Here is a 57359-nt window from a genome sequence, read left to right as displayed (position 1 = left end):
CGGCGCGGACGGTCACGCTGCCCTTGAACACCAATCCCCGGGCCAAGATGTCGGGCCTCAAGCGCGGTTTCGTGAAGATCTTCTGCCGTCCGGCCACCGGTGTGGTGATCGGCGGTGTCGTGGTGGCCTCGAATGCCTCCGAGCTGATCCTGCCCATCGCGATCGCGGTGCAGAACCTGCTGTCGGTGAACGACCTGGCGCAGACCTTGTCGGTGTACCCGTCGCTGTCCGGTTCGGTAACGGAGGCGGCGCGCCAGCTCATCGCCCACGATGACCTGGACTGACCTCGGACGACATGCGCCACAGCGGCGCACATCACAGACGAGAGCGCTACCGGCCGGTAACGTGGGTTTCTGGAAGGACTCCGGGGCCCGGTAATGGGCGTGGAAGGGAGCAGTCGTGAGTGACGCAACCAGCCCATCGGCAGGTGGACCCACATACACGTTCCTTGGACCACAGGCCCGTTCGCTGAACTGGGAGCGCCTGGGATCCGAGCAGTTCGATGTCATCGTGATCGGCGGCGGTGTGGTTGGCGCCGGATCGGCTCTGGATGCCGCCACTCGCGGGCTGAAGGTGGCGCTGGTCGAGGCGCGTGACTTCGCCGCCGGGACATCGAGCCGCTCCTCGAAGATGTTCCACGGCGGCCTGCGCTACCTTGAGCAGCTCGAATTCGGGTTGGTTCAGGAGGCATTGCGCGAGCGAGAGTTATCGCTCTCGACATTGGCGCCTCATCTGGTCAAGCCGCTGCCGTTCTTGTTCCCGTTGACCAATCGGTGGTGGGAACGTCCCTACATTGCCGCCGGGATTTTCTTGTATGACCAGATGGGTGGCGCGAAATCTGTTCCCGCCCAGAAACATCTCACCCGCGCCGGCGCGCTGAGGCTGGCGCCCGGACTGAAGCGCAACTCGCTCATCGGCGGTATCCGCTACTACGACACCGTGGTCGACGATGCTCGGCACACCATGAATGTGGCCCGGACGGCGGCGCACTACGGGGCCGTGGTCAGGACATCCACTCAGGTGGTCTCGCTGCTGCGTGAGGGTGATCGCGTCACCGGTGTGGTGGTGCGGGACACCGAGAACGGCGCCGAAACCGAGGTTCGCGGGCATGTCGTCGTCAATGCGACCGGGGTGTGGACCGACGAGATTCAGGCGCTGTCGCGCACCCGTGGCCGGTTCCGGGTGACCGCGTCCAAGGGTGTGCATATCGTGGTGCCACGGGACAGAATCGTCAGCGAGGTGGCGATCATCCTGCGGACCGAAAAGTCGGTGCTGTTCGTCATCCCATGGGGTAACCACTGGATCATCGGGACCACCGACACCGAATGGAATCTCGACCTGGCGCACCCGGCAGCCACCAAAGTCGATATCGACTACATCCTGGACAAGGTGAACACGGTGTTGGCAACACCGTTGACGCACAACGATATCGATGGCGTCTACGCGGGATTGCGGCCGCTGCTGGCCGGGGAGGATGACGACACGTCGAAACTCTCCCGCGAGCACGCCGTGGCGGTCGCCGCTCCGGGGCTGGTGGCCATCGCCGGTGGCAAGTACACGACGTATCGCGTGATGGCCGCCGATGCCATTGACATGGCAAGCGAATTCGTGCCGGCGCGGGTGGCGCCCTCGATTACCGAGAAGGTGCCGCTGCTGGGCGCCGACGGATACTTCGCGCTGATCAATCAGACAGAACACGTCGGGGAGACCTACGGCCTGCATCCCTACCGGGTACGGCACCTGTTAGACCGATACGGTTCGCTGATCGGCGAAGTCCTGGCTTGTGCGGGATCGGATCACAGCCTGTTGCAGCCGATCGCGAAGGCGCCGATGTACTTGAAGGTCGAGGCGCTCTACGCGGTGGCGGCCGAGGGTGCCCTGCACCTGGAGGACATCCTCGCCCGGCGTATGCGCATTGCCATCGAGTACCCGCATCGTGGTGTCGACTGCGCCCAGGAGGTCGCCGAGCTGGTGGCTCCTGTGCTTGGCTGGTCCGCGGAAGACATTGTGCGCGAGGTGGATACCTACCGTGCGCGGGTCGACGCGGAGGTACGTTCGCAACGTCAGCCCGACGATGCGTCGGCGGATGCGTTGCGGGTGGCCGCACCCGAGGCGCGGTCGTTCATCGTCGAGCCGGTGACCGACGTATTGTCGCCGTCCAAGTAAGACGCGATATAGGTTGCGCTGGTGAGCCCCAGAAGAAGGGCTCCTGAGCCGCCGCTACCGGTGCGAGACGGCTTGGGGCCGGTGCGAATCCGCTTGCGAGAAGACGGGCGAGTGGTTGACGAGCTGGTATCCCGATTCGGTTCGGACGCCGCCGGTAAGGTGAGCCGTGGCGAGGTTGTCGACGCCGCGGGTGCGCCGATCACCACGGATACGCGCCTGCCCTCGGGATCGGTGGTGTACACGTATCGCGACGTGGCTGTGGAGGTTCCCGTACCCTTCGCCGTCGACATATTGCATTGGGAAGAAAACGTTCTGGTGGTCGACAAGCCGCATTTCCTCTCAACGATGCCGCGCGGGCGGCATGTCGCCGAGACAGCGCTGGTACGTCTGCGCAGGACGCTGGACCTGCCGGAACTGGCACCCGCGCATCGTCTGGACCGGCTCACCGCGGGGGTGCTCCTGTTCACGGTGCGCCGCGAGGTCCGATCCGCGTATCAATCGCTCTTTGCGCAGCGGCAGGTCGCCAAGATCTATGAGGCCTTGGCGCCCGTCGATCCCGGAGTGGCTCTGCCGGTCACGTTGCGGAGCAGGATCATCAAGCGGCGCAACATCCTTCAGGCGGTCGAGGAGCCGGGGCCGACGAACGCCGAGACCCATATCGAGCTGGTCGATCACGATGGTCCGACAGGCAGATATCGCCTGACTCCGAGCACCGGCCAGACCCATCAGCTGCGGGTCCATCTGAACAGCCTGGGCATCCCGATCGTCAACGACCCGCTGTATCCGCAGGTGCGCGAGGTGGCGTCGGACGATTTCGCACATCCGCTACAACTCCTGGCGCGCTCTTTGGCGTTTCGTGACCCGTTGACGGGCAAGGACGTCCTGTACGAGTCGGCGAGGACTCTAGGGCAGTGACGCGCGGAGATGTTCGGCGTAGTCCCGCAGGTAGCGGCCCGGTAGATCTCTGGCCTTGTCCAGGTACTCGCGCAGTAGCGTCTCGTCACCGACGTACTCACTCAGACATTCCAAGCAGCCGATCTTGTGATGTTCTTCCTCGATCGTGCGCCAGGATTCTTCGATCAGCGCCCGGATGCCGGGATATCCACCCTGCGCCAGGGAGATGAGCGCTAGGCGTTTGGTGTATTCATCGGTGCTGTCGTAGAAGGCCAGCAGAACGGATTCGGTATCTGCGTTGAGCGGCCCCAGCTTTCGGATGGAAGCCGCGAATTGGTATCGCGCGTCGTCGTATTCGGTGCCCTCGATGGTTGCGGCCTGCCGGGCGAGTATCAGGAAGTCTTCTCGCTCAAGGTCGCCGAGGTTGGACAACGTGGGTGTGTTCGACAGCCACGCGATCATCCGGCCGATGTCCCAGCCCCTAGCGATGAGGTAAAGCAGTGCCGTCAGCTCGTCCTGGTTGAGCCGGCCGACACCGCCGGTGACGAGTAGCTCGGAGAAATGGGTTTCGACGTGTTTCCAGTGCGGATATCCGATCTCGTTGCCGGGATACTCCTGTAGCCAATGCTTGAACCGGGTCGCGTGGGTCCGCAGCACCCGATCAGCGGCGAGAGGGGTCACTGGGGTGTGGCTTCAAGGTCGGCTACCCGTGCGCGTAGTCGCTCGATTTCGGCGGTGAGCTCAGCCTCCCTGGCGGCGGCCTTCTCCTGATAGGCCTTGCCGAGATCGGACAGGTATTGCTGGTCATAGCGGGGAATGATGCTGCGCGAACAGTTCCAGTCGAATGCCTCCACGGTCACTTCGATCTCGCGGCGGGTGTCGTCGTGCACGGTGCCGCGGCCAAAAACCTTGAGGCGCTGCTTGCGCGGGTAGTCGATGAAGAACATCGCCAGCCGATTGTCGGCGGCGAGGTTTCCGAGGGTCACGAATTGGTTGTTGCCCGGAAGATCGGCGAACCGCACGGTGTTCCCGCCGAGATGACGCACGAATCCCGCCGGGCCGCTGCGGTATTGCAGATAGGGCCACCCCGTCGGGGTCACGGTGCCCAGACAGAATTGGGTCGCCTCGGTGATCATCCGTAACTCCCGCGATCCCAGATCGTCGGGGCCGTCATCCGGGCGTTCCAGGTGTGTGCCGTAGGCGACGTAGCTGCCGTTGACTCGCTGGCGCTCGATCGCATCCGTGCCGAAGGCGATGTAGTGATAGTGGTTGTTGCTCATGGGTATACCGCGATCTCGATGAGGTTTCCGTCGGGGTCCCTGCAGTAGTGCGATGTCATCGCGCCCAGCGCACCGATCTTGGTCACCGGCCCCTGCTCGATATCTATCCCACATGACGTGAGATGCTCGCGAACCTCGGCGGGAGAAACGTCGGTGATGAAGCACAGATCATCGGAGCCGGCCGCCGCGGCCAGGCCGGTGAACCACTCCTCCTGGGTGGCCGAGACTGGCCGCAGGTTGATCTTCTGAGCGCCGAATGTCAGAGCCGTGCGGCCGGCGGGGCCGAAAGTCTCCCGAGTCATGCCGAGGACGCGCTGATACCAGGCCGCAGTGGTGTCCACGTCGGTGCAGTTGATCACCACGTGGTCAAACCGTGTCACCTTCATTGCTGTCTCCTCATCGGCGCACTCTCAGTCCCTTCGGCGTCCGCCCGAAACCGGCTTCCAGTAACGCCGTGCTCACTGCGGACTCTCCGATGTCGAAAACCGATCTGCCATCGATTTTTTCGACTACTAGACCATCGAGCCCACCGGCGCGTACCAAATCCATCGTGCCCAACGCCGCGGCATGCAGCATCGTGGGATCGGTCACGAAACTGAGCAGCGACTTGCCGCCCCTTTCGATGTACAGCACCAGATGGCCATCGACGAGCGCCACGAGCGCCCCGGCTTTGCGGCCCGGTCGATGACCGGAATCGGACGCGGCCCGTGGCCACACCAGGGCCGCGCCATACGGATTGGCGGGGTCGGTTGCCGCCAGCACCGTCGCCCGCTGCGGCGTGCGTTCGTCGTCGACCGTGTCGAGGTATTCGCGCAGCCTGTCGACGGTCGAGGGAGAAGCGAACTGCGCACCCCCAAGTGATTCGACGAAATAGCCCCGGCGACAGCGCCCGTTGTCCTCAAACGTCGACAACACCTTGTACAGCCAGGCGAAACCGCCCGCGACTCCCTCGGCGACGACGCTGCCCTTGGTCACCACGCCGTACCGCCCGAGCAGCAACTCGGCCTGTGTGTGCGAACGTTCAGTCCCGTCGGCAAGCCTCTCCGGGAGCAATGACCACCGGCCGGCGACCGCGGGATCGACCGGTGCCGCGGTGGGGATTGGTGTGTAGGCACGCAGCCTCGGAGCTCGCCGGTTTCGGTGCGTCGTACGCGATGTGGCGGCGGTGCCCAGGAGCGCTCGCAGCGGCGCAAAGGTGTCACCCGTCACCCGTCCCGCCCACACCAGGTCCCATAACGCCGCGCGTGTCGCCCCGTCGCCGAACTGGCGGAAAAAGAATCCACCGCCGGCGGCGAGGCCATCGAGAATCGCGCGGTGCGCCTCGTCCAGAACCACCGAATCCGGTGCGGCCAGTGTGGCCGGTGCGACCTCGCTCGGATGCAAGGCGATCCAGCCGTCCTGCGCGGTGATCGAGCCGTGTCCAGACCACACCGCCTCTCCGGAGGCAAGCAGCTCATCGAGCATCTGGGGCGAGTAATCGCGGACCCGGCGCGCCAGAATCAGTGGCTCCCATGCAGATGCGGGTATCGGCACCCCGGCCAGCTGGTCGATGACGGTGGCGACTCCGTCGACGCCGCGCAGGCTGGAATCGAGGTACTGCCAATCGGGCAGAAACCGTGCGAATGCCGATGTGCTGACGGGCTCCACCTGCGCGCGCAGCGCAGCCAGGGACCGTCGGCGCAGGATCCGCAGGACTTCGGCATCGCACCACTGTTCAGAATCTGTTGCTTCGGAGGTGAATTCGCCACGTACCAACTGGCCGCGTGCGGCCAGTGCCGCCAAGGCGTCGGCGGCAACACGAATACCGATACCAAAGCGTTCGGCGGCCTGCCCGGTGGTGAATGGGCCGTGTGTCCTGGCGTATCGGCCCAGCAGCTCCCCGAGCGGATCGGCCGTCGCGTCGGTGAAGGCCGCAGGCACACCCGGCGGTACCGGCACCCCGAGCGCGTCACGCAGCCGTGCCGCATCCTCGACGGCCGCCCACCAGGCACGCTGCCCGTAGTGGGTCTCGATCACCCGGTGCGCGGCGACGAGCTCGCGCAGCCAATCGGCCCCCGCGCCGGAGCAGCGGGCGCTGACCTCTTCGGTGGTGATGGGGCCCAAGAGGCGGAACAGATCGGCGAGGCCCTCGGCGTCGCGGGCCTTGCGTTCGTCGACGAGGTGCTGCAGTTGTTTCTCGGTCGTCTCGATGACTGCCGGGTCGAGCAGCTCGCGCAGTTCCACCCGTCCCATGAGCTCGGCGAGCAGACCAGTGTCCAGCGAGAGAGCAGCGGCACGTCGCTCGGCCAGGGGGCGATCCTCGTCGTACATGAATCCGCCGATATAGCTGAACAGTTGTGCGGCAGCGAAGGGAGAAGGTACCTCGGTCTGTACCTCGACGATCCGGATCCGGCGCTGCTCGATACTCGACATCAACCGCACCAGGGTTCCGATGTCGTAAACGTCCTGCAGGCATTCGCGTAACGCCTCAAGCACCATCGGGAAATCGGAGTGCTTGCGCGCGACATCGAGCAGTTGCGCGGCGCGCTGGCGTTGCTGCCACAGTGGTGATCGGCGCCCGGGAGTTCGGCGTGGAAGGAGCAGAGCGCGCGCGGCGCATTCGCGGAACCGGGCCGCGAAGAGTGCCGAACCGCCGACCTCCCGCGTCACGATCGCCTCGATCTCGGCGGCGTCGAAGACGAAAAGGCTTGCCCCGGGGGGACTGTCATCGGTATCGGGCAGTCGGACCACGATCCCGTCGTCGGTGGCTGTGGGTGACTCGCTGACCCCGTAGCGCTGTTGGAGCCGATCGGCGACGGCCAGCGCCAATGGGCCGTTGACCCGCAGTCCGTACGGCGAGTGCAGCACGATGCGCCAGTCGCCGAGTTCATCGCGGAATCTCTCGACGATCAGTGTGGTGTCGGTGGGGACGGCGCCGGTGGACTGCAGCTGGTCGGTGAGCAGCTTTCGTAGATTGCCGATCGCAAAGTCATCGAATCCCATATCGGCACAACGTTTATCGAATTCGGCGTCACCGGCTGCGGCCAGCTCGCCGGTCAGGTGTCCCAGTGCCATGCCCAGCTCGGCGGCCCGCCCTACCGCGTCGCCGCGCCAGAACGGCAACCTGCCCGGTTGGCCGAAGGCCGGGACCACGATCACCCGTTCGTGGGTGATCTCGGTGATGCGCCAGCTGGTGGCCCCTAAGGAGATGACGTCCCCCGGGCGTGACTCGTACACCATTTCCTCGTCGAGTTCGCCTACCCGTGATGGCTTCTCGCCCTCGGCGCCGGCATACATGTACACCGTGAACAGGCCGCGATCGGGAATGGCGCCCCCGGACGTGACTGCCAGCCGTTGCGCGCCGGGCCGTCCGGTGAGCGTTCCCGCGTCTCTGTCGTAGACGACGCGCGGACGCAACTCGGCGAAATCGGTGGACGGGTACTTGCCGCTGAGTAAGTCGAGCACGGCGTCAAACGCACTGCGCGGCAGGGAGGTGAAGGAGGCGCTGCGTCTGACCACGTCGAACCAGGTCTCGACGTCCAGCGGATCCAGTGCACATGCGGCCACGGTGTGTTGCGCCAGGATGTCCAGCGGATTGGCGGGTACCTGCAGGGTTTCGATATCACCGTCGAGCATGCGCCGCACCGTGACCGCGCAGCCCAGCAGATCGGTGCGGTGCTTCGGGAAAAGAACACCTCTGGAGGTTTCGCCGACTTGGTGTCCGGCCCTGCCGATGCGTTGCAGTCCGCTGGCCACCGACGGTGGCGCCTCTACCTGAACTACCAGATCCACGGCGCCCATGTCGATTCCGAGTTCGAGGCTGCTGGTGGCCACTACGCATCTGAGCCGGCCGGTCTTGAGGTCCTCTTCGATGTTCGCGCGCTGCTCCTTGCTGACCGAGCCATGATGCGCCCGGGCCAGCAAGGGTGCGGCACCGTAGGTCTGCCCGCTGCCCATGATGTGCGCCGGGGGCCCTCCAGGTACGCCGGGATTGGCCACCGGGGTGAGATCCACCCCCAGGCGCTCAGCGTGAATCTCGTTGAACCGAGCGGTGAGCCGCTCGGCGAGGCGACGTGAATTGGCAAAGACGATGCTCGAGCGGTGCGCCTCGATGAGGTCGACGATGCGCTGCTCGACATGTGGCCAAATCGTGTTGGTGCCCGCGTTGGAGGCCTCGGCGTCGGGGTAGGTGTCTGGGGCGCTCATATCCGAAACGGGCACCACCACCGACAGGTCGAAGGTCTTCGGGCTGGCGGGGGCGACGACGTTGGCCGGGGCGCGACCGGACAGGAAGCGGGCGACCTCAGCTGCGGGTTTCACCGTCGCCGACAGGCCAATGCGCTGTGCTGGCCGGGAAAGACGATCGTCCAGCCGTTCAAGCGAGAGCGCAAGGTGCGCACCGCGTTTGGTTCCGGCCACCGCGTGGACCTCGTCCACGATGACGGTGGTGACTGTTTCCAATGTCTCGCGTGCGGCGGAGGTCAGCATCAGGAACAGTGACTCCGGGGTGGTGATGAGGATGTCCGGGGGAGAGGAGATCAGCGCCCGGCGGCGTTGCGCGGGGGTGTCGCCCGAGCGCACCCCGATAGTGATGGATGGCTCGGCCAGGCCCATCCGCTGTGCGGTGCGGGCAATCCCGGCAAGGGGGGCACGCAGGTTCCGCTCGACATCGACGGCGAGCGCCTTGAGCGGTGAGATGTACAGGACCCGGGTTCCGCGCCGAGCCGGAGCCGCACCGGCGGCGATATTCAGCTCGGGGTTGGCGCCGGCCAGGGTGTCGATGGCCCACAGAAACGCCGCGAGGGTTTTGCCGGACCCGGTAGGGGCGATGACGAGGGTGTTGTCGCCCTTGGCGATGGACTGCCATGCACCGGACTGCGCCTGGGTGGGAGCCGGGAATGATTCGGCGAACCATTCCCGGGTAGGTGCCGAGAACCGGGCGAGTGGACCGGACTCGCTGCTCATCGGACCATCGTGCCAACAGGGGCCGACAATTAATCGGCACCCATGAGGTCCACCACTGCTTTCGGGATGTTCGGTACCCGCCGGACGGCGTCGATCATGGCGTGCGCGGAGGTATCGGCCAGCCAGTCGACGTCCAGATCCGGATTGATGGCCCGTTGACGCGCCAGTTCCTGGTTGAAGGTCAGCCAGGCCCGGATGACCACGCGCAGGGCGGTGACGAGATCCGGGGTTAGTTCGTCGCCGGCGACATGTTCGACGACGGCCATGATGCGATCGGTCTGCTTGTCGTATTCCTGCTGCTCTATCGCTGCGACGGTGGGATCGGCAGAATCGATCATGCGGAACACGGTCACCGGCGCGTAGGGATGCTCCTCCTGGTAGTGCAGGTACACCAGAAGAGTCCGCCGGAGCCGCTCGAAACCGGAAAGAGTCGGATCCATATCCAGCGAGATGGTGGCGTCGTAGAGCCTGTCGTACTCGGCCTGCATCACCGCGGTGTAGAAGGAGCGCTTGTCGGGAAAGTAGCGGTACAGCAGCGCTCGTGACACACCCGCCTGCTCAGCTACCTCGTCCATGCGGACGTCGTCATAGTGACGTTCGCCGAATAGTTGCGTACCGAACTCCAGTAGCTCGGCACGTCGGTCCTCAGGGGTGAGCCGCCGACGGGGCGATGAGCCGCTCGGGCGAACTGCATCGGAGTCGTCGGTCATCCAGCAGATTTTACTAGGCAGCAGGGTCGTGGTTGGCCCGATCGGTGCGCACGGACGAGCGGCGGACGGGCTTCATCAGATCTGCTATTACGAGAACTGCTGGCCCTCTAACTACACTGCGTCGGTGGCTAAGCACATCGACCCCGAGGACATGGCCATCTTTGGGCGTGTCCTGGATCAGGCCGCCGCGCTTGCACCCGATCATCCCGATTCGATTGCCGTGCAACGCGGAGTCGCGAAGCTGTTCAAAATTCTCAAGAGGCAGCGCCGCCGCGAGGCGCGCCAGGCGGAGCTGGAAGCCGACCGTGCGGTGATCGGGGCCACCGCGACCGGATCGGCCGATCGGATCGATGACGAGACGGCCGGCCTGCCGCTGCGTGGTGGGGACGCGGTCGGGACGCTGCGGCGTCCCCAGCATTGCTACATCTGCAAGGTCAGATACACAGAGATTGATGCGTTCCACCACCAGCTGTGTCCGGATTGTGCGCCTGCCAACAGGTCCCGGCGTGATCAGCGCACAGACCTGACCGGGCGACGGGCCGTGCTGACCGGTGGCCGCGCCAAGATCGGGATGTACATCGCCCTGATGTTGTTGCGCGACGGTGCCAGCCTCACGATCACTACCCGATTCCCGCGGGACGCGGCGCGCAGATTCGCCCAGCTGCCCGATGCTGCGAGTTGGCTCGACCGGCTGAGCATTGTGGGCATCGACCTGCGTGACCCCGCCCAGGTGGCTCGTTTCGCCGATGAAGTTGCCGCGCAGGGACCGTTGGACATTCTGATCAACAATGCCGCCCAGACGGTCCGCCGCAGCCCGGGCTCCTACACGTCCTTGGTTGACGCAGAACAGGCGCCTCTCAGCGGCGCCGCTGCACGTGTCCCGATTACGGCGATGGGAGATTCCAGCGAGTTGCATCCCCATACTCTGGCGCTGGGCGAGGGTTCCGAAGCCGCCGCACACTCGCTGGTGTCGTTGGCCTTGACAGCAGGTTCGGCCACCCCGGACCGGATTGTCGACGGCACCGCCGTCGACGCCGGTGGGCTGTTGCCCGACCTCGTCGACACCAACAGCTGGGTGCAGACGGTCGACCAGATTGACCCGCTGGAACTGCTTGAGGTGCAACTGTGTAACAGCGTGGCGCCGTTCATTCTGTTGTCGCGGCTGCGGCCCGCAATGCGTGCCTCGACGGCCCGGCGCAAGTACGTGGTGAACGTATCTGCGATGGAGGGCAATTTCTCGCGGGGTTACAAGGGGCCGGGGCATCCGCACACGAACATGGCCAAGGCCGCGTTGAATATGCTGACCAGGACCAGTGCGGGTGAACTGTTTTCCGAAGGCATCCTGATGACTGCGGTCGACACCGGCTGGATCACCGATGAGCGTCCACACACCAGCAAGATGCGTCTGGCGCAAGAAGGGTTTCGCGCGCCGCTGGATCTGGTGGACGGTGCGGCCCGGGTTTACGACCCCATCGTGCAGGGCGAGCGCGGCGTCGATCTCTACGGCTGCTTCCTGAAGGACTTCCAGCCGCACCCCTGGTAGTCCATCCGACTAGCCGAAATGCACGCCCTGAGCCAACGGCAGCTCGGTGGAGTAGTTGACGGTGTTCGTGGCACGCCGCATGTATGCCTTCCATGAGTCGGAGCCGGACTCGCGGCCACCGCCCGTCTCCTTCTCTCCGCCGAACGCTCCGCCGATCTCGGCGCCCGAGGTGCCGATGTTGACGTTAGCGATTCCACAGTCGGATCCGTCGGCGGCCAGGAAACGCTCGGCCTCGCGCATGTCTAGGGTGAAGATCGCCGAGGAAAGGCCCTGGGGCACTGCGTTGTTCAGTGCGATCGCCTCGTCGAGGGTGTCGTAGCCGAGCACGTACAGAATCGGGGCGAAGGTCTCCCGGTGTACGACATCACCCTGTTCGGGCATCCGCACCACGGCGGGGGTGACGTAGTAAGCGCCGTCACCCAGATCGCGGCGTTCGCCGCCGATGACCGTCCCGCCCTGCGCGCGGGCGGTTTCCAGTGCGTCCTGCATATCGCGGAACGACTTCTCGTTGATCAGTGGGCCTATCAGGGTCTGGTCGCTGAATGGATCGCCTACCGGAAGCTGGCCGTAAGCGTTGACGATGCGTTCGACCAGCGCATCAGCGACAGAGTGGTGAACGATCAACCGCCGCAGGGTGGTACAGCGCTGGCCCGCGGTGCCCGCGGCCGAGAACACGATTCCGCGCACCGCAAGATCCAGATCCGCCGAGGGCGTCACGATGGCCGCGTTGTTACCGCCCAACTCGAGCAGCGACCGGCCGAAGCGGGCAGCCACCCGCGGGCCCACCTGTTGGCCCATCCGCACCGACCCTGTCGCACTCACCAGCGCGACGCGTGGATCGTCGACGAGTTGTTCGCCGACCTCACGGCCGCCCTGGATCAGCCGGCTCACCTCCGGCGGCGCCCCCACGTCGGCGGCGGCGCGGTCCAAGAGTGCCTGGCAGGCAACGGCAGTCAGTGGTGTCAACTCGGATGGCTTCCACACCACGGTGTCACCGCAGACAAGGGCGATCGCGGTGTTCCATGACCACACGGCCACCGGGAAGTTGAACGCGGAAATGACTCCGACCACGCCCAGTGGATGCCAGGACTCCATGAGTCGATGCCCGGCACGCTCGGAGGCCATCGTCTTGCCATAGAGCTGCCGGGACAGCCCTACCGCGAATTGGCAGATGTCGATCATCTCCTGGACCTCGCCGAGTGCCTCCGAGACAATCTTTCCGGCCTCGATGGTCACCAATTCGGCGAGATCCTTCTTGTGCTCCGTCAGCAGCTCGCCGAGACGGGCCACCAATGCACCGCGCACAGGCGCCGGGGTGGTGCGCCATTGTGAAAATGCCTGGGCGGCTTCGGTGATGGCGTTATCGACATCCTCCGTCGAGCTGGCCGCGAGCGTGAACAGCGTGTCGCCGGTGATAGGGGTACGGACCGTTACGCCGCCACCTTCTCCCGCTCCCGTGCTCAGTACTACGTCCGCGCCGATCCACCGCAGCGCGTTCTGGGCGCGCGTGCGCAGCTCGTCGGCGGTTGGCAGCACCTCGGGGGATGCGGTAGGCAGTGTGGTGGTCATCGATCGGCTCCTATCGTGAGGTCAGATTGTGCGGCGATGGCGGCGTAGAGCGCGTACGGATCGTGGATGTCCCGCCCTATGGCGCCCGACATCCAATCCTTCGAGTAGTCGGCGGCGTAATCGTCGGCACTATCCCCGTATGCGCCGTCGTCGTCGAGATTGGACCGGAATATCCCAGCGGCCGAACGCGGCAGGAAATCCTCATACACGATGGGGCGGCGCACGATCTCGCCGTCGGCGCCGGCGTCCGTGCGGAAGTATGCGAGTTCCTGCTCGGCCAGACCGGCCTCGGTATCGGGAAAGTGATCGGCCCAAATAGACGCGGCCTGTTCGGGATCTGCCTGTGCGGTGTCGATGGCGATCATCGCGGCGTCGTAGCGAGTGCGGCCGGTGGGGGTGAGGGCTATGCCCCGTGCCTCGACTTCGCCGAACCGGACCCGCAGCGTGTCGCTGGTCACGGTGCCATCGGGCATGAGGAAACGGCGTGGCTCGGCCAGTGCCCGGAATGAGGTCTGCCGCAGGAGGACATCGGGTCCATGCCAGCGCGGTGGCCCCTGGATCGCGTCGATCATGGTGATGCCGCGTGCCGTCATCCGCCGGTACAGGTCGTCGATATCGAGCACGCGCGGTGTCAGATGGTTGATGTGTGTGCCGCCCACGCCGGCGATGTCCGCGGCGACCGGTGAGACCGCGGAAAGCTCGTCATACCAGGCCCGATCGATGGGGGCGGTGGACAGTGCGAACGACTTCACAGCTTCGCGAATGAAGTCCTCGGCCTGCGCCGGGGTGGCTCCGCCCGCAGCGCTGATCAGCCGCGCGTGGGCCAGCAGTGCCGGATCGAACAGCTCTCGCCGCCGTACGAAGTGATCCACGCGCGTGCGCAGTTCCGCGTCGAAGAACCGGCGGTCGGCGGTCGCAAGCATGGAGGTGAACACTCGGAAGGGGTTGAGTGCCAATTCTTTTTCATCGATGGGCCGAAATGCCGTCGAGACCACGGGTACCGGCGACGCGGCGTCACGCAAGTCGTAAAAGTCAACGGGATACATTCCGAACGCTTCGAACAGGTCGGCGACGGCGGCGAGTTCTCGCGGGCTGCCCACCCGGATCGCGCCGTGGCGCTCGGCGGTCACGCGATCAATCGAGCCGAGCCGTTCGGCATCCGGATGTGTTGTGGCGTAAGTCTGGTTAACCTCCGTGCTGACATCGACCAGCGTGTTGTACGCGGGAACTTCCGTCCCATACATCCGGGACAGCGCTGCCGCGAAACCTGCGCGCAGTTCCCAGCAGGGGATGAGATCGGTCATCGAATGTGTCCTGTAGTTGTTCTCACAGTTGACGTGATTGGCCTGCGCAAGTTCGTTCCTTGTGGTCCGTGGTCGCGGTACTCTCCCCCCGTGACTGCGGATTCCGAGAGAACGCCCGAGCGTCCGCTTGATGACGTCGACCGAATTCTGGTGCGCGAGTTGGCTCGCGATGGCCGGGCGACCCTGGCGCATCTGGCGGCAAAGGCCGGGCTGTCGATCTCGGCGGTGCAAACTCGTGTGCGGCGGCTGGAATCCCGCGGTGTTCTCACCGGATATGCGGCCAGGGTCAATCCGGAGTCGGTGGGCCAACTGCTCTCGGCGTTCGTGGCAATCACCCCTCTCGATCCTTCGCAACCCGATGATGCTCCGGCACGGCTTGAGCACATTGACGCCATCGAGTCGTGCCACTCGGTGGCGGGCGAGGAAAGCTACATCCTCCTGGTGCGAGTGCCCTCGCCGCGTGCGCTCGAGGAGCTGCTGCAGCTGATCCGCACCACAGCCAATGTTCGCACGCGAAGCACCATCATCTTACAAACTTTTTACGATGGCCGCCAGCTAGTGCCGTAAATATTCTTGTCTTGATGTAGAGAAGTCGTAAATACTCCGTTAATGTGGGTCCTATGACCGCACTCATGTTCCCGGGGGCCCACGTAGGCTCCACGACCGATGACGAGGCGACGCGTCCGGACCCGGTGACACCGGATCGGGTGCATGAGGTGCTGCGGCGCAGCATTCTGGCCGACGGAATGGACCTCGTGCTCGACCTGGAGCGTTCGCGCGGGGCGCATCTGGTGGATGCGCGCGACGGGACCACCTATCTCGACATGTTCACCTTCTTCGCGTCGTCGGCGCTGGGGATGAACCACCCGATGCTCGCCGAGGACGGCGAGTTCCGTGCCGAACTGACCCGGGCTGCCATCAACAAGCCGAGCAATTCGGATATCTACACCGTCGAGATGGCCAGGTTCGTCGACACTTTCGCGCGAGTGCTCGGTGACCCGGCGCTACCGCACCTGTTCTTCGTCGACGGCGGAGCGCTGGCGGTAGAGAACGCACTGAAGGTGGCATTTGATTGGAAGAGCCGCTGGAACGAGGCGCACGGAATCGATCCAGCCTTGGGCACCAAGGTATTACACCTGCGCGAGGCCTTCCACGGCCGAAGTGGCTACACCATGTCGCTGACGAACACCGATCCCAACAAGGTGGCGCGGTTCCCCAAGTTCGACTGGCCGCGCATCGATGCGCCGTACCTGCGCCCCGACGCCGATGTCGAAGAGCTGGAGACTGCCGCACTGGCACAGGCCCGCCGTGTGTTCGCCGAAAATCCGCACGACATAGCATGTTTCATTGCCGAGCCGATTCAGGGTGAGGGTGGAGATCATCATTTCCGCCCCGAGTTCTTCCACGCCATGCGCGCGCTGTGTCACGAGAATGACGCCCTGTTCGTCTTCGACGAGGTGCAGACCGGGTGTGGCCTCACCGGTACGGCGTGGGCATTCCAACAGCTGGGCGTGACTCCCGACATTGTGGCGTTTGGCAAGAAGACGCAGGTGTGCGGGGTCATGGCGGGCGGTCGTGTCGATGAGGTCGCCGACAACGTCTTCGCCGTCAGCTCACGCATCAACTCCACCTGGGGCGGAAACCTGGTCGATATGGTGCGCTCTCGCCGCATCCTGGAAGTGATTGAGGCGCAGCGGCTTTTCGGCAATGCGGCTCGGATGGGCGAGTACCTACTGGACCGTCTGCAGACCCTGGCGCTGCGGCACGGCGAGATTGGCGACGTGCGGGGCCGCGGGCTGATGTGCGCGTTCAGTCTGCCGACCACGCAGGAGCGCGATCATCTGGTGGAGCGCCTGTGGTCGCAGGAGCACGTGATCCTGTTGCCCAGCGGCAAGAACAGTGTCCGGTTCCGTCCGCCGCTGATCGTCAGTGCCGAGGAGATCGACGCTGCGGTGGCCGCGGTATCACGGGTGCTGGCGCAGTCTCCCCGGACATAGCTCACCAGGCGTAGGGGGAGTGCTCCCGCGCTGTCCGTAACGCGGAACCCCACCATGCCAGCTCATCGAGCATCGTCTTGGCGGCGGTTTCCGCGTCGCGGCTGTCGACGAGCTGGCCGGCGTCATCGAATTGGCTCCACACGCCGTGGAAACTGACCACGTCACGGGTAGTCACGGCATGCAGTTCGGCGAACACCAGGCGCAGCTGCTCGATGGCGCGCAACCCTCCTGACATGCCGCCGTAGGACGTGAATCCGACCGGCTTGGCCTGCCACTCGCTGTGATGCCAGTCGATCAGGTTCTTCAACGGGGCGGGGAAGCTGTGGTTGTACTCCGGAGTGACCACGAGAAATGCGTCGGCAATGCGCAGCCGTGCCGTCATCTTGGCCAGATGGGCGGTGTCGTCGGCCCCCGGTCTGCGGGAAAGGTGAAGGGGAAGTGGGTATTCCGCGAGGTCGATGTAGCCGGCATGGAACGACGGATGATGCCGGGCCTTTTCTGCGATCCAGTTCGCGACAGTGGGGCCGAACCGACCATCACGCGTACTGGCGCAGATCACGGCAAGGCGCAGCGGGGTGGTTGACGTGTTCACGCGCCCATCGTCGTACCTAAAGTGCACTCGAGGTCAAGTGGTTTCTTTCCGTCACGCCAGCATGGCATCGGCGAAGCGGCGCACGGCGGCGACGGCTTCCTGCTCGGCACTCGTCGAGCCCGGGTAGTCGTCGCGGGCCCGCGATTCGATGCCCCCGGTGGCGGGGTCGAGCCGTACCTCGGCGACCATCTCGGCGGTGGTCGGTTCGCAGACGGCCCAGCTGTAGAGGCGATCGGAGTCCCAATCGGCTGCGCGCGCGGATACATAGTCGGCATCGTCGACACCGAGTGAGGTCAGTGCCGGGCGATCGTCCATGCGTTCGTCGGCCCGCAGGGCGCGCAAGTACCATGCACCCGCATTGATCTCGATGGTTTCCATGAGCCTAGAAACGCGTCGAGCGTGAAACCATGGCGGCAATTCGGTGAGAATCCCGCCACAGCTTCACGCTCGGCGACAACAGTCTTACTTGATCTCGGCGATCACGGTGCCCTGGGTGATAGCGGCACCTGCCTCGACGCTGAGCCCGGTGATGGTGCCGGCCTTGTGCGCGGTGACCGGGTTCTCCATCTTCATGGCTTCCAGCACCACGATCAGCTCGCCGGCCTCGACCTCCTGGCCCTCTTCCACCGCGACCTTGACGACGGTGCCCTGCATCGGAGCGGTCACCGAGTCACCGGTGGCGCCGCCGCCACCGTGGCCCCCGCGCTTGCGCGCCTTGGGCTTCTTGCGGATGACACCGTTCGCGGCGCCGCCGCCTCCGCCACCGAGCGAGATGTCACCGGGCAGCGACACCTCGAGGCGACGGCCGCCGACCTCGACGACCAGCTTCTGGCGGGGCAGAGCCTCGTCCTCTTCGCCTTCTGCGGCGTCAGCGGTGAAGGGCTCGACGGTGTTGTCCCACTCGGTCTCGATCCAGCGGGTGTGCACGGTGAAGCCGTCCTCGTCGCCGATGAAGGCGGGATCGGAGACCACTGCGCGGTGGAACGGGATGACGGTGGCCAGACCCTCGACGTTGAACTCGGCCAGGGCACGCCGCGAGCGGGCCAGCGCCTCGTTGCGGTCGCGGCCGGTGACGATCAGCTTGGCCAGCATCGAGTCGAACTGTCCACCGATCACCGAACCGGCCTGCACACCCGAGTCCAGGCGCACACCGGGGCCGGTGGGGGTGTCGTAGACCTTGACCGGGCCGGGGGCGGGCAGGAAGTTACGGCCGGCGTCCTCGCCGTTGATGCGGAACTCGATCGAGTGGCCGCGCGGCGTCGGGTCCTCGGTGAACTCAAGGGCCTCGCCATTGGCGATCTTGAACTGCTCCAGCACCAGGTCGACGCCTGCGGTCTCCTCGGTGACCGGGTGTTCCACCTGCAGACGGGTGTTGACCTCGAGGAATGAGATCAGGCCGTCCTGGCCGACCAGGTACTCGACGGTGCCGGCACCGTAGTAGCCGGCTTCCTTGCAGATGCGCTTGGCCGACTCGTGGATCTCCTTGCGCTGAGCGTCGGTCAGGAACGGCGCGGGCGCCTCCTCGACAAGCTTCTGGAAGCGGCGCTGCAGTGAGCAGTCGCGGGTACCGGCGACGATGACATTGCCGTGCTGATCGGCGATGACCTGCGCCTCGACGTGGCGCGGCTTGTCCAGGTAGCGCTCCACGAAGCACTCGCCACGACCGAAGGCTGCGACGGCCTCGCGGGTGGCGGACTCGAACAGCTCGGGAACCTCTTCGAGGGTGCGGGCCACCTTCATGCCGCGGCCACCACCACCGAAGGCCGCCTTGATGGCGATCGGCAGACCGTGCTCCTTGGCGAAGGCGACGACCTCGTCGGCATCCTTCACCGGGTCCGGGGTACCGGGCACCAGCGGGGCCTGGGCCCGTGCGGCGATGTGGCGGGCGGTGACCTTGTCACCGAGGTCGCGGATGGACTGCGGGCTGGGCCCGATCCAGATCAACCCGGCGTCGATGACGGCCTGGGCGAAGTCGGCATTCTCGGAGAGGAAACCGTAGCCGGGGTGGACAGCGTTGGCGCCGGACTTCTCGGCGGCCTCCAGGATCTTGCCGAAATCCAGGTAGGACTCGGCGGCGGTGTTACCGCCGATGCCGAAGGCCTCGTCGGCGAGGTGAACATGGGGCGCGTCGGCGTCGGGCTCGGCGTAGATCGCGACGCTGCCCAGGCCGGCGTCCTTCGCCGCGCGGATCACCCGAACGGCAATCTCGCCGCGGTTGGCGACGAGTACCTTGCTGATCTTCGAGCTGGCGTGATTGGGCACCGGGCCTCCTGTTGTTGGTTCTTCGCGCAAGCGGCTCATCGGGACTCCTACTTCCTGAGTTTTACCGCTTTCTTAGAGTCTCGGCAGTGAGTTTATGCATCCGTGGCATCAAACACACATCCGGGATGGGGTGTGCCGCCCCTGTTTTTACCTACTGATGAGTAGGTTCAGGACAATCTTCGTTTGATGCGCGCCAGCATCGCCGACATTCCGCGCAGCCGCAGTGGGCTGATCAGCTCTGCCAATCCGAGTTCGGCGTAGAAGTCGTCGGGTACCGCCAAGATCGCCTCTGCTGACTGGCCGTCCAGACCCTGATGCAGGATCGAGGCGAACCCGCGTGTCGTCGGGGCCTCGGCGGGCGCGCTGAAGTACAGCCGGATGCCGGAACGGTCGCTTGCGTCGACGTCCAGGAACAGCGGTGACTGGCACTCCGGCACCGGTTCCATCGCCGCCTGCTCCAAATGCGATGGCAAATCAGGCAATTCGCCCGAGAACTCCAGCAACAAGCGCAGCTTGTCCTGCCCGTCGACGGCCTTGAAATCGGCGACGATCTCTGCGAGCTCTGCCGGAAGGGTCATGCCTGGTGAGGTTGAGGCAGTGCCCCGGGCTTCTCGCCCTTGACGATCGGAGTGCGTACCCGGTTGCCCCATTCCGTCCAGGACCCGTCGTAGTTACGGACGCCCTCGACACCCAGCAGGTGGGTGAGCACGAACCAAGTGTGGCTGGAACGCTCACCGATGCGGCAGTAGGCGACGATGTCCCCCTCGGCGGCGATGACGTCGCCGTAGATCTCGTCCAGCTCGCGACGGCGACGGAATCTGCTGTCTTCTGCGGCGGCCTTGGCCCACGGGATCGAGACTGCGGTGGGGATGTGTCCGCCGCGCAGCGCGCCTTCCTCCGGGTAATCGGGCATGTGGGTGCGTTCGCCGGTGTATTCGGCGGGGGAGCGCACGTCGACGAGCGGTCCGTGCCCGAGGTGGGCCAACACATCGTCGGCGTAGGCGCGGATCGGGGCGTCGTTGCGATCCACCACGGGGTAGCCCTCGGTGTGCTTGGACGGAACGTCGAGGGTGGTGTCGCGACCCTCGGAGATCCACAGATCGCGCCCACCGTCCAGGAGCCGGACGTCCGGGTGGCCGAACAGCGTGAACACCCACAACGCGTAGGCAGCCCACCAGTTGGACTTGTCGCCATAGATGACGACCGTGTCCTCGCGGCGGATCCCCTTGCGGTTCATCAGCTCTGCGAACTGCGCGCCGTCGATGTAGTCGCGGACCGTGCTGTCGTTGAGGTCGACGTGCCAGTCGATCTTCACCGCACCGGGGACGTGCCCAATGTCGTAGAGCAGGACGTCCTCGTCGGACTCCACGATGGACAGTCCGGGAGTGCCCAGGTGTCCCGAGAGCCAGTCGGCGGAGACCAGGCGTTCGGGGTGGGCATAGGCGGCAAATTCGGGGCTGGGGTCGGCCGGGAGAGTCACGTTGTGAGCCTAGTCGCGTTCGAGGGCGGTCGGCTCATCGAGTTGGATACCGAGTTCAGATACCCGGTGCGTTGCTGGTCGCGGTGCGAGAATTCGCCAATGCCGGACTGGACTTACCACCCGCTGAGCCCGCTGGCGTCGTCCGTCGTCGGTGAGCGCCGGACACGGGTGTGGGCGATGAAAGTACTGGCGGCGGTGGTGACGCATGCCGGGGGACGGCGCTGGATTCCCTGGGTTTTCGATCATCGGCCGGTTCCGCCGCAATGGCAGGGCCGGTTCGGAGCGACGGTGCCGGTCCCGATCGCGCGCGAGGCGGTTGCGGTGTTGCCGGTGCAGGGGGCCACTGTCGTCCAGATCGGGCCGGTGCAGACCGCCGACGTGGACGCGGTTCGGCGAGTCAGTGCCGACCGCAGGTGCCGGGTCATCGCGGTCGCCGCTACGGCCGAGGTGGCTCAGGAACTGGCGCCTTACGTCGATGCGGTGTCGCTGCCCGGGGAGCCCGGGACGGTGCGACTGACCGAACCCACGATCGACGCCGCGGTGCGTGCGCTCGCTGACCCGTCGGCGACGGTGCTCGCCACGCCGGCGGTGCTGATCGCCGCCGGCCCGGGCTGGTTCAACCGGGTGATCGAAGCCGCCACACCGACATCGCCGCCAAAGCCGTTGCGTGATATTGGTTTCGATCCGCGTCGATGGCCGGGGTGGATATGGGGTGCGCTGGTCGGAATCGGACTGATCATCGCGGGTATCGGAGCGGCCACCATTGCGCTGGGGCCGGTGCTGTTGTGGTACGACCGCGACTACCTCGGACTCTCGGTGCACGATCTGCATGGTGTGAACCATCATCTGGTCGGCTTTCTGCAGCATGATCGGCTCACCATGGCGGGCAACATGATTGGTATCGGAGTTCTGTACCTGGGTTTGGCTTGGGGTGGGCTCAGGGAAGGGCACCGATGGGCCCGCAATGCTCTGTTGATTGCCGGGCTCGTCGCGTTCCTGACGTACTTCTACTTCCTGGTGACAGGTTTTCTGGAGCCGCTACACACGCTCGTCGTCGTGGGATTGTTCCCCATGTTGCTGCTCGCCGTGTGGCGCGCTCCCTCGGTGCCGCACTGGCCACCGGTCGTGGAGGGGCCGGAGTCCGAGCGGCGCCGCGCCCTGTGGGGGCAGCTGCTGATGATCGCCGTTGGTGGTGGGTTGTTCGTTGCCGGAGCGGTGATTTCAACGGTCGGTCTGACCTCGGTGTTCGTCCCCACCGATCTCGATTTCCTTGGTACCAGTGCCGAGGCATTGCGTGCCGCCAACCAGCACCTGCCGCCGTTTATCGCGCACGATCGGGCGGGCTTCGGTGGTGCGTTGATGGGAGCAGGCCTGGCGGTTCTCCTGATCAGTCTGTGGGGCTGGCGCCGTGGTGAGCGTTGGGTGTGGTGGTCGTTGTTGATCGGATGCGCATTCGGCACCGTGCCGGTCTTGGCAATTCATTTCGCCATCGGGTACACGCATTTCGAGCATCTGCTACCGGTGTACGTGTTGGTAGTGGTCGTGGCGGTCGCCCTCGCGTTGTCGAGGACGTACCTCACCGCATCGCCCGATCAGTCGCCGACACCTGCGTTCAGTCGCGTGGAGTCAGCCCGCTGACCTCGGCCACGATCTCCAGCGACCGCAGCTGCAACTTCCGGTCGGGCGCGTTGGGCACCACGATGAGCTCATCGGCCTCGGCCAGCTGTGCAAAGTCGTCCAAGTATGCGCTCACCTGAGCTGGAGTGCCGACCGCAAAGTACTTCGTCATCGCCTTGATCTGTTGCCCGGCAGGGGATTCCAGTGCGGCAAGGGCCTCGTCGTCGGTGAGGCGCGGACCTCCGCCGCGATGCAGGAAAAGCTTGGCACGTTCGATCAGCGCCGACCGGTACTGCTCCCGGGCGGTGTCTTCGTCGTCGGCGGCAATGACGTTGACCCCGGCGATCACGTACGGCTCCGGCAGCTGCTCGGAGGGCTGGAACTCCCGCCGATACAGCGCCACCGCATCCCGCAGCGCGGGAGGCGCGAAGTGGGAGGCGAAACCGTAGGGCAAGCCCAGCACCGCCGCCAGCTGTGCGCCGAACAACGACGACCCAAGGATGTAGAGGGGTACGTGTGTCCCGTGCCCCGGTGTCGCGGTGACCGCCGGGACCCGGCTCTGTTCGCTCAGATATGCCTGCAGCTCGATCACATCCTGCGGAAAGTGCTCGGCATCGGCGGGGGAGTGCCGCAACGCGCGCAGCGTCACCTGATCCGTCCCCGGGGCGCGGCCGAGACCGAGATCGATGCGTCCAGGGTGCAGGGTTTCGAGGGTGCCGAACTGCTCGGCGATCTGCAGCGGGGAATGGTTGGGCAACATGATGCCGCCCGCGCCCAGTCTGATGGTCGACGTCTGGGTGGCCACATGTCCGATCAGGACACTGGTCGCCGACGAGGCAATGGACCGCATGTTGTGGTGTTCGGCGTACCAGACGCGGTGAAATCCCAGCGCTTCGGCGTGCCGCGCGATCTCGACGCTGGCGGCGAAGCTCTCGGCCACGGTCTCGTGCGGCGCCACCCGCGCCAGATCCAGAATCGACAAAGGTCTCGCCATGAACTGGAGCAACCCACGGCGTTTCTTCGCTATTCCCCCGTGGGACGCACCATAGACGGTACAAACGTATGGTGCCCTTCCTTCCGACCGCAGCGGAACTGGCGGGTGCTCTCGCCGAACTGCTCGACGACCTCCAATCCGAGCTGCCCGCATCCTCGGTGCATCGCGCCCGTGTCGGGGCCAACATCGCCAGGATTCTGCGGCGAGAACTGACCACGCCCGCGCACCCGCCTGCCGATGACCCGTCATGGGAAGACCTGGCCGAAGCGGTGCGTAGTGAACTCGCGATCGTCAAGCCTGGGTACGACGCCTGGGAGGGCGAATGACCGACCTGGCCGACGGGCTCACCCGTTATCTGCATGACGAATTCGGTAAGAAGTTCCAGGTGTCTGGCGTGGTTGGTGTTTCCGCGGGCGCGCGACGGCGAAATGTGCTGTTGGATGCCACATTCGGGGGTGAGACTCTCGAGCTGGTCGCGACCATTGTGCCCGCGGTCGTGCAGCAGGTCCCGGTAGGTAGTGAGGCCGGGGTGCGTGAGCTGGCGCGCAGCCACGGTGTTCCGGTGCCGCGGGTTCGTGGCGTGTGTTCCGAGGCCTCATATGTGGGCGCGCCCTTCATGATCTCCGAACGCATCGCGGGCGAGACGGTTCCCCGTAAGGTGCTGCGGCTGGTGCAGTCCGCCGGGATCGAAGATCTGGTGGCCGAGCAGCTTGGTGCGGCGATGGGTCGCCTCCATGGGATAGATCCGGCGATGGCTCCGCCGGATCTGCCCGGTGCCCCGGAGGCCGAGCCGGCGGTTGTCCTGCTGGAACAAATGCGTGAGGGGGTGGCTGCGCTGCTTCCGGATCGGCCGGTATTCCAGCGCACGCTGTCCTGGCTGACCGAGCGCATGCCCGGGCCACCCGCTCGGCGATGCCTGGTGCACAACGATATTCGCAATGGCAACGTGATCGTCGGCGAGGATGGCTTGCGTGCGGTTCTCGACTGGGAGGGCACCACTCGTTTCGGAGATCCCATGCGCGATGTCGGCTGGACCGCGCTGCGGATGTGGCGGTTCGGTGTCGACGAACGCGAGTTCGGTGGCTTCGCGGGCCGTGAGGTGTTTGTGCATGCGTACGAGGATGCAGGCGGAACGTTTGACGCCGACAGGTTCCAGTGGTGGAAGGTGTTGGGCACGCTGTGGTGGGGTGTTGGCCTTGCCGCGCAAGCGAAGTCGTATCTGGACGGTAGCGTGCGGGACATTGTGATGGCCGCAAGCGGTCGCCGGATACCCGAGATCGAGTGGGACCTGTTGATGTTGACGAAGCCGTAGGTGCCGGAAGGATCCAGATGAACTTCGAACTGCCGCCCGAACTCGTCGGTTATCTCACCGAGCTTGACGAGTTCATCGACCGCGAGATCGTGCCGCTCGAACAATCCGATGACAACATCCGATTCTTCGATCACCGGCGCGAAGATTCCCGTACCGACTGGGATCGTGGTGGCCTGCCCAATGGGGAGTGGGAGGAACTACTCGGAGAGGCCCGTCGGCGTGCCGATGCGGCCGGTCACCTTCGGTACCCGTTCCCGGCGGAGTTCGGCGGACGTGACGGGTCCAACCTCGGCATGGCGGTCATCCGTGAGCACCTGGCGCGGCGCGGTCTCGGATTGCACTGCGACCTACAGAACGAGCACGCCATCGTCGGTAACAACGTGGGGCTGCTTCTCATGCTGGAATACGGCACCGACGAGCAGAAGGCCCAGTGGGTCGAGGGACTCGCCAGCGGTACGAAGTTTTTCGCGTTCGGCATCACCGAGCCTGAACACGGCTCCGATGCCACCCATATGGAAACCTGGGCGACAAAGGATGGCTCGGACTGGATCATCAACGGCGAAAAGACCTGGAACACCGGTGTGCATATCGCCGACGCCGACCTGATTTTCGCCCGCACCTCGGGCGATCCGGGTGACGGGCGCGGTATCACCGCGTTCCTGGTGCCCGCGGATGCGCCCGGATTCAAGGTCGAGGAATACCTGTGGACCTTCAACATGCCGACCGACCACGCCCACATCTCGCTGACCGACGTGCGGGTCCCCGATTCGGCGGTCTTCGGTGGGGAGGGCCGTGGGCTGGGTGTGGTGCAGCACTTCTTCAACGAGAATCGGATTCGTCAGGCAGCATCCAGCCTTGGTGCGGCGCAGTTCTGCATCGACCGATCTGTTGAATATGCCAAGGAACGCAAGCCTTTCGGCAAGCCGCTGGCATCGAATCAGGCCATCCAATTTCCACTCGTCGAGCTGCAGACCCAGTGCGAGATGCTGCGCGCGCTGATTCACAAGACGGCATGGTCGATGGACACCTACGGACCGTTCTCGGTCTCCGAACAGGTCTCGATGTGCAATTACGTCGCAAACCGGTTGTGTTGCGAGGCCGCAGACCGGGCCATGCAGGTTCATGGCGGCATGGGGTACTCGCGGCACATGCCGTTCGAACACATCTACCGCCATCACCGGCGGTACCGGATCACCGAGGGTGCCGAGGAGATTCAGATGCGCCGGGTGGCCGGGTATATGTTCGGCTTCATGAATCAAAAGGCGCCCAAGGGGGTCTAGTGGGCGAAACGTCGGTACCCGTTGTGGTGGTCATGGGTGTGGCAGGGGTTGGCAAATCAACCGTGGCGCAGGCCCTGGCGAAGCTCCTGGGTGCACCCTGTGCTGAGGGTGATGATTTCCATCCGGACGCGAACATCGCCAAGATGTCGGCCGGAATCCCGCTGGATGACACCGATAGATGGCCGTGGCTGCAGCGGATCGCCGAATGGATGGCCGAGCGCGGACGGGAGGGGACGGGCGGCGTGGTCACCTGTTCGGCACTCAAACGCCGCTACCGTGACGTTCTCCGCATGGGATACGCGGATGCGTTCTTTGTGCACCTGTCCGGAGATAGGGCGCTCATTGGCGACCGGATGTCGCATCGCTCAGGACATTTCATGCCGACATCGTTGTTGGATTCGCAGTTCGAGATTCTCGAACCGCTGGAACCCGACGAGCGGGGTGCGGTGCTGGATGTCGGTATCGGGCCGGATGAACTGGTAGCGGAGGCCTTGAGGCAGCTCGGCGCATGAACGCCGACCTGATTCTGCTGGCCGAGCCGGGCAAGATCCCGCACACCACCAGCGACGTTCGGCTACTTGTTGCCGTAGTGCTGAGCATCGGCGTGATCATCGCGCTCATCACCAGGCTCAAGATGCATCCGTTCCTGGCGCTGCTGCTCGGATCGGGCACCCTGGCCGCCGTCGCCAGTGTGCCGTTCGACAAGCTCCTTGGGTCCTTTGTGACCGGATTCGGCTCGACCATCGCCGGTGTCGGACTGCTCATCGGTTTGGGGGCGATGCTGGGCCGCCTGCTGGCTGACTCCGGTGGTGCCAACATCGTCGCCGATGCCGTGCTCGCGCGGTCGGGTCCACGCCTGCTGCCCTGGGCGGTGGCGCTGATCGCGGCCGTGCTCGGGCTGCCCTTGTTCTTCGAAGTGGGTGTGGTGCTGCTGATTCCGATCGTGCTCTTGGTGGCGCGCCGGGGAAATGTGCCACTGCTGCGGGTGGGAATTCCCGCGCTGGCGGGCCTATCCGTATTGCACGGACTGGTTCCGCCGCACCCGGGTCCCTTGGTGGCGGTGGACGCGCTGAAGGCGGACTTGGGTGTCACCCTGGCGTTTGGTCTGCTGGCTGCGGTGCCCACCCTGATAGTGGCGGGGCCCCTCTATGCGCGGGTGGCAGAGCGCTGGGTGGGGCCACTGGAGATCCCTACCGCGACCGCACCCGAAGCCGATCGAAAGGGGCCGGCTCCGAGCGTTGCCGCGGTGTTGGCGACGATCTTGCTTCCGGTGGCCCTGATGTTGGCGAAGGCGCTCTCCGATGTGGTGATCGATAATCCGAAATCGTTGGTGCAGAGGATTTTCGACACCGCCGGTACGCCGCTGGTAGCGCTACTGGTGGCGACACTGGTGGCAATGGTGACGCTGGGCACGGCATCTGGCCTGGACCGCGCGGGTGTCTCGGGAATCATCGAGAAGTCGCTCGGGCCCATCGCGGGCATCGTCTTCATCGTCGGTGCCGGAGGCGGATTCAAGCAGACCCTCATTGATGTGGGGGTCGGAGATGCCGTGAGCACCTGGTCGGAGAAATGGCATATCCCCGCGCTGGTACTGGGCTGGCTCATCGCGGTGCTCATCCGATTGGCCACGGGTTCAGCCACGGTGGCGACCATCACCGCCGCGGGTATCGTCTCCCCGCTTGCGGCGGACATGTCTACCGCGCACGTCGCGCTGTTGGTGCTCGCGATTGGTGCCGGGTCGCTCTTCTTCTCTCACGTCAACGACGCCGGATTCTGGTTGGTGAAGGAGTATTTCGGGATGACGGTCGGCCAGACCCTCAAGTCATGGTCGGTGATGGAAACGGTGATTTCGGTCGTCGGATTTGCGATAGTCCTGCTGCTGAGCGCCGTTGTATGACTCGTCTAACTCTTTGTCGCACTCACGAACTGTGAGAGTCCCCGCACCTCTTGCTCAATGTCGTGAAATCCCGAGTTCCACAGCACCGAGGTGATGTCATCGCGGTCGAAGCCGTGTAAACCGTTTCGTGCCGCCATTTTCACGGAGAGCGACCGAACGAGCCTGGGGCCGCGGGTGCAGCTGGTCATCACCGCGATCCGGCCGCCCGGCCTGAGCACCCGGAGCATCTCATCGAGAACTTTGAAGGGCTCGGGTACCAGATACAGCGCGGCGAAACAGCACACCGCATCGAAGCTTCCGTCGTCGAACGGCAGGGTGCGGGCATCCGCACGCAGGTATCCAACCCTGTTCGCGATATTGGTCCGGACCGCGCGCCGCAGCATCGGCTCGGAGAAATCGAGCCCGACTGCCAGACCGTCGGCGGATAACTGGCCGCCCAGGTATTTGGTGAAGTTTCCTGGCCCGCAGGCGACATCGAGCAGTGTATGGGCCGCGTCGAGTCGCAGGGCCCGTGCCGCACGGCGCCGTTCTGCCGACGGCGTGATGCCGGTGTAGAGCACGGTCTGGCCCCAGCGCCACGGCCCTTGATAGACCGCGGCCACCAGGGGATTGTTCATGGCGCGCTGGGCGACGCGCTGAGGCTGATCAGAGGGCGGCGGAAGCAGATCCAGGTAGCCGGCCGACGAATGCGCACCCGCGTCGAGTGCGTCGGACCAGACGAGCTCGCCGAGGCGATCCAATGCGGTCGGGGTTGTCATTGGGCCTCCTGCAGCCTGTCGTCGTCGTGAAGGTGCTGAGCGAAAAAGGCGTAGACCCGTTTCCACGCGTCGGCCTCTGCCTCGGGGGAGTACCCGAATCCGGCGATCCGCATCAGTGGTTGCATCGGCAGCTGGTTGGCGAAACTGTGCCCCGCGTCGTACTTCTTGATGTCGTGTTCGATGCCGTGGGCGTCCAGTGCCTTGCGCAACCGGGGCTCGCCCCGAATCACGAAGGGGTCCCGAGTGGCCAGGCTCGCGACGACGGGGCACGCTCCCTCGAAATGGTCGCCGTAGGGGCCGGGCATCGCACCGTAGAAAGGTGCGGCCGCATCAAACCCCTTGGTGGAAGTGATAAGTACGAATCCACCGCCCATGCAGAAACCGGCGACACCGACCCCGCCTGTGGTGTAGGGCAGCGACAACAGGTGATCGCGCGCGGCCAGGATCTCGTCGATGGCACGACCCCGGCGGGTGATGAGGTTGGTCATGACTCGGCTGATGCACCGGATACGTCCACGGGAGTACAGGTCGGGCGCCAGGGCCACATAGCCGTTGGCCGCCACGTTCTTGGTGATGCGACGCAAGTCGGGAGTGGACCCGTTGATGTCGTGCAGCACCACGATCGAGGGCCACGGCCCGTCACCCGTGGGCTTCTCCAAGATGCCTGTGACTTCACCACTTTTTGTGGGGAAACTGATGTCCGCCATAGCGCTCCTGTGATCGATCACAAATATTGTTTACAGTGATGTTAAGCTAATTGGAAAGGTAGGCTCCAGCGCTGATGGCTGTCAATACCCCATCGGGCCGGTCCCGGGGGCGCCCCGCGCGCACGCCCGAGCAGCACGAGCAGATGCGCGCACGCATCCTGGCCGCTGCCGGTGCCGTGTACGCCAAGCACGGGCAGCGCGGCACCACCGTGGCGCGCATCGTCAAGAAGGCCCACCTGTCCCGGCCGACGTTCTATGTGTTCTTCGACGGAACCGACGACGTCATCACCGCATTGGTCAACCACACCCAGTCGCAGCTCAACGGAAGGCTCTACGCGGTGATCGCGGAGCCGGCCGATCTGATCACCCAAATCGTCGCGGCGGTGGACGTTTACCTCGATACCACCGAGGAGATGGGCGATGCGGCGCGGGTGTTCCACATCGAGGCCCACGATCCTGCTTCCTTCGCACATCGATTGCGCCAGGAGAACGAGGAAGTAATGGTCGAGATGCTTCGTGGCCGGATCATCGAATCCGGTCGCCCTGCACCATCTTCAGAGGCCTTCCGAATGCTATTCGGAACCCTGCAGGCGGGCAGTTACCGCTACTTGTCGACGCCCGGCAGCGATCGCCGGGAGGCGCGCGCCGCGATGCTGCGGGCGGCGGTGGCGCTCGTGGGCACGCCGGAGGACTGGCGTCAGGCCGCCGAGCGTCCCGACCTGTTCGGGCAGTAGGGCTAGATGCTCAGGTACTGGGGCGACAACACGATGGAGTACAGGATTGTTCGGTAAGCCCGGGTGGGATCGGTAACCCATTGGCTCACCAGGAAGTACAGCGTCTGAGTGCCATCCGCGTTCATGGTGATGCTGACGACCTGGGGCCCATACGGCTGCAACAGCTTGTGTGGATCACGGGAGATGAACGGATCATCCGGTCGTGGCTCGGACGGATCGTTGCGGATCAGCACCGTCATGGGCTCGCTGACCAACTCCTGAGGAGTGCGGAACAGCTTGAGTCCGATGTGCGCGTCGCCGGAACCGTTGGAATCGAGCAGGCCGAAACCGCCTGCGGGTAGCGCGAATAACTGATTCTCGCGGTCTCCGCCACCACGGATCTGGCCGATCTTCTCCCACGCCGACGAGTCCAGGAAAGCCGGATCGTCGATCGGAGGCGTGAGCCACGCACACCGCGGCGCCCAGGGCCCAGTTCCGATGTTTCCCGCCACCAGCATTCGGCGACCAGGCGCCGAAACCCCACTCGGCTGCGAGATCCCGGCCATGACACCGATCGGCTGGTAGGAAGGTCTGCCCGGCTCGCTCACGTCGTAGACGGTGGTGTCCGCCGAGACGAAGGTGCTGCATCCCGGCGACGGAATGCACGAGGCGAACAACAGCGAACGCTGTGCCAGCTCCGCGGATCCGGTGGGCAGCAGCCGGGCACCGTCCTGTGCATCCGGCGGCAGCGCAAGCGGTTTGGAACGCCCCCCGAGTGCCACCGAGGGGCTGGCCGGGTCGACGGGAATGAGCTGAATGCCGTCACCGGTGTTCAGGTAGTCGCCCGTCCACAGGCAGGCGCCGCGGTTGGTGTGCACGCCGAGGTCGAACGAATCGTCGCGACAGGCGGTCTGAAAGCTGGCGTTGACCGATGGCATGTGCGGAATCGGGTTGCCCTGGGCATCCTTGAATTCCTGCTGTTGAGTCGGCCCGAGCATGGCGAGTGAGTCCAATAACGACACCATGCGGGGCGGCAGTGGGGCCGGGGTAGGAGTATCCGGATGGAATGGCTTTGGCGGCAGGTGCTTTTCGTGGCGGATCCACAATGACGAGGCGGGCACCCCGAGCGTATTCAGCAGTTGGCCCAGCAGCGGCACGCTGACACCGATCACATTCGAGGGGTCGCCGTCGATGCCTTCGACGAACCAGCTGCCCAGGCCGTCGAGCGTGAAGGCGCCCGCCACCTGCAGGGGCTCGCCGGTAGCCAGATAGGCCTCGAGATCTGCTGCCGATGGGTTTCCGAAACGCACTGTGGTCGAACGTGTTTCACTGACACGTGCGACAGGCTTGCCCTCGACGACCCGCACCAGGCAGTGCCCGGTCAGCAGCTGCGCAGACCGCCCGGCCATCAGCCCCCAGCGGCGGCGCGCTTCCTCCACGGTGCCCGGCTTGCCCTGCAACATGCCGTCGAGCAGGAGCATCGAATCGCAGCCCAGCACTACCGCGTCGGCGGCCACCTCGCCGGCCAGGGTCGTTGCGACGTCAAAGGCCTTGGCGCAGGCCAGCACTTCCACGGCTCGCTCCGGGGCGGTACCCGAGGGTTGGGTGGCCATGACGAGATGCTCGTCGACATGCGAGACGATGACGACCGGGTTCAGGCCGGCCTGTTCCAGGATCCGTTCGCGCGCGGGAGAGGCCGAGGCCAGGACAAATGCGGTCACGGGGCCGGTGACGGCCGTCTAGAACGTGCCCTGCGGGCGCGACAGCTTCGCGCGCTCGAACAGGGTGACTCGCTGCCAGCTGTGCGGGCTGTAGCGCAGCATGTCGATCGGCTCGGCCCAGAGGTTCCGGGGCTTGAGGCTCTCGGTCTCCGCCTTCGAGGCCAGCGCGCTGAGCGCCGCGACCAAGGCCGCGATCTCCTCATCTGTCGGGTTGCCGCTAAGCACCTGCACGTCGGCGGCTTTCACCTTCCCGGAATCGCTTTCAGCGGCTACGGTTTCGCTGGTCTCGTCGGTCACGGACGCACCTTCTTCATTCGTCACAGCGGAATGTTTCCGTGCTTCTTCGGTGGGAGCCGCACGATCTTGCGATCGAGCAAGCGCAGCGAGGTGGCGATGTAACCGCGAGTGTGCGACGGCGGGATGACCGCGTCGACGTATCCGCGCTCGGCAGCCATGTACGGGTTCACCAGGGTGTCCTCGTACTCGGCCTGCAACTGCAGGCGCAGGGCGTCCACATCGTCACCGTTCTTGGACGCCTCGGCCAGCTGCGAGCGGTACACGAATCCGACCGCACCGGAGGCACCCATGACCGCGATCTGTGCGGTGGGCCAGGCGACGTTGACGTCAGCACCCATGTCCTTGGAGCCCATGACGCAGTACGCGCCACCGTAGGCCTTGCGGGTGATCACGGTGATCTTCGGAACGGTGGCCTCGCCGTACGCGTACAGCAGCTTGGCGCCGCGCCGGATGATGCCGTTGAACTCCTGCTCGGTGCCGGGCAGGAAGCCGGGCACATCCACCAGAGTGATGATCGGGACACCGAAGCAGTCGCAGGTGCGGATGAACCGCGCGGCCTTCTCCGAGGCATTGATGTCCAGGCAGCCCGCGAACTGGGTGGGCTGGTTGGCGACGATGCCGACGCTGCGGCCATCGACACGGCCGAAGCCGACGATGATGTTCTGGGCGTATCCGGCCTGCACCTCGAGGAACTCGTCGTCGTCGAGGATGCGGGTGATGACCTCGTGCATGTCGTACGGCTGGTTCGGGGAGTCCGGAATCAGCGTGTCGAGCTCGATGTCCTCGTCGGTGAGGTGGTCTTCGATGGCGCCGTCGGTCGGCTCCGGTCCCGGATAACGCGGCGGCTCGGAGGCGTTGTTGGACGGCAGGTAGCTCAGGATGTCGCGGACGTAGTCGAAGGCGTCCTGCTCGCCGGAGGCGACATAGTGCGTGGTGCCGGACTTGGCCTCGTGGGTGTGTGCGCCACCCAGCTCCTCCATGGTGACGTCCTCACCGGTGACGGTCTTGATGACGTCGGGACCGGTGATGAACATCTGGCTGGTCTGGTCGACCATGACGATGAAGTCCGTCAGCGCGGGCGAGTAGACGTGACCACCGGCGGCCGGGCCCATGATGAGCGAGATCTGCGGGATGACGCCCGACGCGATGACGTTGTTGTGGAAGATCTGGCTGTACAGGCCGAGGGAGACCACGCCCTCCTGGATACGAGCACCTGCGCCCTCGTTGATGCCGATGAGCGGGCGGCCGGTCTTGAGGGCCAGCTGCTGCACCTTGACGATCTTCTCGCCGTACACCTCGCCGAGGCTGCCGCCGAACACCGAGACGTCCTGGCTGAATATGCACACGTCACGGCCGTCGATGGTGCCGAAACCGGTCACCACGCCGTCGCCGAGCGGGCGCTTCTCGCCCAGTCCGAAGTTTGAGCTGCGGTGCTTGGCCAACGCGTCCAACTCCACGAAGGAGCCCTCGTCCAGTAGCGCGTAGATGCGCTCACGGGCGGTCAGCTTGCCCTTGGCGTGGATCTTGTCGACGGCGGCCTCGCCGACCGGATGCAGTGTCTCCTCGCTGCGCCGACGCAGATCGGCGAGCTTGCCCGCGGTGGTGTGGATATCGGGCTCGGTGGTCGTCATGGGTCCCGATGTTATCGCGCTGCACCCGGGAGAACGCGCATGGGCCTTAGAGAGTTCTCAGAAATTTTCTCGAATGGATGTTCACCGATAGCGGTACATAGAAGGAGATGGACAAACAGCCCGCACTGGATGCCGACCTGGTGTTCACGATCGTGTCCCGTTTCGACCAGCTCGAGGGGGCCGACGCGGAGGTCGCGGTGCGTTCGGCGGCGGAACTGGCCGAGTGTCCGGTGGGTGTCCGCTGGTCCGAGGACGCCGAGCCCACGGTATGGCTGGAACGCGAGGGGCCGGCCCGATCCACCGACGAGCTCCTGTTGCACCGGCTGCACCACGTCCTGCGCCGATCTGTGCCGGATGTCGTACCAGCCGCCCTGCATATGGACGATCCAGCACTGGTCGAAGTGCTGTTGTCCAGCGGTTCGCAACCTGAGGATCGGGTGCGCGCGGCGCGCCTTCTTGGTCTGGATGACGCACGGGAGCTACGGGTGTTGGCGATCTCCGCACCGGCGGATGCGCGGCAGCTGCTCGCCAGGGCGCTGCCGGACCGGGTGATCCGCGCGGCAACCATCGGGCGGGTCGGAGCCCTGATATGCCAGGCGAGCGAGGACACCAAGACCTTGTCGGACCACCTGGACACCGTGATAGTCGGTGAGTTCCCGGCATCGCCCCGCGCGGTGCCGGGCCCCTGGATCGGGATCGGATCCAGCGTCGCCGTCATCGAGGCGCCGACATCATGGAGTCAGGCACAGCGCGCGCTGCGCTTTGCGTCCGCCACCGGCTTCGGGCGGCGTGCCATCGCGTACGAGCGGCTCCGCCTGCTGGAAGTGCTGGCGGACATCCCCTCGGCGCGGCTGCGCGAGATCGACGATGTGGCGCGGATCGATCAGATCGCGTCCACGCCCGCCGGTGCCGTCGAGGTCGACACTCTCGAGGCGCTCTGCCAGTTCGGCACGCTGCGCCGTACGGCCGCCGAACTGCATGTGCACCACAGCACCGTCGCCGCCCGTATTCAGCATGTCGAGCAGCTGATGGGGTGGGACCTCGACGATCCGATGGACAGATTCCTGGCCACCTTCGTGCTGATGTTGCGGCGGATATCGCTGTCCACTGCGGAGTTAGCGGGCGGGCAGCCGCCACATGTCGGGCACGTCGCCGATTTTTCTCGACGGCTGTCGGGTGACACCGCAGGTGCGAGCGGACACCATTGACCCATGGCAGTCATCGACACCGAACGGACCTGGGAACTGGTCGAAAAGCGGCTTGCTGCAACGACAAACGAGCGGCACCGGGTGGTGCTGGGCGCCGTGCTGCATCACATGAGGCTGGAGCGCGATGCCGATCTCGACGGACTGATCGACACTCTGAGCGCGAATCCGAACTATCACTTCTGGATGGACGGGCAGGATTTCGGGCCCAAAGGCCGCGACGGCGTGCGCACCTACTACGCGGGACTGGTTCAGGGGCGAATGAGCGTCATGGAATTCGAGATGGATCGGCTTCTCGTCGACGACAATTGCGTTGTCACCGAGGGATTCCTCAAACAGATCTATCCCGGTGCCGTCGCGCAGAGCATGGGCTTCCCGATCGAGGACCCCGGCGCCGACTATTTGTTGGTATTCCGCCAGTTGGTGCTGTGGCCGGTCGACGCCGACGGCTTCATCGAGGGGGAGGACTCGTATCACTCGGGGCCGGTGAGCATCACCAAGCTTGCCCCCGACGAGCTACCGCAGGAGTATCGAGAGCTGACGGGCGCATCATCGGCACTATGACTCGCGAGTCCACTTCTCGGACCGATATCGCTGCCATGCTCCTGGACCGTGTCGGCGACAGACATCTAGGGCTCCGTACCCGCGACCGCGACTGGACATGGGATGAGGTGATCGGTGAGTCCGCCGCACGAGGCGAACTCGCGCGGAAGCTGCGGGCCGAGGGGCCCTTCCACATCGGGATCCTGCTGGAGAACGTTCCCGACTTCATCTTCTGGCTGGGCGGTGCCGCACTGGCCGGCGCCACCATCGTGGGTATCAATCCCACCCGAGGGCCTGTCGAGATGGCCGCCGAGATTCGTCATACCGACTGTCAGCTGATTGTCACCGACACCCGCAATCTCGATCGGTTGCGGGATCTCGAGCTGGGTCTGACGGTGGACCGGTTTCTGGTGATCGACACGCCCGAATACCTGGCGCAGATCGACGAGAATCGCACTGCGGCATCGGTTTCCCATGGAGTAGGTGCGCAATCGCTGCTCCTGCTGCTGTTCACGTCCGGCACCACGGGTGCTTCGAAGGCAGTGAAATGCAGTCAGGGTCGCCTGGCACAGATCGCGCACCTGGCCACCGACAAATTCGGGCATCACCGCGGCGATGTCGACTACTGCTGCATGCCGCTGTTCCACGGGAATGCGTTGATGGCGCTGTGGGCCCCGGCGCTGGCCAATGGCGCTACGGTCTGTTTGATTCCCACCTTTTCGGCGTCACGCTTTCTGCCCGACATCCGGTACTTCGGCGCGACGTTCTTCACCTACGTCGGTAAGGCACTCGGATATCTGTTGGCCACCGCCGAGCAACCCGACGATGCCGAGAACCAGCTGGTGCGCGGATTCGGCACCGAGGCCTCGCCGGAGGATCAGGCCGAGTTCCGGCGACGATTCGGTGCGGAGCTGTTCGAAGGTTATGGATCCAGCGAGGGTGGGAGAGCCGTCGTGCTCGATCCCAACGCGCCGCCCGGCGCGTTGGGGCGCCCGGCGCACGAGGGCGTGGTGATCGTCGACCCGGAGACGCTACGAGATTGTGTTGCAGCAGTTTTCGATGAGCATGGACGTGTGCTCAATGCCGATGACGCGGTCGGCGAGATTGTCGACAAACAGGGGCGGCGCGGGTTCGAGGGCTACTACAAGAACGACGACGCGGATGCCGACCGCATCCGTAACGGGTGGTACTGGACCGGTGACCTCGGCTATCTCGATGCCGCCGGGTTCATCTACTTCGCGGGGCGTCACGGTGACTGGATCCGGGTAGACGGTGAGAACACGTCGGCGCTGACCGTCGAGCGGGTGCTGCGGCGCCACCCGGCCGTGATCGCGGCAGGTGCCTATGCGGTACCCGATCCGCGTTCCGGTGATCAGGTGATGGCATCCATCGAGGTGGCCAATCCGGAGGCGTTCGATGTGGAAGGGTTCACCGAGTACCTCGCGAGGCAGGAAGACCTGGGCAGCAAGGGTATTCCACGTTTCCTGCGGGTGTCGGCGAACCTGCCGGTGACGGGCTCCAACAAGGTGCTCAAGCGCGACCTGCAAGCGCAGCGCTGGCATACCGATGAATCCGTGTTCCGTTGGGAGGGAAGGGGCGCGCCGGTGTATCGGCGGATGAGTGCGGATGACAAAACCGCACTCGATGCTCAATTCACGGCATATGGGCGACAACGGCTGCTGTAGAGCGCAGTATTGACGACAAGTCAGCGAAAGGACAGCCCCCGATGACTGACGAAATGATTCGCGAAATCGACAGCGGCACAGTGATGACCCGGTTTGCCCGGGGGTGGCATTGCCTGGGACTGGCCGAGTTGTTCCATGACGGTGAGCCGCACGGTATCGAGGCGTTCGGCACGAAGTTGGTGGTGTTCGCCGACTCGCACGGCGAGATCAAGGTGCTGGACGGATACTGCCGTCACATGGGCGGCGATTTGTCGCAGGGCACCATCAAGGGCGACAACATCGCGTGCCCATTCCATGACTGGCGTTGGGGCGGCGACGGTAAGTGCGCGCTGGTTCCGTACGCCAAGCGCACCCCGAAACTCGCGCGCACTCGCAGCTGGCCCACTCTTGAGGTGAACGGTCAGCTGCTGGTGTGGCATGACCCGGAGGGGTCTGCTCCACCGCCCGAGCTCAGCCCGCCGGCGATCGACGGCTATGTGGAAGGTAAATGGTCATCATGGCAATGGAACTCGATCCATATCGAGGGATCACATTGCCGCGAGATCGTCGACAACAACGTGGATATGGCGCATTTCTTCTATATCCATCACGCCTATCCGACGTACTTCAAGAACGTCATCGAGGGGCAGACTGCCAGCCAGTTCATGGAGTCCAAACCGCGGCCCGACTTTGTTCCTAACCCCGAAAAGCTTTGGGAAGGAACGGGTGTGCGCTCGGAGGCCACATACTTCGGCCCGGCATACATGATCGACTGGATTCACAACGACCTCGGTCCCGGATTCACCGTCGAAGTGGCGCTTATCAACTGCCACTATCCGGTGACGCACGATTCTTTCGTGCTGCAGTGGGGTGTGGCCATCCAGGAGATGCCCGATCTGCCGCCGGATAACGCGCGTAAGCTCGCCGCCGCGATGGCCAGATCATTCGGCGACGGATTCCTGGAGGATGTCGAGATCTGGAAGAACAAGACGCGCATAGACAATCCGTTACTCACTCAGGAGGACGGTGCCGTCTATCAACACCGGCGCTGGTACGAGCAGTTCTACGTGGATCTGGCAGATGTCACGCCGGACATGACAGAACGCTTCGAGATCGAGGTGGACACCACGCATGCCCACGGGGTGTGGGTGCACGAGGTCGAAGAAAATCTTGCCGAGCGGGCCGCCACGGTGTCGCACTGAGAGCCCTAGGCTGAGCGTGTGACCTCGGACAGACTCACCCTTACCGACAGCCCCGGTGGACAGTGGCGCCGCATCGACATCGTCGAGGAAACCGGATCCACCAACGCCGATCTGGTGGCACGTGCCGCGGCGGGGGAGGACATCGACGGTGTCGTGCTGCTGGCCGAACACCAGACCGCCGGCCGGGGGCGTCACGGCCGCAACTGGGGCGCGCCCGCGCGCACGCAGCTGTCGATGTCGGTGGGCATAGGAGTCGGTGAGGTGCCACCGGACCGGTGGGGATTGGTGCCGCTGCTGGCCGGAGTGGCGATCGTCGATGCGGTCGCCGAGGTGTCGGGCATTCAGGCCGGGCTCAAGTGGCCCAACGACGTGCTGGTGGAGGGGCGCAAGCTGTGCGGGATCCTGGCTGAGGTCGCGACACCGCAGTCGGCCATCGTGCTCGGCCTCGGACTCAACGCCACCTTCACCCAGCACGAGCTGCCGGACCCCAACGCGACGTCTCTGGCGATCCTGGGCTGGGCCAATCCGGATCGCAACGAGCTGGCGCGCGCGGTGCTGCGTGAACTCGCGGGCCGCATCGCGCATTGGCGCAGCGCGAGGGGAGTCGATGAGCAGCTGTTGGAGGATTACCGCGCCCGCAGCGTCACCCTGGGGGCGCGGGTGCGGGCCGAGCTGCCGGGCGAGCGTGAACTGATCGGCGTAGCCGTCGGGCTCGGTAACGATGGACAGCTCCGTATCGAGGCCGCAGACGGCACCGTCACCGCGGTGACGGCGGGCGACATTACGCATCTGCGCCCGCTCAGCGACCAGTAAAGTCGCTGCACGTGGGGTATCCGGAGAACGTACTCGCCGACGACGAGCAGGTGGTGTTGCACCGCCATCCACATTGGAAGCGACTGATCGGCCCGGCCCTGGTGCTGATTCTGTCCACCGGCGTGGCGGCCTTCGTCGCCGCAATGGTCGATAACACCGACTGGCAGCCCACCGCGAAGAACGTGGTGATGATCGCGATCGGTGTTGTCTGGCTGGTGCTGGTCGGCTGGCTGAGTGTGTGGCCATTCTTGAACTGGCTGACCACGCATTTTGTGATCACCGACCGGCGCGTGATGTTCCGTCAGGGATTGTTGAGCCGTTCGGGAATCGATATCCCGTTGGCGCGCGTCAACAGCGTCGAGTTCCGGCACGGCTTGGTGGACAGAATTCTGCGTACCGGCACCCTGATCATCGAGTCGGCGTCACAAGATCCGTTGGAGTTTCACGAGATACCGCGAGTGGAGTACGTCCACTCGCTGCTGTATCACGAGGTCTTTGACACCCTCGGTTCAGAGGAGGGCGACAGCCGCTCCACCGGGCGTGGCCGGGAACGGCCACCCGCCACGTGATGCGCTGAGCCGTACAAGCCACGGCCGACTTCGGTGCCGTGATGCACGGTGGTGCTGTTGGGCAGCCCCGTGGGCGGGTGCAGCGGGGTGACGTTTTCCGAGTCTGCGCCTGATCCGTCGTCGTCCACCTCGGCCGCGACGAAAGCCACCGGAGTCTCGCCGTGGCGCCCGAACTCGTCGGGAAACACCCAACGGCGGAAGGCCCAGAACCGGAACGCCATCTGCAGCAAGTTGCCGATGAGGTATGCGCTGATGAAGTCGGCGATGTTCTCGACCGTCAGGCTGACGTTCGGCACGCGCAGCTCAAAGATGTAACTCGACACCCACAGCGGAAGCATGGCGATCAGCACGCCGATGCCGCTGACCGCGAAGAACAGCAGCGCCTCGTGGTGCCGTTCCCGGCCGCCGCGGTCCCGGAAACTCCATTCCCTGTTGAGGATGTAGGAGGCGATGACGGCGATGATGCCGGAGATGATCTTCGCGGTGAGTGGTTTGGGCTCCAGGATCGTCAGCTTGAGCGCGTAGAAGATGCCGGAGTCGATGATGAACGTGGTGGCTCCGACGATGCCGAACTTGATCAGCTCGTGGTGCCGCTCGGCGACAGGCCGGATGAACCGGGGCAGCCGGGCGATGGTGGCATCGGCGAAAGACACAAATGGCGAGTGTACGGAAGATGGCATGGCAGTGCGAAGCGGTCCGCAGACCTCATGTGGGTACGGGTGTGTACGTGATCACCTGATCTCGGCTGCTGGCGACGGCTGAGACGGACCGTTCCGGCGGGGCCGTGTGGCCAGCATGACAACATATGTCTGTGCCCGAAACTCCCGTCGTCACCATGATCGGTGGTGGTCAGCTGGCCCGGATGACCCATCAGGCATCGATCGCGCTGGGTCAGACACTGCGGGTGCTGGCACATGCCGCCGATGAGCCGGCGGCTCAGGTCACCCCCGATGTCGTATTCGGTTCGCATACCGATCTTGATGATCTGCGCCGCGCGGCGAAGGGGGCCACCGTGCTCACCTTCGACCACGAACACGTCCCCACCGCGTTCCTGGAGACCCTGCAGGGCGAGGGCGTCAATGTGCAGCCACCGCCGTCGGCGCTCATCTACGCGCAGGACAAGACGTTCATGCGACGCAAATTGAAGAGCATCGGGGCTCCGGTGCCCGGATTCGCCGATATCAGGACCGTCGCCGACGTCGAGCGGTTTGCCGCGGAGACCGGCAGCCGGGTGGTGCTGAAGGCGGTGCGGGGCGGATACGACGGCCGCGGCGTGTGGATCACCGACGATCTGGATGAGGCGCGCGCGGTGGCTGCCGAGCAGCTGGCGGCGGGTGTGGATCTGCTTGCCGAGGAACGTGTCGACATGCGCCGTGAGCTGTCGGCGATGGTGGCGCGCTCACCGTTCGGACAGGGTGCCGCCTGGCCTGTGGTGGAAACCGTTCAGCGGGATGGGATTTGCGCCGTGGTCATCGCGCCGGCACCCGAGCTGCCCGAAGAACGGGCGATGGAGGCCGAGCAGCTGGCGCTGCGGATCGCCACCGACCTCGGTGTGACCGGATGCCTGGCGGTGGAACTGTTTGAAACCAATGACGGCCGATTGCTGGTCAATGAGCTGGCGATGCGGCCACACAACTCCGGGCATTGGAGTATGGACGGCGCGCGGACCGGGCAATTCGAGCAGCACCTGCGGGCGGTTCTCGACTACCCGCTCGGCTCCACCGAACCGCTGGCTCCCGTGACCGTCATGGCCAACGTGTTGGGTGCACCTGAGACTCCCGCGATGTCACTCGATGAACGGATGCACCATCTAATGGGCCGCATCCCGGAGGCGAAAGTGCACTTGTACGGCAAGGGCGAGCGTGCGGGCCGCAAGCTCGGGCACGTGAATATCCAAGGCCGCGCGGATGGTTCGCCGAGCGATCCGCAGTATGTGGCCGAGGTGCGTGAGCGTGCCGAGCGTGCCGCGCACTGGCTCTCGCACGCGGTATGGACCGACGGATGGCAAGCGACACACTGATGAGCTTGCGCGAAGAAGCGGAGGCACTGATGAGCTTGCGCGAAGAGGCGAAGGCGCTGATAAGCGACTGCGCGACGATGAGAGGACGCTGAATAGTGAGTGCACGGGTCGGCCTGATCATGGGCAGCGACAGTGACTGGTCGGTGATGTCGGATGCCGCGAATGCTTTGGCAGAGTTCGCAATTCCGTTTGAGGTGGGCGTTGTCTCGGCACACCGCACCCCGGCGCGCATGCTGGAGTACGCACAGACGGCCGCCGACCGGGGCATCCAGGTGATCATCGCCGGGGCAGGCGGGGCCGCGCATCTGCCCGGCATGGTGGCCTCGGCCACCCCGTTGCCGGTTATCGGCGTTCCGGTGCCACTGGCGCGGCTGGATGGTCTGGACTCCCTGCTGTCCATCGTGCAGATGCCCGCGGGTGTGCCCGTCGCGACGGTGTCGATCGGTGGAGCCCGCAACGCCGGGCTGCTGGCCGCGCGCATCCTGGGGGTCTCCGACACGACGCTGCGGGACAAGGTGGTTGCCTTCCAAGCGAGCATGGAAGCAACCGTTTTGGAGAAGGATGAGGCGCTGCGGCGCAGACTATTAGGCGACTAAATTGACCGTGACGTACAGTTAACGGCGACTAACTGTTCGATCCTGGAGGCTGTGATGGCTGGAAACCCGTCGTTTGACCTGTTCAAGCTGGCAGAAGAGCATGACGAGTTGCGTGCGGCGATCCGTGGCCTGGCTGAAAAAGAGATCGCTCCCTACGCCAAGGATGTCGACGAGAAGGCCCGGTTCCCCCAAGAGGCCCTCGATGCGCTGGTCGCCTCGGGCTTCAATGCGGTGCACGTTCCCGAGGAGTACGACGGTCAGGGCGCCGATAGCGTGGCCGCCTGCATCGTCATCGAAGAGGTGGCCCGGGTCTGTGCGTCATCGTCGTTGATCCCCGCCGTCAACAAGCTCGGCACCATGGGGCTGATCCTCAGCGGCTCCGACGAGCTCAAGAAGCAGGTTTTGCCGTCCATCGCCAGCGGCGAGGCAATGGCCTCTTACGCGCTGTCCGAGCGCGAGGCCGGCAGCGACGCGGCCAGCATGCGCACTCGTGCCAAGGCGGACGGCGATGACTGGATCATCAACGGCAGCAAGTGCTGGATCACCAACGGTGGCAAGTCTTCCTGGTACACCGTGATGGCGGTGACCGATCCCGAGAAGAAGGCGCACGGCATCTCGGCCTTCATGGTGCACAAGGACGACGAGGGTTTCACCGTCGGCCCGCTGGAGCACAAGCTGGGTATCAAGGGCTCGCCCACCGCGGAGCTGTACTTCGAGAACTGCCGGATTCCGGGCGACCGGATCATCGGCCAGCCGGGCACCGGTTTCAAGACCGCGCTGGAGACGCTCGATCACACCCGGCCCACCATCGGCGCGCAGGCCCTTGGGATCGCGCAGGGTGCGCTCGACGCCGCGATTGCATACACCAAGGACCGCAAGCAGTTTGGCCGGTCCATCAGTGACTTCCAGGGTGTGCAGTTCATGCTCGCCGATATGGCGATGAAGGTCGAGGCCGCCCGCCTGCTGGTGTACACCGCGGCGGCTCGTGCCGAGCGCGGCGAGAAGAGCCTGGGCTTCATCTCCTCGGCCTCGAAGTGCTTCGCCTCCGATGTGGCCATGGAGGTCACCACCGATGCCGTGCAGCTGTTCGGCGGCGCCGGGTACACCACCGACTTCCCGGTGGAGCGGATGATGCGCGATGCCAAGATCACCCAGATCTACGAGGGCACCAACCAGATTCAGCGCGTGGTGATGACCCGCGCCCTGCTTGGTTCCTAACCCGCGCTAGGAGAGCGTACGGGTGACCTTTTCGGAGGTGACCCGGCGTTCTTGCGCGCCCGGATCCGGATTGGCCACCTGCACCAGGGAGGCTCCGGCGATGAGCACTGCCAGCAGATTCTCGATCAGCTTGTCCGGGCTGCCCCAGGAGCCGGTGCCCAGCACCCGATCCTCAGCCGTGATGCCTTGCGCCGTGGCACTTTCCCGTGCGGCAGCGGCAACGTCCCCGACGTTGCGGCCGTTCAGGGCGGGCCCGGCACCGGCGGGTGAGAACCGGTCGCCGTGTACCCGGACTGCCGTCGAATAGTCGGTCAATCCCAGCGGCAGGTCCGGTACGGGGCGCCCGAACGCGTCAAGCGACAGCACGCACACCTCCTCGGCATCCGGTTCGTCGCCAAGCGTGCAGAATGCCACGTCGGCATTGTCCTCGCCGCCGAGCACCACTTCGGCTCCGGCCCACCAGATTCCAAGCAGTACGCCCGCTGTTTGCCAATGTGCGGGCAGCCGCACCGCGACCATGGACCCGGGTCCGGCACCGAATTCGTCACGCAACATGTTGGCGGTCTTGGCCGCCCAGTTGGCCAGCGTCACCGTCGAGAGTTCGATGCGTTCGCCGGAGGCGTCGTCGTAATAGGTGACCCGGGGGGCTGGGTTGCTCGCATCGCCCAGCAGCAGGGAGGTGAGATCCATCAGTTGACGCAACGCGGGCCGTTGGCCGCCGTGAAAATCGGCGACGGAGGCGGGGGCGGTGCCTCTTCTTCGGTGGAGGAGCCGGTTTCCGAGGCGGCAGGTGTGGTCTCACGGCCAGATCCCGGGCCGTTGTAGTCGTTTGACAGCACCACGCGCACGGTGTGCTCGGCCAGGCCCGGTTTCTGCACTACCTGCAATCCCAACGCCTCGGCCACTGCCTTGGCGCCCACGTCGTCCGACTCCGCGGCCTGAACCTGGCTGTTGCCGGCATGCTCGGCCTCGTTGTTGCCCACCTTGCCTGCGGTGAATCCCTTGCCCACCAACAGTTCCGACACCGCAGCGGCCAGGCCGTTGATCTGGGTCTCATTGACGACGTCGGCGATCGTCTGGTCCTTGGAATAGGTGGCCTCTTCGGTCTTGCCCTGGGCCTGCTGGTCCAGCAGACCGGATACCCAGCTGCGCACCTGATCGGGATCGACCTTCACGACACTTTGGGTGCCATCCTCGGTCCAACCATCCTCACGCAGAATGGGAATGGTCGCGAATGCCACGTTGCCCCCGGACAGCTTCTGTAGCTGCTTGATGAAGTCCATGACGTCCCAGCCCTCACTGAGCACCACGGTGCGCGTGATCGCATCGCGCAGCTTGCCCAGCGTGGAGGGGTTGGTGAGTGTGCCCCCGGAGAGCGCCGAGTGCGCCAGTGACGACATCACCACCTGCTGGCGGACCACACGATCGAGGTCACCGCGCGGCAGATCGTGGCGTTGCCGCACGAAACTCAATGCGTTGGGGCCATCGAGCGTCTGCGGACCGGCGGGAAAGTCGGCTCCCGACATCGGTTCGTACACAGCCTCGTTCAGGCACACGTCGACACCCCCGAGCGCGTTGGTCATCAGCACGAATCCGAGCATGCTGACCTCGGCGTAGCGATCGACGGTGACGCCGGTCAGCTTGGCCACGGTCTGGGTGAGCGCCGAACGCCCGGCGTCGACGGATTCGCGTTCGGCGGCTTCCAGCGTCTCGCCGGATTCGACGCGTTTCTGACGGTCGTTCTCTTTGGCTTCGCCGTAGACGCCGTTGATCTTTCCCTTGCTGCCATCCGGGACGGTGACATAGGAGTCACGGGGGATGGAGATCGCCGTTGCGGATTTTCCGTTGCTGGGGATGCGGATGAGGATGATGGTGTCGGTATTGGTGGCGGTCTCGTCCCCGGCCCTCAGCATGGACAGCTCGTCCTGCGAGAGCGGGTTGCCGTGTGCGTCGCTGCGACTGTCGACGCCCACCATCAGAATATCGATCGCGCCGTCATCGGGCCTTCCGGCATTGCCGAACAGACCAGGCAGATCGAACCGGGCGATGTTCGGATCGATGTTGCCGATCTTTCCCCAGGCGGCGCCGGTGACCACCATGACGGCGACGGCGGCGAGCGTCGCAATACCCCGCCACAGAGGGCGCGGCGTCTCCGTCTGCGACGAGCCGCTCGCGCGAGGAGCGTGAGGGTCGGTCACTGTGATCCGTTTCTTTTCCGGGCCGGGCGTTCGCCGGGCAACGAGTCTCAAGCCTCGTCAAGGCTACGTCGGGGTGGCTCTCATCCCTCGGAAGCGAAGTCGGCGTGCCAGACTCTCGGTGTGCTTGTTATCACCGGAGCGGGCGGTCAGCTCGGCACCCATCTGATTGCCCGTGCCGCGCTTCGCGCCCTCCCTGTCCGCGCCCTGAACTCGGCTGATTGGGATATTACCCGCGACGGCGTGCCCGACGGAGCGGTTGCTGCAGGGGACACCGTGATCAACTGCGCCGCGTACACCGCCGTGGATGCCGCGGAAAGCGACGAGGCCAGGGCGTACGCGGTCAATGCCGAAGGTCCTGCTCGGGTGGCCCAGGCGTGTCGCGAGGTTGGCGCCAGATTGATCCATATCTCCACCGATTACGTGTTCAGCGGTGAGTTCGGTGATGCCGACCCACGCCCGTACCGACCGGGTGACGCCACGGCTCCGGCCGGTGTGTACGCGCGCACCAAGGTCGCCGGAGAACGGGCCGTGCACGATGCCCTACCGACAGCACAGGTGGTGCGCACGGCGTGGGTCTACACCGGCGTCAACGGGGATTTCGTCGGGGTCATGCGGCGATTGGCCGCCGGGGACGGCCCGGTGCGGGTGGTCACCGATCAGACCGGCTCTCCGACCTACGCCGCAGACCTTGCCGAGGCATTGTTGAACCTCGCGGCCTCCGACGTCCGCGAACCGTTGCTGCATGCGGCGGGGGGCGGAGCGGTGAACCGGTTCGACTGGGCGAAGGCCGTGTTCGAGCTGGTCGGGGCGGATACCTCGCGTCTACAGCCCTGCCTGTCCGTCGATTTTCCGAGTGCAGCGCCCCGGCCGGTGTACACGGCACTTGACGGCGATCTGTGGGCCGAGGCAGGTCTGGCACCGCTGCGTCCGTGGCGGGACGCGTTGGCTGAGGCGCTGGCCACACATCAGGGGTAGGTACCCTCAAGCACCGTGCCTGATCCTCATCGCCCGAGTGGCTCGTCGGTGCCGCTCGAGCAGATCGCCGTGGTGACGGTGACGTACTCGCCTGGCGAGCATCTCCATCGCTTCCTCAGAACTCTGCGCCACGCGACCGATCGCCCGCTGCGGTTGATCCTGGCCGATAACGGTTCCACCGACGGAGCGCCCGAAGCGGCCGCCGAGGAGCCCGATGTCGAGCTGCTGCGCACCGGGGGCAATGTCGGCTACGGGAAGGCCGCCAACCTTGGGGTGGCGCAGGTTGATCCCGAAGCCGAATGGATCGTGATCGCGAACCCCGATGTGCAGTGGGGGCCGGGAAGCATCGATGCGCTGCTTGAGGTCGCGCAGCGCTGGCCCGCCGCGGGCGCGCTGGGTCCACTTATTCGTGAGCCCGATGGTTCGGTGTATCCCTCGGCGCGAGTGGTGCCGTCGCTCGCGGGGGGTGCGCTTCACGCGCTGCTGGGATCGGTGTGGCCCACCAATCCGTGGACTGCGGCGTATCGCCAGGACCGGATGGAGCCGTCCGAGCGCATCGTCGGATGGCTCTCGGGATCGTGCCTGCTGCTGCGGCGCAAGGCCTTCGATGCCATCGGCGGATTCGACACGCGCTACTTCATGTACATGGAGGACGTTGATCTCGGAGACCGGCTGGCACGTGCGGGCTGGCAGAACGTGTACGCGCCGAGCTCGGAGGTCGTGCATGCGAAAGGTCATGCCGCCGGGCGTGATCCGGCACGCAGCCTTACCGCGCACCACGACAGCGTCTACATCTACCAATCAGACCGGCATCCACATTGGTGGCAGGCACCGCTGCGTTGGAGCATTCGGGGCGCACTGGCGGCTCGATCTGCGATCGTGGTGCGCTCGGCCATCCGTGCCAATCGGCGCCGGGACAAGCAAGGAGGGTGATATGTCTGACCATGTGAAAGCCGATGCCGTCATCTTGGTGGGAGGGCAGGGCACCCGGCTGCGTCCATTGACGCTCTCGGCGCCCAAGCCGATGCTCCCGATCGCCGGTTTCCCCTTCCTGACGCATGTGTTGTCACGGGTCGCCGCGGCCGGGATCGATCATGTGGTGCTCGGAACGTCCTACAAGGCCGAGGTCTTCGAGTCGGAGTTCGGCGACGGGTCCAAGCTGGGCCTGTCGATCACCTATGTCACCGAAACGGAACCGCTGGGTACCGGTGGAGCCATCCGGAATGTGCTGGACCATCTGCGCCACGACACCGCCCTGGTGTTCAACGGCGATGTGTTGTCCGGCTTGGACTTGAAAGACCTTCTCGCGCAGCATGAGCAGACCCAGGCCGACCTGACATTGCACCTGGTACGGGTCGGCGACCCGCGCGCGTTCGGTTGTGTGCCTACCGATTCCACGGGCCGCGTGACCGCATTCCTGGAGAAGACCGAAGATCCGCCCACCGACCAGATCAACGCCGGGTGTTACGTGTTCCGGCGCGAGCTGATCGAACAGATTCCCTCCGGGCGGCCGGTCTCGGTTGAGCGAGAAGTCTTTCCAGGACTGCTCAGCAGTGGCGCCAAGGTATGCGGATACGTCGACACCAGCTACTGGCGCGATATGGGCACTCCCGAGGACTTCGTGCGCGGCTCTGCGGACCTGGTGCGCGGTATTGCGCCCTCACCAGCGATCCCCGAACATCCGGGTGAGGCGCTGGTGCACGACGGTGCCTCGGTGGCACCGGGTGCGCTGGTGATCGGTGGCACCGTGGTGGGCCGGGGAGCTGAAATCGGGCCCGGGGCACGGCTTGACGGCGCGGTCGTCTTCGACGGTGCCCGCATCGAGGCGGGTGCGGTGGTTGAGCGCTCCATCATCGGGTTCGGTGCCCGCATCGGTCCGCGCGCGCTGGTGCGTGATGGTGTGATCGGGGACGGCGCCGATATCGGTGCGCGGTGCGAGCTGTTGCGCGGCGCTCGGGTGTGGCCCGGAATCACCATTCCCGACGGTGGCATCCGGTACTCCTCGGACGTCTAGGGACTCGGCCGCACATCGGCGTCGGACGGCGCGTACTCGGCAGACGAGCCGAACATGCCTGAGGGGTTGGCGTTCTCGATGATCGTCGACGCCTTCGTGCTCGAGAGCGGATTGTCCAGCGATTCCTGGGTGCCGAAGAACGGCAGCAATATCGGCGTGGTTGCCCCAGAGGCGTACACCATGGTGAAGATCCGCAACACGGGGTGATCGGAAACCAGTTCCTCGATGACGCCGCGGGACGCGAACTGGGTTTCGGTACACAACGCCTTACCCCCCAGGAAGTCGTGGACCAGGGTTGATTCCCTGAGGAAACCGATCACGTCCTCGCCGAGGGCGACCTGTGGGGGATAGCAGGTGCGTGTTTCCTTCACCGATCGGTGGGTGACGGCGATCAGGGTGACCTTGATGACCGCCAACCGGACGGTCCGGGAATCTATATCGATGATGGTGCTGCCCTGGTTCGTCGATCCGGGAGCCAGGAACGCCCCGCCGGCACCGCCGGACGACCCGGCATAGATCAGTCGTGCCTGGGCCGACATCGCCGGAGTTTCGCGATAGTCCCCGAACTGACTCCCGAGTGCGTTCAGGTGCCCGGCCACGTTCTCGGGTGTAGGGGGTTCTGCGGGTGTGCCCTTGGGATAGACGACGACGCGGGTCAGGGTGGCCGGGACGTCGACGCGAAACGATCCACGGTTGTGGTACGTGGTCTTGGCCAGGACGTGGATGATGGGGCCGGTCGAGCCCACCGGCGTCAACTCGGTCTGCACGTCTATCAGCGGAAGCGAACTGTGCGTCATGTACTCGTTCTGAATCCAGAACTGCACCAACCCAATGAGGGGAAACAGTGCGACGACGGCGATGCCGGTTCTCGTCAGGGCGCCCGCCGCGTACCGGCTCAGATACAGCACCCAGCACAGGGCGACGGCACCCAATGCCAGCGCGACTCCCGTGACGCCCCCTATCTGGCTTGCGGGACTACGCAGGTCGAGCAGCCAGACATAGGCGGCAAGACAGATGACGAATACCTGGCTGGCCAGGGGGGTGAGCACCGAACTGTGCCGGTACTTCACAATCACCCCGATCGCCAGCGCGCAGGTGATGCCGATGGCAAGGAGCAGCGCGGTGCCCAGCAGATCCCACGCGTTCTGGGTCAGCGTGGCGTTCTTGGCGGCCAGCCACAACACGATCGTGCCGTCGATGGCGATGCACAACACCAAGAGCGCCCGGACTCGCGGTCGTAAGTCCCCGACGGTGAACGTGTGCGGGGGCTCGTCACCCCCGGGGGATGGCTCGCGGTCGGGCTTGGTGATTCTCGCGCTGCCACCGAAGGGGGTCTCAATCTTGATGTCCATGTGCGTCCCCTCACAGAATCGCCGCTGATGAGGGGACGATACGACGGCTCGTTAGGCCGGACGCGGGTAATGCACTACCTGGCTTTCAGCGCAGTCTGGCGCGGGCCCGCTCGGCCAACACGACCACCGAGGGATCTTCGGCTGGAATCTGGTCGATGGGCCACCAGCGCAGGTCCAGTGATTCGTCGCTGACGGTGATCTGGGCGCCCTCCGGCGCACGCGCCAGGAACTGCAGATCGAGATGGCGAGTCGGCACACCCAGCGAGCATGTGATCGGATGTACATGTATGCCAAGCAGATTCGGCTCAAGAGTGAGGTCCGCTATCCCGGATTCCTCGGTGGCTTCACGCAGCGCGGCGGCCCGGATCGTGGCGTCCTCCTCTTCGCAGTGGCCGCCCAGCTGAAGCCACTTACCCACGCGCGGGTGCAGGGTCAGCAGAGCCTGCGACCCGTCGTGGTTGACCACCAGCGCCGAGGCGGTGATATGGCCTGCGGCGCTGCGGCGACGGCAGGCGTCCGGATTGGCGTCGAGAAAGGCCAGAACGGAGTGCCGCAGGCTGTCCTGCTCGGCATCGGGCGTTTCCCATGCGGAGAGCAGCTCGACGGCGGAAGCTTGCAGACCCGAGATGCGGCTCATCAGAGCTCAACCAGCATCTGGCCGGCAGGAAGGGGAGTGCGGGGTTCCAGTGTCTCCTCGGGGTATCCGTGCGGATATCCGATGGCGATGGCCCCCATCGGTTCCCATGAGGCATCCAGCTCGAGCTGCCTGCGGACGACATCGGCGGCGAAGATGGTGGACCCGATCCAGCAGCTCCCCACGCCCCGCGCCGCCAGCGCCACCAACAGTGCCTGCACCGCCGCGCCCACCGCGACGGTGAACATGGTGTGTTCGGCCGCGTTGCGGCGCTCGTCCGGGTAGTCGTGGACACCGTCGGGGACCAGGAACGGAATCACGATTTCGGGCGCGTCGTAGAGGATCTGTCCGCGGGCCACCCGTTTCTCGACGGATTCCGGGGTGCGTCCGTCTCCGCTGAGATCCACGGCCCATGCCTGTTTCATGGCATCCAGCAGTGCGCGCCGTGTCGCCAGATCCCGTACCCATACGAATCTCACCGGATGGGTGTGATGCGGAGCGGGCGCCGTCAACGCCTCGCCGATGGCTTCGCGTAATAGATCGGAATCTACTGCGATATCAGCGAATTGACGGATAGAGCGGCGCACCAGCACTGCATCGCGGCGCCCCTGCTCCAGCGCTTCCGCGGTGCCGAGCCAGAACAAATCGTCGGGGCCCGAGCGCTGGAGGTCGCGGGCCACGCTGCCGTCGTCGGGCACCGACAGGCCCCGCACCACCGCAACTGGTACATCGGTGAGCTTGCCCTTGACAAGGTCGGCGGCGGCGGCGATCTCGTCGACGATGGCCACCTCTGTCACCTGAAGTTCGTTGCCGTGCTTGTCCTTTGCGCCGGCGTAGCCATACAGGACGGGGATGCCGGAAGAACCGATGGCGGCATCGGTCTGGCCATTGCGCCAGGCCCGTCCCATGGTGTCGGTGATCACCACCGCTACGTTCACGCCCAGCTGTCGCGACAGTGCTGCCCGCACCGCCGCGGCGCTGCCATCGGGGTCGGTGGGGAGCAGTACGAGTTCGGCGGTATCGACATTGGACGCGTCGATTCCGGCGGCGGCCTGCACGATGCCGATGGTGTTCTCGGTGATCAGTGTCTTTCCCTTGCGGGCCAGCACCCGGACCGACTCGGAGTCGATCAGTTTGCGCCGCAAGGTGTCCCGCGCTTCGGGATCGGTAGGCGCCGCGACGATGCGGCCCTCGGCCTTGGAGATGATCTTGCTGGTGATCACGATCACATCGCCGTCCCGGATCCATGGTGCCGCCTCGGCGATGGTCTTGGCGACATCGTCGCCGGGGCGGAATTCCGGCAAGTCCGCAATGGGTAGAATCTCCACCGGAGCCGCCGAACCATGTTCCGGTGCAGGGGAATCCGCAGATGAGGTCATAGGGTAACTCCGGCCAGGTCGAGTCCCGCACGCACCATCGCCGCCGTCGCGTCCGGGTCGGTCATGAGCAGCGGAATCGACCGTACCTGAACTCCCGCAATGTGAGCGGCGTCACCCTCGTCGACCAGCCAGCCGTCCAGGATGCCGGTCTGTGAGCGGGCGCCGAAGTGTTCCCCGACACCTTGTGAGCTCACCTCGACACCGATCACGCGCAAACATTCGTCGGCCATTCCGCGGAGTGGCTTACCGGACACGATTGGCGAGTACCCGATGACCGGAGCGGTGGTTGTGCGGAGCGCCCCGCGAACTCCGCCGACCGCCAGGACGGCCCCGATGCTCACCACCGGATTGGAGGGAGCCAGCAAGACGGCATCTGCCTCGGCGATGGCTTCGGCAACGCCCGGGCCGGCCTTTGCTTCGTCCGTGCCGACGAACGCGAAATTGTGGGTCGGTACCTGTGCTCGGTGCTGCACCCACCACTGTTGGAAGTGGATGGCGCGCTGCTCCCCATCGGCGGGGTCGGTGATCACCACGTGGGTCTCGCAGCGGTCGTCGCTGGCGGGTAACAGGCGGACTCCGGGCTGCCATCGATTGCATAACGCTTCGGTGACCGCTGATAGCGGGTAACCGGCTCGCAGCATTTGACTGCGTATCAGGTGAGTGGCCAGGTCCCTGTCGCCGAGCGAGAACCAGTCGGGCTGGGCGCCGTAGGCCGCCAGTTCCTCCATGGCGTTCCACGTTTCGCCCCGGTGTCCCCAGCCGCGTTCCGGATCCACCCCTCCGCCCAGGGTGTACATGCAGGTGTCCAGGTCAGGGCAGATCCTGACGCCATGCATCCAGGCGTCGTCGCCAATGTTCACGATGGCGTTTATCTGATGCTTGCTGGAGTCCGATCCGAGCAAGCGTTGGACGCCGAGCAGGAAGCGCGCTCCGCCGACGCCGCCGACGAGGACGGTGAGTTTCACGCTGACCGACACTAGTGCGCCGGCAATGATGCGACACGCCACGAGGGCGCCACGCCGATTTTGTCGGTCGTAGATGGTATGAATTTTCGTCCTTCGCTTGACCCCGGCAGCGAACACGTGTGTAATCACACCAGTGTCATTCCTCGGGCTGGGTTTGGAAGTTGCAGGCGCAGACCGGGATTCGATCAGATGTTCGAATGGAATGGCCGGGAAAACGACAATGTGGCACGAAACCGGGCACGACGACTGCAAGTGGGAATGGTGAGGAGGCGGGACGATGCTGTTCGGGCACAATGAATTTGGCGCACACGACGAGCTGAGTTCCGGCGTCGGCACGGGTGCGACGGGCTTGCCGCCCGCACGTCCGCATCTGACGTTGGTGCAGAACGATTTTGATGCGCTGATTGGTGTCGCTGATGATCAGTGGCAAGAGAAGGCGCTGTGCGCACAGACCGATCCCGAGGCGTTCTTCCCTGAGAAGGGCGGGTCGACTCGCGAGGCCAAGCGCATCTGCCAGGGCTGCGAAGTCAAGGACGAGTGCCTTGAATACGCACTGGCCAACGACGAGCGGTTCGGTATTTGGGGCGGGTTGTCCGAGCGTGAGCGCCGCCGCCTGAAGCGGGGCATCATCTAACTCCGCGTTCGATCGGGCGGTTAGTCGCCCTCATCGGTGATGGTCGGGTCGATCACCGATGGTTCCACCCCCAGGTGGGTGGCAACCTGCGCCACCAGCAGATCGTGCAGGAGATCCGACAAATCCCCAGATTTCTTCGCGCGTAATTCGATCGGCTTGCGGAATAGGACAATTCGCGCCCGGGTGGTGTTACCCCGGGTGTCCACGCCGGCGGGAATAAGCCTTGCCAGCGGGATCGGTCCGTCGGCGATCACCTCCGGCGGCCATTGCACCGACTCGGGATCCTTGGGTTGGATGCGCGGAATCTCGTCCACCGCGACATCGAGACCCTCCAGCCGCGACTGCCACGCCCGCTCGATGGGTTCATAGGCCTCCAGCACCGCCATATCGAAGCGCTCGGCGCGTGAGCGCCAGCCGGGAACGGTCGGCGGCAAGAGCGGGCCACGAAAATCGCGCCCCCTTCTGGAGCCCTGCGAGCTCGATCCGCTCGCCGAGCCGCCGCGCCGTCCGTCACGTGCCATACGGGAAATGGTAACGGTGTGACTGCTGTGGCTGACGAATCACAACGAGCCGATCACCCCGGGGTCTCTGCCTGATCACCGGAGGGTCTCAGTGGGTTCACAGCGCGTGTCTGCGGGTCGGAACGTGTTTGCGCACGCTAGCCTCAACGTTTGTGAGAGCCCCCCGTCGCTGCTGTCGACCCGGGTGCCCGAGTTCCGCCGTGGCGACGTTGACGTTCGTCTATGCGGACTCGACGGCCGTGGTTGGGCCGCTGGCCACGTCCAGCGAGCCGCATTCGTGGGATCTGTGCGCGCAGCACGCGAGCCGGATCACCGCGCCCCGTGGCTGGGAGCTGGTCCGGTACAACGGCCCCCTGCCGTCGAATCCCGAGGATGACGACTTGGTTGCCCTGGCCGATGCGGTTCGGGAACCCACCGGAGTGCGGATGGCCGCGGCGGGATTCAGCGAGCCCGCACTCGATATGGGAGGGCCTGCCACCTCGGCTGCTCCCCGGCCCGTGCATCCGGCTCCCGTCGGGCGGCGCCGCGGACATCTGCGGGTTCTGCCGGATCCGGCAGAGTAGTTCTGATCAGGTGCTTTCGGCTTGGCCCGGTGACATTCTGTACCCTCTCGCCGGACGTTCACGTTGGGCACTCGCCGACCACTAGGCTGGCCAGCGACACCTAACGTCCCTCGCTCGACAGATCAATAGGAGTGCTCTCGTCATGGCCCGGTCCGCCGACGCTGTCCACGCAGTCATCAAGGCGTACGACGTTCGTGGCCTCTTGGGCGAGCAGATCGACGAGTCCTTCGTGTTCGACGTGGGTTCTTCGTTCGCGCGACTGGTCAAGGCAGAGCAGGCCGACGCCGGCGCGCCATTGCGGATCGTGGTGGGCCGCGACATGCGCGACTCGTCGCCTCCGCTGGCTCAGGCGTTCACCGAGGGTGTCACCGCTCAGGGCGTCGATGTCGTGCAGATCGGACTGGCATCCACAGATCAGCTGTACTTCGCTTCGGGGCTGTTGGATTGCCCGGGAGCCATGTTCACCGCCAGCCACAACCCGGCCGCGTACAACGGAATCAAGCTGTGCCGCGCCGGTGCCAAGCCGGTGGGCAGGGACACCGGCCTGGCCATCATCAGCGAGGAGCTGATCAACGGGGTGCCCGCGCACGACGGTGCGGCGGGCACGATCACCGAACGTGATGTTCTCGCCGAGTACGGCGAGTTCCTGCGGTCACTGGTTCAGCTGAGCGGGGCACGCCCCCTTCGGGTGGCTGTGGATGCGGGTAACGGTATGGCCGGACACACGACACCGGCGGTGCTGGGTGCGATTCCATCGATTGCGCTCGCGCCGTTGTACTTCGAGTTGGACGGCAACTTCCCCAACCACGAAGCCAACCCGCTCGACCCCGAGAACCTGCGCGATCTGCAGGCCTTCGTGGTGGCCGAGGGTGCTGACATCGGCCTCGCCTTCGATGGCGACGCTGACCGGTGCTTCGTCGTCGATGAGCGCGGACGGGCCGTATCTCCTTCCGCGGTAACCGCTTTGGTGGCGCGTCGAGAGCTGGAGCGGGAAATCGGCGGCACCATCATCCACAATCTGATCACCTCGCGTGCCGTCCCCGAGCTTGTCGTCGAGCACGGCGGAACACCGGTGCGCTCTCGCGTCGGCCACTCGTTCATCAAGGCACTGATGGCTGAGACGGGCGCGATCTTCGGCGGTGAGCATTCCGCGCACTACTACTTCCGGGACTTCTGGGGTGCCGACTCCGGAATGCTGGCGGCACTGCACGTGCTGGCAGCCCTGGGCGAGCAGGACCGGCCGCTCTCAGATCTCATGTCTGATTACGAGCGGTACGCATCCTCCGGCGAGATCAACTTCCGCGTCTCGAATGCCAAGGCATGTATCGACGAGGTGTTGAAGTCGTTTGGCACACAGATAGTTTCGATCGACCATCTCGACGGCGTCACCGTCGACATCGGTACCGGAACGTGGTTCAACCTGCGCACGTCCAACACCGAGCCACTGCTGCGCCTCAACGTCGAGGCTCGCACCGACGAAGATGTGGCGGGTGTGGTCGCGCGCGTCACCGAGTTGGTCGACCGCACCGAGGCCGCGACCTGATGAAGGCAACCATCGATCTGGACGACGCCGAGGCGCTGTTGGCGGCCGACCGCGATGGTTCGCTGCAGGCCGCTTCGATGGCCGGCTCGCAGGTTCGGGCGGTTGGTACAGCCATCGCCGAGGGTGCCCTGGACCCGCTTCACGTGGAGGACCGGTCGCGCGCGCTCGTGTGGGTCGCGGGCCGCGGCACCGCCGCAACGGCGGGAGCGGTTCTGGCTGGGGCGCTGTCGGATACCGCGAGTCTTCCGTTCGTTACCGCCACCCGGGCTCCGGTGTGGGTGGGCCCACTCGATGTCATGGTGGTGGCTGGTGACGATGCCGGTGATCCTGCCCTCACTGCTGCGGTATCGATGGGTACCCGTCGGGGTGCCCGGGTGGTCATCGCCGCACCCGATGAGGGTCCCTTGGCGGATTCCGGTGCTGGCCGGGCGATTTCACTGGCGCCCCGGTTGCGGGTGCCCGACACATTCAGTCTTGCTCACAACCTCGCTGTTGGGGCGGCAGTGCTGGGGGTGCTCGACAGGGCCATCGTGCCCGACGTTATGGCGATCGCCGATGAAGTGGATGGCGAGGTGTCCCGGAACACCGTAGGCCGGGAAATCTTCACCAACGCCGCCAAGGTGATCGCGACGCGATTGACCGGTGGACCCGCGGTGTTCTGCGGGGATCGATCGGTCACCGTGGCGCTCGCGCAACATGCGGCGGCAACGCTGTTGCGGCTGACGCAGCGCACCGCTACCGCGTGCGGCCTTCCGCAAGCGTTGGCCGCGATGCGGGATGCGTTGTCGAGCAGGAGCTCTGGTGAGAGCTCACTGTTCCACGACGAGTTCATCGACGGTCCCCGCGGCGATGGTCCACCGCGGATACTTGCCCTTGCCACCGATAGCGACTTCCAATCGGTTGCGGCGCGGATCGATGGTGTCGATGAAGCGCAGCTGGTCAGCACCACCGATCTTGGTGACGTGGCGGCCCGACCGTCGGAGCTCGCGCAGCTGATGATGCTCGCGACACGACTCGAAATGGCCTCGGTGTACGCCCGGCTCGGCGGGGGGAGATCCGGGCTGTGAATCTGCTCAGGGGGGC

The 57359-nt window shown here is 65.2% G+C and carries 55 protein-coding genes and 1 pseudogene (2 of these 56 cut by a window edge); 30 read left to right on the top strand and 26 right to left on the bottom strand.

All coding sequences use genetic code 11. From position 1 onward, the window contains the following. From AOT83_RS21615 to AOT83_RS21605, 3 genes are all read left to right on the top strand, one after another. Positions 1-284, top strand: the final stretch of a protein-coding gene (locus AOT83_RS21615) for an NAD(P)H-quinone dehydrogenase (RefSeq protein ID WP_057964474.1). Its footprint begins 1132 nt before the window's first position; only the last 284 of its 1416 coding nucleotides appear in the window; its start codon lies off the left edge, out of view; it ends in the stop codon at positions 282-284. A 115-nt stretch (positions 285-399) separates the two neighbouring features. After that, on the top strand, positions 400-2166 hold the full coding sequence (locus AOT83_RS21610; protein ID WP_057964473.1) for a glycerol-3-phosphate dehydrogenase/oxidase: 1767 nt from the start codon (positions 400-402) through the stop codon (positions 2164-2166). 60 nt (positions 2167-2226) lie between these two features. Further along, entirely contained in the window at positions 2227-3081 is an 855-nt protein-coding gene (locus tag AOT83_RS21605) for a pseudouridine synthase (protein WP_198530418.1), read from the top strand. On the opposite strand, the gene AOT83_RS21600 is transcribed toward AOT83_RS21605, so the two are convergent. The 5 genes from AOT83_RS21600 to AOT83_RS21580 are packed head-to-tail and all read right to left on the bottom strand — an operon-like array spanning position 3070 to position 9994. Then, positions 3070-3741 carry a hypothetical protein gene (locus AOT83_RS21600; protein ID WP_057964471.1) on the bottom strand — a complete coding sequence of 224 codons (672 nt, stop codon included), beginning with the start codon at positions 3739-3741 and terminating at the stop codon, positions 3070-3072. The genes AOT83_RS21605 and AOT83_RS21600 overlap by 12 nt on opposite strands. Then, positions 3738-4340, bottom strand: coding sequence for a pyridoxamine 5'-phosphate oxidase family protein (locus AOT83_RS21595; RefSeq protein WP_057964470.1), 603 nt, complete (start codon positions 4338-4340; stop codon positions 3738-3740). Before AOT83_RS21595 ends, AOT83_RS21600 begins: the two co-directional genes overlap by 4 nt. Then, positions 4337-4726, bottom strand: a complete 390-nt coding sequence (locus AOT83_RS21590) for a VOC family protein (protein WP_057964469.1) — start codon at positions 4724-4726, stop codon at positions 4337-4339. The genes AOT83_RS21595 and AOT83_RS21590 overlap by 4 nt, the downstream gene beginning before the upstream one ends. Before the next feature lie 10 nt (positions 4727-4736). After that, positions 4737-9284 carry an ATP-dependent helicase gene (locus tag AOT83_RS21585; protein ID WP_057964468.1) on the bottom strand — a complete coding sequence of 1516 codons (4548 nt, stop codon included), beginning with the start codon at positions 9282-9284 and terminating at the stop codon, positions 4737-4739. Positions 9285-9313: 29 nt separating this feature from the next. Continuing rightward, positions 9314-9994: a TetR/AcrR family transcriptional regulator gene (locus tag AOT83_RS21580; protein ID WP_030096853.1), complete on the bottom strand. Its 681-nt coding sequence runs from the start codon at positions 9992-9994 to the stop codon at positions 9314-9316. A gap of 151 nt (positions 9995-10145) precedes the next feature. Here AOT83_RS21580 and AOT83_RS21575 point away from each other — a divergent pair, with 151 nt between their 5' ends. Beyond that, entirely contained in the window at positions 10146-11537 is a 1392-nt protein-coding gene (locus tag AOT83_RS21575; RefSeq protein WP_057964512.1) for an SDR family oxidoreductase, read from the top strand. A 9-nt stretch (positions 11538-11546) separates the two neighbouring features. On the opposite strand, the gene AOT83_RS21570 is transcribed toward AOT83_RS21575, so the two are convergent. Together AOT83_RS21570 and AOT83_RS21565 are read right to left on the bottom strand one after the other, a co-directional pair. Continuing rightward, positions 11547-13106 (bottom strand): aldehyde dehydrogenase family protein, encoded by a 1560-nt coding sequence (locus tag AOT83_RS21570; protein WP_057964467.1) that lies wholly within the window; start codon positions 13104-13106, stop codon positions 11547-11549. Next, on the bottom strand, positions 13103-14410 hold the full coding sequence (locus AOT83_RS21565; protein WP_057964466.1) for a VOC family protein: 1308 nt from the start codon (positions 14408-14410) through the stop codon (positions 13103-13105). Before AOT83_RS21565 ends, AOT83_RS21570 begins: the two co-directional genes overlap by 4 nt. A gap of 90 nt (positions 14411-14500) precedes the next feature. Here AOT83_RS21565 and AOT83_RS21560 point away from each other — a divergent pair, with 90 nt between their 5' ends. Continuing rightward, complete coding sequence (locus AOT83_RS21560; protein WP_057964465.1) at positions 14501-14977, top strand: Lrp/AsnC family transcriptional regulator; 477 nt, start codon at positions 14501-14503, stop codon at positions 14975-14977. Positions 14978-15102: 125 nt separating this feature from the next. Next, positions 15103-16407 carry an L-lysine 6-transaminase gene (gene lat / locus AOT83_RS21555; RefSeq protein ID WP_234797691.1) on the top strand — a complete coding sequence of 435 codons (1305 nt, stop codon included), beginning with the start codon at positions 15103-15105 and terminating at the stop codon, positions 16405-16407. 1 nt (position 16408) lies between these two features. Here the strand turns inward: lat and AOT83_RS21550 are convergent, their stop codons facing one another. The 5 genes from AOT83_RS21550 to AOT83_RS21530 form a co-directional block, all read right to left on the bottom strand. After that, positions 16409-16999, bottom strand: coding sequence for an NAD(P)H-dependent oxidoreductase (locus AOT83_RS21550; protein ID WP_057964463.1), 591 nt, complete (start codon positions 16997-16999; stop codon positions 16409-16411). Between the two features lie 51 nt (positions 17000-17050). Beyond that, entirely contained in the window at positions 17051-17377 is a 327-nt protein-coding gene (locus AOT83_RS21545; RefSeq protein WP_057964462.1) for a hypothetical protein, read from the bottom strand. A gap of 84 nt (positions 17378-17461) precedes the next feature. Beyond that, positions 17462-19261 carry an acetyl/propionyl/methylcrotonyl-CoA carboxylase subunit alpha gene (locus tag AOT83_RS21540; protein WP_057964461.1) on the bottom strand — a complete coding sequence of 600 codons (1800 nt, stop codon included), beginning with the start codon at positions 19259-19261 and terminating at the stop codon, positions 17462-17464. A 167-nt stretch (positions 19262-19428) separates the two neighbouring features. Next, on the bottom strand, positions 19429-19839 hold the full coding sequence (locus AOT83_RS21535) for a SufE family protein (protein WP_057964460.1): 411 nt from the start codon (positions 19837-19839) through the stop codon (positions 19429-19431). Next, on the bottom strand, positions 19836-20741 hold the full coding sequence (locus tag AOT83_RS21530) for a sulfurtransferase (protein ID WP_057964459.1): 906 nt from the start codon (positions 20739-20741) through the stop codon (positions 19836-19838). The genes AOT83_RS21535 and AOT83_RS21530 overlap by 4 nt, the downstream gene beginning before the upstream one ends. Before the next feature lie 99 nt (positions 20742-20840). Between AOT83_RS21530 and AOT83_RS21525 the strand changes: the two genes are divergently transcribed. After that, complete coding sequence (locus AOT83_RS21525) at positions 20841-22379, top strand: hypothetical protein (RefSeq protein WP_057964511.1); 1539 nt, start codon at positions 20841-20843, stop codon at positions 22377-22379. Here the strand turns inward: AOT83_RS21525 and AOT83_RS21520 are convergent. After that, positions 22354-23352 carry an LLM class flavin-dependent oxidoreductase gene (locus AOT83_RS21520; protein WP_057964458.1) on the bottom strand — a complete coding sequence of 333 codons (999 nt, stop codon included), beginning with the start codon at positions 23350-23352 and terminating at the stop codon, positions 22354-22356. The genes AOT83_RS21525 and AOT83_RS21520 overlap by 26 nt on opposite strands. A gap of 71 nt (positions 23353-23423) precedes the next feature. Between AOT83_RS21520 and AOT83_RS21515 the strand changes: the two genes are divergently transcribed. Genes AOT83_RS21515 through AOT83_RS21495 form a run of 5 tightly spaced genes read left to right on the top strand, consistent with a single transcriptional unit; the run spans position 23424 to position 27841 of the window. Further along, entirely contained in the window at positions 23424-23678 is a 255-nt protein-coding gene (locus AOT83_RS21515; RefSeq protein ID WP_057964510.1) for a hypothetical protein, read from the top strand. Then, on the top strand, positions 23675-24664 hold the full coding sequence (locus AOT83_RS21510; protein ID WP_057964457.1) for a phosphotransferase family protein: 990 nt from the start codon (positions 23675-23677) through the stop codon (positions 24662-24664). The genes AOT83_RS21515 and AOT83_RS21510 overlap by 4 nt, the downstream gene beginning before the upstream one ends. Before the next feature lie 17 nt (positions 24665-24681). Then, entirely contained in the window at positions 24682-25944 is a 1263-nt protein-coding gene (locus tag AOT83_RS21505; protein WP_057964456.1) for an acyl-CoA dehydrogenase family protein, read from the top strand. Continuing rightward, positions 25944-26456, top strand: coding sequence for a gluconokinase (locus tag AOT83_RS21500; RefSeq protein ID WP_057964455.1), 513 nt, complete (start codon positions 25944-25946; stop codon positions 26454-26456). Before AOT83_RS21505 ends, AOT83_RS21500 begins: the two co-directional genes overlap by 1 nt. Further along, the gene (locus tag AOT83_RS21495; RefSeq protein ID WP_057964454.1) at positions 26453-27841 is read left to right on the top strand and encodes a gluconate:H+ symporter; all 1389 of its coding nucleotides are present in this window, start codon (positions 26453-26455) and stop codon (positions 27839-27841) included. The genes AOT83_RS21500 and AOT83_RS21495 overlap by 4 nt, the downstream gene beginning before the upstream one ends. Before the next feature lie 5 nt (positions 27842-27846). Here AOT83_RS21495 and AOT83_RS21490 read toward each other — a convergent pair whose 3' ends face one another. Beyond that, on the bottom strand, positions 27847-28599 hold the full coding sequence (locus tag AOT83_RS21490; protein WP_057964453.1) for a class I SAM-dependent methyltransferase: 753 nt from the start codon (positions 28597-28599) through the stop codon (positions 27847-27849). Next, positions 28596-29306, bottom strand: coding sequence for a dienelactone hydrolase family protein (locus AOT83_RS21485; protein ID WP_057964452.1), 711 nt, complete (start codon positions 29304-29306; stop codon positions 28596-28598). The genes AOT83_RS21490 and AOT83_RS21485 overlap by 4 nt, the downstream gene beginning before the upstream one ends. 74 nt (positions 29307-29380) lie before the next feature. Between AOT83_RS21485 and AOT83_RS21480 the strand changes: the two genes are divergently transcribed. Then, a complete protein-coding gene (locus AOT83_RS21480) occupies positions 29381-30040 on the top strand; it encodes a TetR/AcrR family transcriptional regulator (protein ID WP_057964451.1) in 660 nt (219 codons plus the stop codon). 2 nt (positions 30041-30042) lie between these two features. Here AOT83_RS21480 and AOT83_RS21475 read toward each other — a convergent pair whose 3' ends face one another. The 3 genes from AOT83_RS21475 to AOT83_RS21465 are packed head-to-tail and all read right to left on the bottom strand — an operon-like array spanning position 30043 to position 33668. Then, positions 30043-31740 (bottom strand): nucleoside triphosphate pyrophosphatase, encoded by a 1698-nt coding sequence (locus AOT83_RS21475; protein WP_057964450.1) that lies wholly within the window; start codon positions 31738-31740, stop codon positions 30043-30045. An 18-nt stretch (positions 31741-31758) separates the two neighbouring features. Continuing rightward, entirely contained in the window at positions 31759-32061 is a 303-nt protein-coding gene (locus tag AOT83_RS21470; RefSeq protein ID WP_057964449.1) for an acyl-CoA carboxylase epsilon subunit, read from the bottom strand. Continuing rightward, positions 32058-33668, bottom strand: coding sequence for an acyl-CoA carboxylase subunit beta (locus AOT83_RS21465; RefSeq protein ID WP_044105188.1), 1611 nt, complete (start codon positions 33666-33668; stop codon positions 32058-32060). Before AOT83_RS21465 ends, AOT83_RS21470 begins: the two co-directional genes overlap by 4 nt. A gap of 107 nt (positions 33669-33775) precedes the next feature. Between AOT83_RS21465 and AOT83_RS21460 the strand changes: the two are divergent. The 6 genes and pseudogenes from AOT83_RS21460 to AOT83_RS21435 form a co-directional block, all read left to right on the top strand. Next, positions 33776-34795, top strand: a pseudogene (locus tag AOT83_RS21460) (helix-turn-helix domain-containing protein); the annotation flags it as partial. A gap of 84 nt (positions 34796-34879) precedes the next feature. Continuing rightward, positions 34880-35437 (top strand): nuclear transport factor 2 family protein, encoded by a 558-nt coding sequence (locus AOT83_RS21455; protein WP_057964448.1) that lies wholly within the window; start codon positions 34880-34882, stop codon positions 35435-35437. Further along, on the top strand, positions 35434-37101 hold the full coding sequence (locus tag AOT83_RS21450; protein ID WP_057964447.1) for an AMP-binding protein: 1668 nt from the start codon (positions 35434-35436) through the stop codon (positions 37099-37101). The genes AOT83_RS21455 and AOT83_RS21450 overlap by 4 nt, the downstream gene beginning before the upstream one ends. Positions 37102-37142: 41 nt before the next feature. Then, positions 37143-38282: a Rieske 2Fe-2S domain-containing protein gene (locus tag AOT83_RS21445; protein WP_057964446.1), complete on the top strand. Its 1140-nt coding sequence runs from the start codon at positions 37143-37145 to the stop codon at positions 38280-38282. 18 nt (positions 38283-38300) lie between these two features. Next, on the top strand, positions 38301-39095 hold the full coding sequence (locus AOT83_RS21440; protein WP_057964445.1) for a biotin--[acetyl-CoA-carboxylase] ligase: 795 nt from the start codon (positions 38301-38303) through the stop codon (positions 39093-39095). 11 nt (positions 39096-39106) lie between these two features. Further along, positions 39107-39664: a PH domain-containing protein gene (locus tag AOT83_RS21435; protein WP_057964444.1), complete on the top strand. Its 558-nt coding sequence runs from the start codon at positions 39107-39109 to the stop codon at positions 39662-39664. Here AOT83_RS21435 and AOT83_RS21430 read toward each other — a convergent pair. Further along, complete coding sequence (locus AOT83_RS21430) at positions 39580-40317, bottom strand: GtrA family protein (protein ID WP_030096884.1); 738 nt, start codon at positions 40315-40317, stop codon at positions 39580-39582. The two genes, AOT83_RS21435 and AOT83_RS21430, sit on opposite strands and share 85 nt — an antisense overlap. 158 nt (positions 40318-40475) lie before the next feature. On the opposite strand from AOT83_RS21430, the gene AOT83_RS21425 reads away from it, so the two are divergent. From AOT83_RS21425 to AOT83_RS21415, 3 genes are all read left to right on the top strand, one after another. Next, positions 40476-41684, top strand: coding sequence for a 5-(carboxyamino)imidazole ribonucleotide synthase (locus AOT83_RS21425; protein WP_109365468.1), 1209 nt, complete (start codon positions 40476-40478; stop codon positions 41682-41684). A gap of 95 nt (positions 41685-41779) precedes the next feature. After that, complete coding sequence (gene purE, locus AOT83_RS21420; RefSeq protein WP_030096886.1) at positions 41780-42280, top strand: 5-(carboxyamino)imidazole ribonucleotide mutase; 501 nt, start codon at positions 41780-41782, stop codon at positions 42278-42280. Positions 42281-42334: 54 nt separating this feature from the next. Next, positions 42335-43498, top strand: coding sequence for an acyl-CoA dehydrogenase (locus AOT83_RS21415; RefSeq protein WP_030096887.1), 1164 nt, complete (start codon positions 42335-42337; stop codon positions 43496-43498). Between the two features lie 6 nt (positions 43499-43504). Here AOT83_RS21415 and AOT83_RS21410 read toward each other — a convergent pair whose 3' ends face one another. After that, positions 43505-44191, bottom strand: a complete 687-nt coding sequence (locus tag AOT83_RS21410; RefSeq protein WP_109394912.1) for a TIGR03089 family protein — start codon at positions 44189-44191, stop codon at positions 43505-43507. Beyond that, entirely contained in the window at positions 44188-45696 is a 1509-nt protein-coding gene (locus AOT83_RS21405; protein WP_030096889.1) for an LCP family protein, read from the bottom strand. The genes AOT83_RS21410 and AOT83_RS21405 overlap by 4 nt, the downstream gene beginning before the upstream one ends. Positions 45697-45816: 120 nt before the next feature. On the opposite strand from AOT83_RS21405, the gene rfbD reads away from it, so the two are divergent. The 3 genes from rfbD (at position 45817) to AOT83_RS21390 (ending at position 48685) form a co-directional block, all read left to right on the top strand. Next, positions 45817-46671 (top strand): dTDP-4-dehydrorhamnose reductase, encoded by an 855-nt coding sequence (gene rfbD, locus AOT83_RS21400; protein ID WP_030096890.1) that lies wholly within the window; start codon positions 45817-45819, stop codon positions 46669-46671. Positions 46672-46740: 69 nt separating this feature from the next. After that, the gene (locus AOT83_RS21395; protein ID WP_030096891.1) at positions 46741-47604 is read left to right on the top strand and encodes a glycosyltransferase family 2 protein; all 864 of its coding nucleotides are present in this window, start codon (positions 46741-46743) and stop codon (positions 47602-47604) included. A gap of 1 nt (position 47605) precedes the next feature. Continuing rightward, positions 47606-48685 (top strand): NDP-sugar synthase, encoded by a 1080-nt coding sequence (locus AOT83_RS21390; RefSeq protein ID WP_030096892.1) that lies wholly within the window; start codon positions 47606-47608, stop codon positions 48683-48685. Here AOT83_RS21390 and AOT83_RS21385 read toward each other — a convergent pair. The 4 genes from AOT83_RS21385 to cofD form a co-directional block, all read right to left on the bottom strand. Then, entirely contained in the window at positions 48682-50037 is a 1356-nt protein-coding gene (locus AOT83_RS21385; RefSeq protein WP_057964442.1) for a hypothetical protein, read from the bottom strand. The genes AOT83_RS21390 and AOT83_RS21385 overlap by 4 nt on opposite strands. A gap of 85 nt (positions 50038-50122) precedes the next feature. Then, positions 50123-50674, bottom strand: coding sequence for an NUDIX hydrolase (locus tag AOT83_RS21380; RefSeq protein ID WP_030096894.1), 552 nt, complete (start codon positions 50672-50674; stop codon positions 50123-50125). Continuing rightward, a complete protein-coding gene (locus AOT83_RS21375) occupies positions 50674-52050 on the bottom strand; it encodes a coenzyme F420-0:L-glutamate ligase (protein ID WP_057964441.1) in 1377 nt (458 codons plus the stop codon). Before AOT83_RS21375 ends, AOT83_RS21380 begins: the two co-directional genes overlap by 1 nt. Beyond that, entirely contained in the window at positions 52047-53015 is a 969-nt protein-coding gene (cofD, locus tag AOT83_RS21370; protein WP_057964509.1) for a 2-phospho-L-lactate transferase, read from the bottom strand. Before cofD ends, AOT83_RS21375 begins: the two co-directional genes overlap by 4 nt. A 379-nt stretch (positions 53016-53394) precedes the next feature. Here cofD and AOT83_RS21365 point away from each other — a divergent pair, with 379 nt between their 5' ends. Beyond that, positions 53395-53649, top strand: coding sequence for a WhiB family transcriptional regulator (locus AOT83_RS21365; protein WP_030096897.1), 255 nt, complete (start codon positions 53395-53397; stop codon positions 53647-53649). 20 nt (positions 53650-53669) lie between these two features. Here the strand turns inward: AOT83_RS21365 and AOT83_RS21360 are convergent, their stop codons facing one another. Further along, positions 53670-54170, bottom strand: a complete 501-nt coding sequence (locus AOT83_RS21360; RefSeq protein WP_064409395.1) for a metallopeptidase family protein — start codon at positions 54168-54170, stop codon at positions 53670-53672. Positions 54171-54322: 152 nt separating this feature from the next. Here AOT83_RS21360 and AOT83_RS21355 point away from each other — a divergent pair, with 152 nt between their 5' ends. The 4 genes from AOT83_RS21355 to manA form a co-directional block, all read left to right on the top strand. Continuing rightward, complete coding sequence (locus AOT83_RS21355; protein ID WP_075908115.1) at positions 54323-54733, top strand: DUF3499 domain-containing protein; 411 nt, start codon at positions 54323-54325, stop codon at positions 54731-54733. Positions 54734-54875: 142 nt separating this feature from the next. Then, positions 54876-56276 carry a phosphomannomutase/phosphoglucomutase gene (locus AOT83_RS21350; RefSeq protein WP_057964440.1) on the top strand — a complete coding sequence of 467 codons (1401 nt, stop codon included), beginning with the start codon at positions 54876-54878 and terminating at the stop codon, positions 56274-56276. Beyond that, entirely contained in the window at positions 56276-57343 is a 1068-nt protein-coding gene (locus AOT83_RS21345; RefSeq protein ID WP_030096901.1) for a hypothetical protein, read from the top strand. Before AOT83_RS21350 ends, AOT83_RS21345 begins: the two co-directional genes overlap by 1 nt. Further along, positions 57340-57359, top strand: partial view of a mannose-6-phosphate isomerase, class I gene (gene manA / locus AOT83_RS21340; RefSeq protein WP_057964439.1) — the 5' end (the start) only. It continues 1198 nt past the right edge of the window; 20 of the gene's 1218 nt are visible here — the first part of the coding sequence; its start codon is at positions 57340-57342; its stop codon lies off the right edge, out of view. Before AOT83_RS21345 ends, manA begins: the two co-directional genes overlap by 4 nt.

The sequence above is a fragment of the Mycobacteroides sp. H001 genome, assembly GCF_001440005.1.
Lineage (GTDB): Bacteria > Actinomycetota > Actinomycetes > Mycobacteriales > Mycobacteriaceae > Mycobacterium > Mycobacterium gwanakae.
Note: the sequence above shows the minus strand (reverse complement) of the source record. Positions and strands in the feature narration are given on the sequence as shown.

What these genes read in the sequence shown, in the direction of transcription:
- AOT83_RS21595 (WP_057964470.1), bottom strand. Translation starts at nt 4,340, where the DNA reads ATGAGCAACAACCACTATCACTACATCGCCTTCGGCACGGATGCGATC.
- AOT83_RS21590 (WP_057964469.1), bottom strand. Translation starts at nt 4,726, where the DNA reads ATGAAGGTGACACGGTTTGACCACGTGGTGATCAACTGCACCGACGTG.
- AOT83_RS21585 (WP_057964468.1), bottom strand. Translation starts at nt 9,284, where the DNA reads ATGAGCAGCGAGTCCGGTCCACTCGCCCGGTTCTCGGCACCTACCCGG.
- AOT83_RS21580 (WP_030096853.1), bottom strand. Translation starts at nt 9,994, where the DNA reads ATGACCGACGACTCCGATGCAGTTCGCCCGAGCGGCTCATCGCCCCGT.
- AOT83_RS21575 (WP_057964512.1), top strand. Translation starts at nt 10,146, where the DNA reads ATGGCCATCTTTGGGCGTGTCCTGGATCAGGCCGCCGCGCTTGCACCC.
- AOT83_RS21570 (WP_057964467.1), bottom strand. Translation starts at nt 13,106, where the DNA reads ATGACCACCACACTGCCTACCGCATCCCCCGAGGTGCTGCCAACCGCC.
- AOT83_RS21565 (WP_057964466.1), bottom strand. Translation starts at nt 14,410, where the DNA reads ATGACCGATCTCATCCCCTGCTGGGAACTGCGCGCAGGTTTCGCGGCA.
- AOT83_RS21545 (WP_057964462.1), bottom strand. Translation starts at nt 17,377, where the DNA reads ATGGAAACCATCGAGATCAATGCGGGTGCATGGTACTTGCGCGCCCTG.
- AOT83_RS21535 (WP_057964460.1), bottom strand. Translation starts at nt 19,839, where the DNA reads ATGACCCTTCCGGCAGAGCTCGCAGAGATCGTCGCCGATTTCAAGGCC.
- AOT83_RS21525 (WP_057964511.1), top strand. Translation starts at nt 20,841, where the DNA reads ATGCCGGACTGGACTTACCACCCGCTGAGCCCGCTGGCGTCGTCCGTC.
- AOT83_RS21520 (WP_057964458.1), bottom strand. Translation starts at nt 23,352, where the DNA reads ATGGCGAGACCTTTGTCGATTCTGGATCTGGCGCGGGTGGCGCCGCAC.
- AOT83_RS21510 (WP_057964457.1), top strand. Translation starts at nt 23,675, where the DNA reads ATGACCGACCTGGCCGACGGGCTCACCCGTTATCTGCATGACGAATTC.
- AOT83_RS21505 (WP_057964456.1), top strand. Translation starts at nt 24,682, where the DNA reads ATGAACTTCGAACTGCCGCCCGAACTCGTCGGTTATCTCACCGAGCTT.
- AOT83_RS21495 (WP_057964454.1), top strand. Translation starts at nt 26,453, where the DNA reads ATGAACGCCGACCTGATTCTGCTGGCCGAGCCGGGCAAGATCCCGCAC.
- AOT83_RS21490 (WP_057964453.1), bottom strand. Translation starts at nt 28,599, where the DNA reads ATGACAACCCCGACCGCATTGGATCGCCTCGGCGAGCTCGTCTGGTCC.
- AOT83_RS21485 (WP_057964452.1), bottom strand. Translation starts at nt 29,306, where the DNA reads ATGGCGGACATCAGTTTCCCCACAAAAAGTGGTGAAGTCACAGGCATC.
- AOT83_RS21480 (WP_057964451.1), top strand. Translation starts at nt 29,381, where the DNA reads ATGGCTGTCAATACCCCATCGGGCCGGTCCCGGGGGCGCCCCGCGCGC.
- AOT83_RS21465 (WP_044105188.1), bottom strand. Translation starts at nt 33,668, where the DNA reads ATGACGACCACCGAGCCCGATATCCACACCACCGCGGGCAAGCTCGCC.
- AOT83_RS21455 (WP_057964448.1), top strand. Translation starts at nt 34,880, where the DNA reads ATGGCAGTCATCGACACCGAACGGACCTGGGAACTGGTCGAAAAGCGG.
- AOT83_RS21450 (WP_057964447.1), top strand. Translation starts at nt 35,434, where the DNA reads ATGACTCGCGAGTCCACTTCTCGGACCGATATCGCTGCCATGCTCCTG.
- AOT83_RS21445 (WP_057964446.1), top strand. Translation starts at nt 37,143, where the DNA reads ATGACTGACGAAATGATTCGCGAAATCGACAGCGGCACAGTGATGACC.
- AOT83_RS21415 (WP_030096887.1), top strand. Translation starts at nt 42,335, where the DNA reads ATGGCTGGAAACCCGTCGTTTGACCTGTTCAAGCTGGCAGAAGAGCAT.
- AOT83_RS21390 (WP_030096892.1), top strand. Translation starts at nt 47,606, where the DNA reads ATGTCTGACCATGTGAAAGCCGATGCCGTCATCTTGGTGGGAGGGCAG.
- AOT83_RS21385 (WP_057964442.1), bottom strand. Translation starts at nt 50,037, where the DNA reads ATGGACATCAAGATTGAGACCCCCTTCGGTGGCAGCGCGAGAATCACC.
- AOT83_RS21380 (WP_030096894.1), bottom strand. Translation starts at nt 50,674, where the DNA reads ATGAGCCGCATCTCGGGTCTGCAAGCTTCCGCCGTCGAGCTGCTCTCC.
- AOT83_RS21375 (WP_057964441.1), bottom strand. Translation starts at nt 52,050, where the DNA reads ATGACCTCATCTGCGGATTCCCCTGCACCGGAACATGGTTCGGCGGCT.
- AOT83_RS21360 (WP_064409395.1), bottom strand. Translation starts at nt 54,170, where the DNA reads ATGGCACGTGACGGACGGCGCGGCGGCTCGGCGAGCGGATCGAGCTCG.
- AOT83_RS21350 (WP_057964440.1), top strand. Translation starts at nt 54,876, where the DNA reads ATGGCCCGGTCCGCCGACGCTGTCCACGCAGTCATCAAGGCGTACGAC.
- AOT83_RS21345 (WP_030096901.1), top strand. Translation starts at nt 56,276, where the DNA reads ATGAAGGCAACCATCGATCTGGACGACGCCGAGGCGCTGTTGGCGGCC.